The 57,671-nt window shown below is 69.9% G+C and carries 47 protein-coding genes and 1 tRNA gene (2 of these 48 only partly in view); 37 read left to right on the plus strand and 11 right to left on the minus strand.

Annotated features, from left to right (window positions below):
* Positions 1–199 carry the 3' portion of a hypothetical protein gene (locus ACIA5G_RS41080; RefSeq protein WP_395933467.1) on the plus strand. The gene continues 104 nt to the left of window position 1, outside the view, so only the last 199 of its 303 coding nucleotides appear in the window; the start codon falls outside the window, past its left edge; its stop codon occupies positions 197–199.
* Here ACIA5G_RS41080 and ACIA5G_RS41085 read toward each other — a convergent pair.
* Positions 177–1,670, minus strand: a complete 1,494-nt coding sequence (locus tag ACIA5G_RS41085; RefSeq protein ID WP_395933469.1) for a S10 family peptidase — start codon at positions 1,668–1,670, stop codon at positions 177–179. The genes ACIA5G_RS41080 and ACIA5G_RS41085 overlap by 23 nt on opposite strands.
* A 31-nt stretch (positions 1,671–1,701) precedes the next feature.
* Between ACIA5G_RS41085 and ACIA5G_RS41090 the strand changes: the two genes are divergently transcribed.
* From ACIA5G_RS41090 to ACIA5G_RS41145, 12 genes are all read left to right on the plus strand, one after another.
* Complete coding sequence (locus tag ACIA5G_RS41090) at positions 1,702–2,361, plus strand: endonuclease V (protein WP_395933471.1); 660 nt, start codon at positions 1,702–1,704, stop codon at positions 2,359–2,361.
* A complete protein-coding gene (locus tag ACIA5G_RS41095) occupies positions 2,358–3,041 on the plus strand; it encodes a uracil-DNA glycosylase (protein WP_395933473.1) in 684 nt (227 codons plus the stop codon). The genes ACIA5G_RS41090 and ACIA5G_RS41095 overlap by 4 nt, the downstream gene beginning before the upstream one ends.
* A gap of 84 nt (positions 3,042–3,125) precedes the next feature.
* Entirely contained in the window at positions 3,126–4,460 is a 1,335-nt protein-coding gene (locus tag ACIA5G_RS41100) for an NAD(P)/FAD-dependent oxidoreductase (RefSeq protein WP_395933475.1), read from the plus strand.
* Positions 4,461–4,662: 202 nt separating this feature from the next.
* Positions 4,663–6,003 carry a ricin-type beta-trefoil lectin domain protein gene (locus tag ACIA5G_RS41105; RefSeq protein ID WP_395933477.1) on the plus strand — a complete coding sequence of 447 codons (1,341 nt, stop codon included), beginning with the start codon at positions 4,663–4,665 and terminating at the stop codon, positions 6,001–6,003.
* A gap of 24 nt (positions 6,004–6,027) precedes the next feature.
* Positions 6,028–6,104 (plus strand) — tRNA-Leu (locus ACIA5G_RS41110).
* 812 nt (positions 6,105–6,916) lie between these two features.
* The gene (locus ACIA5G_RS41115) at positions 6,917–7,570 is read left to right on the plus strand and encodes a hypothetical protein (protein ID WP_395933479.1); all 654 of its coding nucleotides are present in this window, start codon (positions 6,917–6,919) and stop codon (positions 7,568–7,570) included.
* Positions 7,560–8,000 carry a hypothetical protein gene (locus tag ACIA5G_RS41120; RefSeq protein ID WP_395933481.1) on the plus strand — a complete coding sequence of 147 codons (441 nt, stop codon included), beginning with the start codon at positions 7,560–7,562 and terminating at the stop codon, positions 7,998–8,000. The genes ACIA5G_RS41115 and ACIA5G_RS41120 overlap by 11 nt, the downstream gene beginning before the upstream one ends.
* Positions 8,001–9,158: 1,158 nt before the next feature.
* Positions 9,159–9,488, plus strand: coding sequence for a PadR family transcriptional regulator (locus ACIA5G_RS41125; RefSeq protein ID WP_395933483.1), 330 nt, complete (start codon positions 9,159–9,161; stop codon positions 9,486–9,488).
* Positions 9,489–9,490: 2 nt separating this feature from the next.
* Positions 9,491–9,859 carry a DUF1048 domain-containing protein gene (locus ACIA5G_RS41130; RefSeq protein WP_395933485.1) on the plus strand — a complete coding sequence of 123 codons (369 nt, stop codon included), beginning with the start codon at positions 9,491–9,493 and terminating at the stop codon, positions 9,857–9,859.
* Positions 9,856–10,623 carry an ABC transporter ATP-binding protein gene (locus ACIA5G_RS41135; RefSeq protein WP_395933487.1) on the plus strand — a complete coding sequence of 256 codons (768 nt, stop codon included), beginning with the start codon at positions 9,856–9,858 and terminating at the stop codon, positions 10,621–10,623. Before ACIA5G_RS41130 ends, ACIA5G_RS41135 begins: the two co-directional genes overlap by 4 nt.
* Positions 10,623–11,384, plus strand: coding sequence for an ABC transporter permease (locus ACIA5G_RS41140; protein WP_395933489.1), 762 nt, complete (start codon positions 10,623–10,625; stop codon positions 11,382–11,384). The genes ACIA5G_RS41135 and ACIA5G_RS41140 overlap by 1 nt, the downstream gene beginning before the upstream one ends.
* A gap of 31 nt (positions 11,385–11,415) precedes the next feature.
* Complete coding sequence (locus ACIA5G_RS41145; RefSeq protein WP_395933491.1) at positions 11,416–12,603, plus strand: serine hydrolase domain-containing protein; 1,188 nt, start codon at positions 11,416–11,418, stop codon at positions 12,601–12,603.
* An 89-nt stretch (positions 12,604–12,692) separates the two neighbouring features.
* On the opposite strand, the gene ACIA5G_RS41150 is transcribed toward ACIA5G_RS41145, so the two are convergent.
* Genes ACIA5G_RS41150 through ACIA5G_RS41160 form a run of 3 tightly spaced genes read right to left on the minus strand, consistent with a single transcriptional unit; the run spans position 12,693 to position 13,700 of the window.
* Positions 12,693–13,019, minus strand: coding sequence for a DUF1048 domain-containing protein (locus ACIA5G_RS41150; protein ID WP_395933493.1), 327 nt, complete (start codon positions 13,017–13,019; stop codon positions 12,693–12,695).
* Between the two features lies 1 nt (position 13,020).
* Complete coding sequence (locus ACIA5G_RS41155) at positions 13,021–13,377, minus strand: DUF1048 domain-containing protein (RefSeq protein WP_395933495.1); 357 nt, start codon at positions 13,375–13,377, stop codon at positions 13,021–13,023.
* A complete protein-coding gene (locus tag ACIA5G_RS41160; RefSeq protein WP_395933811.1) occupies positions 13,374–13,700 on the minus strand; it encodes a PadR family transcriptional regulator in 327 nt (108 codons plus the stop codon). Before ACIA5G_RS41160 ends, ACIA5G_RS41155 begins: the two co-directional genes overlap by 4 nt.
* A gap of 135 nt (positions 13,701–13,835) precedes the next feature.
* Between ACIA5G_RS41160 and ACIA5G_RS41165 the strand changes: the two genes are divergently transcribed.
* Positions 13,836–15,389 (plus strand): Na+/H+ antiporter, encoded by a 1,554-nt coding sequence (locus ACIA5G_RS41165; protein WP_395933497.1) that lies wholly within the window; start codon positions 13,836–13,838, stop codon positions 15,387–15,389.
* A gap of 214 nt (positions 15,390–15,603) precedes the next feature.
* Here ACIA5G_RS41165 and ACIA5G_RS41170 read toward each other — a convergent pair whose 3' ends face one another.
* Positions 15,604–17,607, minus strand: a complete 2,004-nt coding sequence (locus ACIA5G_RS41170) for an APC family permease (protein WP_395933499.1) — start codon at positions 17,605–17,607, stop codon at positions 15,604–15,606.
* 180 nt (positions 17,608–17,787) lie between these two features.
* On the opposite strand from ACIA5G_RS41170, the gene ACIA5G_RS41175 reads away from it, so the two are divergent.
* Complete coding sequence (locus ACIA5G_RS41175; RefSeq protein WP_395933501.1) at positions 17,788–18,153, plus strand: winged helix-turn-helix transcriptional regulator; 366 nt, start codon at positions 17,788–17,790, stop codon at positions 18,151–18,153.
* Between the two features lie 12 nt (positions 18,154–18,165).
* On the opposite strand, the gene ACIA5G_RS41180 is transcribed toward ACIA5G_RS41175, so the two are convergent.
* The 4 genes from ACIA5G_RS41180 to ACIA5G_RS41195 all read right to left on the minus strand — a co-directional run bounded on the left by ACIA5G_RS41180 (position 18,166) and on the right by ACIA5G_RS41195 (position 21,223).
* On the minus strand, positions 18,166–18,813 hold the full coding sequence (locus ACIA5G_RS41180; protein ID WP_395933503.1) for a hypothetical protein: 648 nt from the start codon (positions 18,811–18,813) through the stop codon (positions 18,166–18,168).
* 145 nt (positions 18,814–18,958) lie between these two features.
* Positions 18,959–20,152 carry an MAB_1171c family putative transporter gene (locus ACIA5G_RS41185; protein WP_395933505.1) on the minus strand — a complete coding sequence of 398 codons (1,194 nt, stop codon included), beginning with the start codon at positions 20,150–20,152 and terminating at the stop codon, positions 18,959–18,961.
* Positions 20,153–20,232: 80 nt separating this feature from the next.
* A complete protein-coding gene (locus ACIA5G_RS41190; protein ID WP_395933507.1) occupies positions 20,233–20,718 on the minus strand; it encodes a hypothetical protein in 486 nt (161 codons plus the stop codon).
* Between the two features lie 100 nt (positions 20,719–20,818).
* Entirely contained in the window at positions 20,819–21,223 is a 405-nt protein-coding gene (locus ACIA5G_RS41195; RefSeq protein WP_125312461.1) for an XRE family transcriptional regulator, read from the minus strand.
* 376 nt (positions 21,224–21,599) lie between these two features.
* Here ACIA5G_RS41195 and ACIA5G_RS41200 point away from each other — a divergent pair, with 376 nt between their 5' ends.
* Complete coding sequence (locus ACIA5G_RS41200; protein ID WP_395933509.1) at positions 21,600–22,487, plus strand: ParB/RepB/Spo0J family partition protein; 888 nt, start codon at positions 21,600–21,602, stop codon at positions 22,485–22,487.
* 4 nt (positions 22,488–22,491) lie between these two features.
* On the opposite strand, the gene ACIA5G_RS41205 is transcribed toward ACIA5G_RS41200, so the two are convergent.
* The gene (locus ACIA5G_RS41205) at positions 22,492–23,187 is read right to left on the minus strand and encodes a TetR/AcrR family transcriptional regulator (RefSeq protein WP_395933511.1); all 696 of its coding nucleotides are present in this window, start codon (positions 23,185–23,187) and stop codon (positions 22,492–22,494) included.
* A gap of 90 nt (positions 23,188–23,277) precedes the next feature.
* On the opposite strand from ACIA5G_RS41205, the gene ACIA5G_RS41210 reads away from it, so the two are divergent.
* From ACIA5G_RS41210 to menC, 18 genes are all read left to right on the plus strand, one after another.
* Positions 23,278–25,536, plus strand: coding sequence for a DPP IV N-terminal domain-containing protein (locus tag ACIA5G_RS41210; protein WP_395933513.1), 2,259 nt, complete (start codon positions 23,278–23,280; stop codon positions 25,534–25,536).
* A 112-nt stretch (positions 25,537–25,648) separates the two neighbouring features.
* Entirely contained in the window at positions 25,649–32,011 is a 6,363-nt protein-coding gene (locus ACIA5G_RS41215; RefSeq protein ID WP_395933515.1) for an amino acid adenylation domain-containing protein, read from the plus strand.
* A gap of 63 nt (positions 32,012–32,074) precedes the next feature.
* A complete protein-coding gene (locus ACIA5G_RS41220) occupies positions 32,075–33,649 on the plus strand; it encodes an MFS transporter (RefSeq protein ID WP_395933517.1) in 1,575 nt (524 codons plus the stop codon).
* 104 nt (positions 33,650–33,753) lie between these two features.
* Positions 33,754–38,367: an amino acid adenylation domain-containing protein gene (locus ACIA5G_RS41225; RefSeq protein WP_395933519.1), complete on the plus strand. Its 4,614-nt coding sequence runs from the start codon at positions 33,754–33,756 to the stop codon at positions 38,365–38,367.
* Between the two features lie 37 nt (positions 38,368–38,404).
* Positions 38,405–39,640 carry an amidohydrolase family protein gene (locus tag ACIA5G_RS41230; protein WP_395933521.1) on the plus strand — a complete coding sequence of 412 codons (1,236 nt, stop codon included), beginning with the start codon at positions 38,405–38,407 and terminating at the stop codon, positions 39,638–39,640.
* 41 nt (positions 39,641–39,681) lie between these two features.
* Complete coding sequence (locus ACIA5G_RS41235) at positions 39,682–40,911, plus strand: MFS transporter (protein ID WP_395933523.1); 1,230 nt, start codon at positions 39,682–39,684, stop codon at positions 40,909–40,911.
* Between the two features lie 151 nt (positions 40,912–41,062).
* Entirely contained in the window at positions 41,063–41,284 is a 222-nt protein-coding gene (locus ACIA5G_RS41240; protein WP_395933525.1) for an MbtH family protein, read from the plus strand.
* A complete protein-coding gene (locus ACIA5G_RS41245; protein WP_395933527.1) occupies positions 41,284–42,351 on the plus strand; it encodes an LLM class flavin-dependent oxidoreductase in 1,068 nt (355 codons plus the stop codon). Before ACIA5G_RS41240 ends, ACIA5G_RS41245 begins: the two co-directional genes overlap by 1 nt.
* Before the next feature lie 17 nt (positions 42,352–42,368).
* Positions 42,369–42,881, plus strand: coding sequence for a flavin reductase family protein (locus ACIA5G_RS41250; RefSeq protein ID WP_395933529.1), 513 nt, complete (start codon positions 42,369–42,371; stop codon positions 42,879–42,881).
* 152 nt (positions 42,882–43,033) lie between these two features.
* Entirely contained in the window at positions 43,034–44,722 is a 1,689-nt protein-coding gene (locus ACIA5G_RS41255) for a (2,3-dihydroxybenzoyl)adenylate synthase (protein ID WP_395933531.1), read from the plus strand.
* Complete coding sequence (locus ACIA5G_RS41260) at positions 44,719–45,957, plus strand: DegT/DnrJ/EryC1/StrS family aminotransferase (protein ID WP_395933534.1); 1,239 nt, start codon at positions 44,719–44,721, stop codon at positions 45,955–45,957. Before ACIA5G_RS41255 ends, ACIA5G_RS41260 begins: the two co-directional genes overlap by 4 nt.
* Positions 45,958–45,987: 30 nt before the next feature.
* Positions 45,988–47,055: an LLM class flavin-dependent oxidoreductase gene (locus ACIA5G_RS41265; protein WP_395933536.1), complete on the plus strand. Its 1,068-nt coding sequence runs from the start codon at positions 45,988–45,990 to the stop codon at positions 47,053–47,055.
* Between the two features lie 17 nt (positions 47,056–47,072).
* Positions 47,073–47,258 (plus strand): 4-oxalocrotonate tautomerase family protein, encoded by a 186-nt coding sequence (locus ACIA5G_RS41270; protein WP_395933538.1) that lies wholly within the window; start codon positions 47,073–47,075, stop codon positions 47,256–47,258.
* The gene (gene solA / locus ACIA5G_RS41275) at positions 47,251–48,405 is read left to right on the plus strand and encodes an N-methyl-L-tryptophan oxidase (RefSeq protein ID WP_395933540.1); all 1,155 of its coding nucleotides are present in this window, start codon (positions 47,251–47,253) and stop codon (positions 48,403–48,405) included. Before ACIA5G_RS41270 ends, solA begins: the two co-directional genes overlap by 8 nt.
* Positions 48,406–48,421: 16 nt before the next feature.
* Positions 48,422–50,107: a condensation domain-containing protein gene (locus ACIA5G_RS41280; protein WP_395933542.1), complete on the plus strand. Its 1,686-nt coding sequence runs from the start codon at positions 48,422–48,424 to the stop codon at positions 50,105–50,107.
* Positions 50,108–50,112: 5 nt separating this feature from the next.
* The gene (locus tag ACIA5G_RS41285; RefSeq protein WP_395933544.1) at positions 50,113–51,588 is read left to right on the plus strand and encodes an amidohydrolase family protein; all 1,476 of its coding nucleotides are present in this window, start codon (positions 50,113–50,115) and stop codon (positions 51,586–51,588) included.
* Between the two features lie 19 nt (positions 51,589–51,607).
* The gene (locus ACIA5G_RS41290) at positions 51,608–52,453 is read left to right on the plus strand and encodes a GNAT family N-acetyltransferase (protein ID WP_395933546.1); all 846 of its coding nucleotides are present in this window, start codon (positions 51,608–51,610) and stop codon (positions 52,451–52,453) included.
* Positions 52,450–53,556, plus strand: coding sequence for an o-succinylbenzoate synthase (gene menC / locus ACIA5G_RS41295; RefSeq protein ID WP_395933548.1), 1,107 nt, complete (start codon positions 52,450–52,452; stop codon positions 53,554–53,556). The genes ACIA5G_RS41290 and menC overlap by 4 nt, the downstream gene beginning before the upstream one ends.
* On the opposite strand, the gene ACIA5G_RS41300 is transcribed toward menC, so the two are convergent.
* Positions 53,553–54,773, minus strand: coding sequence for a cytochrome P450 (locus ACIA5G_RS41300; RefSeq protein WP_395933550.1), 1,221 nt, complete (start codon positions 54,771–54,773; stop codon positions 53,553–53,555). The two genes, menC and ACIA5G_RS41300, sit on opposite strands and share 4 nt — an antisense overlap.
* A 62-nt stretch (positions 54,774–54,835) precedes the next feature.
* Here ACIA5G_RS41300 and ACIA5G_RS41305 point away from each other — a divergent pair, with 62 nt between their 5' ends.
* The 3 genes from ACIA5G_RS41305 to ACIA5G_RS41315 form a co-directional block, all read left to right on the plus strand.
* Positions 54,836–55,465 carry a TetR family transcriptional regulator gene (locus tag ACIA5G_RS41305; RefSeq protein ID WP_395933552.1) on the plus strand — a complete coding sequence of 210 codons (630 nt, stop codon included), beginning with the start codon at positions 54,836–54,838 and terminating at the stop codon, positions 55,463–55,465.
* 239 nt (positions 55,466–55,704) lie between these two features.
* Positions 55,705–56,853: a thioester domain-containing protein gene (locus tag ACIA5G_RS41310; protein WP_395933554.1), complete on the plus strand. Its 1,149-nt coding sequence runs from the start codon at positions 55,705–55,707 to the stop codon at positions 56,851–56,853.
* Between the two features lie 154 nt (positions 56,854–57,007).
* Positions 57,008–57,671, plus strand: partial view of an AraC family transcriptional regulator gene (locus tag ACIA5G_RS41315; protein ID WP_395933556.1) — the 5' portion only. It continues 224 nt past the right edge of the window; the window shows 664 of its 888 coding nt (coding positions 1–664); it begins with the start codon at positions 57,008–57,010; its stop codon lies beyond the right edge, outside the window.

The following is a 57,671-nucleotide window of genomic DNA, read 5'->3' on the forward strand; positions in this document are numbered from 1 at the left end:
CTTCTCGCAGGTCGACAGCGTCCGCGCCGTCCGCGCGCTGACCGGCGCACCGCTCGCCGAAGCCAAGGACCGGGTGCACGTCAGCCCGGCCTGGGCCGACGTGCGGGAGCGGACCGAGCAGTTCCACCAGGACCTGGCCGAGGCCGCCCGCGAAGACGACGGCCCCGGCCCGCCGGTCAGCGGTTCGACGCCTTCTTGACGAACTTCGCCAGGTCCTTCGCCTGCTGCACCCGCGTCGGCTCGTGGACGTACATCATGTGCCCGGCCGGGTAGTAGGCCGTGTCGATGTTGTCCCGCAGCTCCTCCGGGATCTGCAGGTGGGCCAGCACGTGCTCGGCCGCGAAGTACGCCGTGGCGCCGTCGTAGTGGCCGAACGCCACGTGGACGTGCAGGTGCGGGTTCGCGCGCATCGCCGCGCTCACCGAGTCGGCCACCGACACCGAACGGCCCTCGAAGTCCGAGTAGGACCACGCCTTGAACGTGTCTTCGTGGATTAGCTCGTACGGCAGGTCGTTCTTGTAGCCGAGCTCGGCCCGCACGTAGTGGTTGAACGACGCCGCGTACGCGCCGATGATGCGGGAGATCGACGGGTCGTCGCTCATGTGCTCGCGGCCGCCGTCCGGCTCCCACGTCGTGAACCGGCCGTCCATCCGGCCGACCGTCAGGCCGCGGTCGCGCAGCAGTTCGGTGAAGAACCGGACGTGCTCGATCCGCAGGTTCACCCGGTCCACATAGGACTCGGTGAGCCCGGTCAGCGACGCCAGCGTGGCCACCGCGTCGACCCGGTCCTGAGTGGACAGCCGGGCGCCGCGGGCCAGCGCCCACGGCAGGTCCTTCGCCGCGAAGTCCTCGGCGTCGGCGAGCACGTCGTCGAGCGGGCGCTCGCCGTGCAGGCCGTGGTAGTGCGCGATCGCCGCGTACGTCGGCACGTACAGCGAGTACGGCAGGTCGTTGCCCTCGGTGAACCGCAGCGTGCCGAGGTCGAGCACCGACGAGATGAGCAGCAGGCCGTTCAGGTACAGCCCGTGGCGGTCCTGCAGGTGCGCGGCCAGCCCGGCGGCGCGCAGCGTGCCGTACGACTCGCCGGCCAGGAACTTCGGCGACAGCCAGCGCTCGTGACGCGACACCCAGAGCCGGATGATCTCGCCGACCGACTCGATGTCGCCCTTGAACCCGTGGAAGTCCTTGGTCTCGCCGCCCTCGGACGCCCGCGAGTAGCCGGTCGACACCGGGTCGATGAACACCAGGTCGCTGTGCGCCAGCAGCGTCTCGGGGTTGTCGGCCAGCCCGTACGGCGGCGGCACGAGGTCGTCGACGTCACCCGACAGCACCCGGCGCGGGCCGAGCAGGCCCATGTGGAGCCAGATGCTCGACGAGCCGGGGCCACCGTTGAAGGCGAACGTCACGGGCCGGGAGCCCGGGTCGGCGTCGTCGAGGGTGTAGGAGGTGATGAACACCTCGGCCTTCGCCTTGAAGCCCTCGGACTTGCCGTCCTTGACAACCTCCTTGCGGAGGACGATCCGCCCCGCCTTCGCCGTGTACGAAAGCTTCTTCCGCTTCACGGTGATCGTGTGCTGCGTGGTGACGATGTCGTCGGTGGGCTCGGCCGGGATCTCCGTCGTTTCCGGAGCCTTCTTCTCGGGAGCCTCTTCGGGGGTCGTGTCCGCCATGGCCCCAACCTAGTTGTGGCAGGGTGACTTGGTGCACACCGGGGACTGGCCGTCGACGATCGAGGACGCGCTCGCCGTGCAGGAACGGCTGCGTGGCCGGGTCGACCTCACCGACGACTGCGCCGAGCTGCCGCCGACGGTCACCGGCCTCGACGTCGCCTACGGCACCAGTGACGAGATCGCCGCCGCGGTCGTCACCCTCGAGACGGCCGGGCTCACCGTCGTGGAGGAACGGACGCACCGCGCGAAGGCTGTCTTCCCGTACGAGCCGGGCCTGTTCGCCTTCCGCGAGCTGCCGCCGCTGCTGGCCGCGCTCGATCAGCTGGACCACCAACCCGACGTGCTGGTCTGCGACGGCCACGGCCTCGCGCACCCCCGGCGGTTCGGCCTCGCCTGCCACCTCGGCGTGCTGACCGGGCGGCCCGCGTTCGGCGTCGGCAAGACGCGGTTCGTCGGCACGCACGCTGCGCCGGAGGCGTCCCGCGGCTCGTCGGCGCCGCTGATCGACGCCGGGGAAGAGGTCGGCGCGGTGCTGCGGACCCAGGACGGCGTCAAGCCGGTGTACGTCTCGGCCGGGCACCGGATCGACCTGGCGCACGCCTGCCGGCTGACCCTGGCGCTGACGCCGCGCTACCGGCTGCCCGAGACCACGCGGCAGGCCGACCGGCTGTCCCGGGCGGCGCTGCGATGAGGACCCTTTCCGAGCTCGACGCGGCCGTCGCCGGGTGCCGCGCCTGCCCGCGGCTGGTGACCTGGCGCGAAGGCGTCGTCGGCGCCAAAGCGGCGTTCCGCGGTGAGAAGTACTGGGCGCGGCCGGTGCCGGGCTTCGGGCCGCCGGACGCGTCGCTCGCGGTGGTCGGGCTGGCGCCTTCGGCGCACGGCGCGAACCGCACCGGCCGCATGTTCACCGGCGACCCATCGGGTGATTTCCTCTTCCGGGTGCTGCACGAGGTCGGGCTCGCGTCGCAGCCGACGTCGGAACGGCTGGGCGACGGCCTCGAGCTGTACGGCACCCGGCTCGTCTCCCCGGTGCGCTGCGCGCCGCCGGACAACAAGCCGACGCCGGCCGAGCGCGACACGTGCCGGCCGTGGCTCGCGGAGGAGCTGACGCTGTTACGTCCGACACTGCGGGCGATCGTCGTGCTGGGCGCGTTCGGGTGGCAGGCGCTGCTGCCCGTGCTCGCCGACGCCGGCTGGCCGGTGCCGAAGCCGCGTCCCGCGTTCGGCCACGGCACCGTGCTGGAACTCGGCGACCTGCGGATTTTCGGCTGTTATCACGTCTCGCCGCGCAATGTCCAGACTCGGCTCGTGACCCACGCCATGGTGGCCGACGTGTTCCGCGCCGCGACCTCGGTGACGGCCTCGGACTGAATCGTTACGGAAGGTGCAGCGACGCTGGTCACAGCGAGATGGGGTCCCCTCGCAGGGTCCGTGTGAAGGTGCGACTATGAGGTCATGGCTGCTGCGAAGTCGAAGTCGGAACCGACTCGGATCCTCGTCCTCGGTGGTGGGTACGTCGGGCTCTACACGGCGTACGGCCTCCAGAAGATGCTCCGGGCCAACGAGGCCTCCGTGACCGTCGTTGACCCGCAGCCCCACATGACCTACGCGCCGTTCCTCCCGGAGGCCGCGGCCGGCGCGATCGAGCCCCGGCACGTCGTCGTGCCGCTGCGGCGGGTGCTGAAGCGCTGCCACGTGCTCACCGCGCGCGTCACCAAGATCGAGAACGACAAGAAGTCGGTCACGGTCGAGGCCGCCGACGGCCACATCGAGCAGCTCGGCTACGACGTCCTCGTGGTCGCGCTCGGCGCCGTCGCGCGCATCCTGCCGATCCCGGGCCTGGTCGAGCAGGGCATCGCCTTCAAGACCATCGGCGAGGCCATCTACCTCCGCAACCACATCATGACCAAGCTCGACGAGGCCGCCAGCACGCTCGACCCCGAGCTGCGCAAGCGCCTGCTGACGTTCACCGTCGTCGGCGGCGGGTTCGCCGGCATCGAGGCGCTGGCCGAGCTCGAGGACATGACCCGGTTCGCGGTGGAGAACTACTACCCGAACATCAAGCCGGCCGACGTCCGCTGGGTGCTCGTCGAGGCGGCCGGGCGCATCCTGCCCGAGGTCCGCGAGACGCTCGGGGTGTACACGGTCGAGCAGCTGGAGAAGCGCGGCATCGAGGTGTACCTCTCGACGGCGGCGAAGTCGTTCGAGAACGGCCACGTCGTGCTCTCGGACGGCACGGAGTTCGACACCGACACGCTGATCTGGACCGCGGGTGTGAAGGCCAACCCGGTGCTGGCCAACTCGGACCTGCCGCTCGACAAGCGCGGCCGCCTCGAGGCGACGGCGGCCATGCAGGTCGTCGGTCACCCGGACGTGTGGACCGCGGGCGACAACGCGGCGATCCCGGACCTCTCGCGCACCGAAGAGGACCCGACGGCGACGTGCCCGCCGAACGCCCAGCACGCGGTCCGCCAGGCGACGCTGCTGGCGAAGAACATCATCAAGGTGATCCGCGGCGGCAAGCCGAAGGACTACTTCCACAAGAACCTCGGCGCGGTCGCCAGCCTCGGCCTGCACAAGGGTGTCGCCGACGCGCTGAACCTGAAGATCAAGGGCTTCCCGGCCTGGCTCTTCCACCGCGCGTACCACCTCAAGGCGATGCCGACCTGGAACCGCAAGATCCGCATCCTGTTCGACTGGATCCTGGGTGGCTTGTTCCGGCGTGAGGTGATTTCGCTCGGGCAGATCAACAACCCGAAGGACGAGTTCGCTCGCGTTTCGAAGTCCTGACTTCCGCTTCCTCGAAGGCCTCCCGCACTCGTGCGGGAGGCCTTTTTGGTGTTTTTCGCCGTTTTGGCAGGGAAAATCCGGCTGTGTGCCGGTGAGTGACATGGTCTGGACAACTGGGTCGGTGAGCGGGTAAACCCTTTCTTCACAACGCGGAATAAGTCCGCTCCGGCTCCTCTCCCCACGGTCCCCCTTGGAGCTCTTCATGTCCTTTTCCCGGTTTTCCCGTACCAGGGCGGCACTCGTGGCGGCGTTGCCCGTCGTCGCCGCACTCGCTCTGACACCGTCCACCGCCGAGGCGGCGGGTGGTGCCTTCCCCGCCCACTACGCGGCGCCGTACCTCCAGATCAGCGACGGCGACGCCGGTCAGATGGCCGCCGACATGAACGCGACCGGCACAAAGTTCTTCACGCTGGCGTTCCTGACCCCGCAGTCCGGCTGCACGCCGGTGTGGGAGGCGAACGGCACCGGCGTCGGCTCGTTCAAGTCGCAGATCAGCGCCCTGCAGGCGGCGGGCGGCAACGTGATCCCGTCGTTCGGCGGCGCGGAAGGCGGCGAGCTCGCCCAGACCTGCACGAACACCGCGAGCCTGACGTCGGCGTACGCGAACGTCGTCAACACCTACGGCACCCCGCGCCTGGACTTCGACATCGAAGGCGGCGTCCTCAACGACACGGCGTCCAACCAGCGCCGCAACTCCGCGCTGGCCGCGCTGCAGCAGCAGAATTCCGCGGTCCAGGTCGACTACACGCTGGCCGTCGACCCGACGGGCATCCCCTCGAACGAGCTCGACCTGCTGCGCGACGCGAAGAACAAGGGCGTCAAGGTCAGCGTCGTCAACCTGATGGTGATGGACTTCTACGACGGCCAGCCGGTACTGGCCGACGCCCTGTCGGCCGCCCGCGCTTCGGCGTCCCAGCTGTCGAGCCTGTACGGAATCTCGACGTCGGCGGCCTACGCAATGATGGGCCTGACCCCGATAGCCGGCCGCAACGACGACGGCGCCCAGTTCAGCCAGTCCGACGCTCAGCAGTTGGAGACGTTCGCGGCCCAGAACGGAGTCGCGGAGCTGTCGTTCTGGGAGCTCCAGGACTACGACCGCGCAACGGGCTACGCGTACTCACGGATCTTCAACGCAATAACGGGCGGCACGACGAGTCCGCCGCCTTCTTCGGGCGGCACGATCACCGGCTACGGCGGCAAGTGCGTGGACGTGGCGGGTGCCGCGTCCGCCAACGGAACGGTCGTCGACCTGTACACGTGCAACGGGACGAATGCGCAGCAGTGGACTGCTGCTTCGGGAACTTTGCGAGCGCTCGGCAAGTGCCTGGACGTGAACGCTGCGGGCACGGCGAACGGTTCGAAGGTCCAGCTGTACGACTGCAACGGCACGGGGGCCCAGCAGTGGACGGCGTCCGGGAGCCAGCTGGTGAACCCGGCGTCGGGCAAGTGCCTGGACGCGACCGGGCCGAGCTCAGCGGACGGCACGCCGCTGCAGATCTGGACGTGCACCGGTGCGGCGAACCAGGCGTGGACGTTGCACTGAGGTCCATCACCTAGAGTGTGCGGTGCCCCCGTAGCCCAACTGGCAGAGGCAGTCGACTTAAAATCGACAAAGTGCGGGTTCGAACCCCGTCGGGGGCACCAATCGCGCTGGTCAGCGTCACTGCGTGGGGCGTAATGAAGATCAAGTGCCCCACTTTGCCGTGACGATCACAAGGGGTCTTCCATCGCGTCGGCGATCGTCGGTGCCACCGAGCCTCGTCCGACGTACCGGTCGAGGGTAACGATGGGCGAGCGTGCCCGAGGAAGTCGGCGATCTGGCGCGACGAGTAGCCCGCTTCGTCGAGGACCGTACTGGCCGTCTTCGGATAGACGTGCGACTTCACCCAAGAGAAGCCTTCCAAACCGTGGCACCCGCGCAACGACCGGCGGGTGTTCGAGGGATCTCGCAGGCCACCCAACGAGTCCGGGAAGAGGGGGCTTGCCACTCGTGTTCAGAGTTTTCTTACTTGTTCAAGGCGGCCCCTCCGGGGCCGCGCCGCTATCGGCCGGCACGCGCGGGCCCGCCTCCGGCACCCACGCGACCGGCCGGCGGCTGCACCGAGGGCCGCAGCAAGAAGAAGTGAATGTCCTCGCCGGACGGGCAGGTCTCCGAGATGGCCGAGTCGAGCGCAGCGGTTGCGTCCGTGTGCGGCCAAACGGCCTCTCGACGACCTCCCAGAGGGCTATCACGCTGCGTCAAGGGGGCAGCCGAGCACGCAAGCGGCAGTCGAGCGGGAAGCGCCCCCTTGACGCAGCGTGATCGGGCTGCGCCAGGTCGACGAGATGCCGAAAGGCCACTCACTTGCATGAGAGTGGGTCCAAGACACCGAGTCTGCAGACCCTCGGCCTCCGTAACATCGTGTACCCATCGAGCGACCCTATTTCGGTACGCGGCGTAATCGACAAGGGGCAACATGAGCGGTTGGCTCGGATGGGACTGGGGCAATGTCCCCGCTTGGACAGGATCGATCCTAACGAGTGGATCGCTAATTGTGGCTGCTAGCGCCTTCCGCCACAGCGTCCGTTCAAAGCAAGGAGAGCAAGCCGCGCAAGTATTTTGCACCGTCACCGACAATGGCGCCGAACCGGGGCAGGAGCGAGTAGTTGAGGCGGTAAACGACAGCAGTATTTCCATCTATGCAATTACCGTCGTAATTCCATTAGAGCGAGATGCATTCAATGCGCCAAAACAGGATCTCTATCAATTGAAGGAGCTTCAACCGAAATCTAAAGCTGAGATCGCAAGGGTTGCCCTTCCATCTGAATCGCCAACTCTAAAACTTCAGGTATCGGCCCCAGCGGGCCCAATAAAATCATATATAAACGTCGACCTGGCCGCTCGCGATCTTGTGCCAGAAATCAAGTTCCGCGACGCGGCGGGTGTTTGGTGGAGAAGAGATAGCCGGGGCCGTCTACGACGCTCAAGCGCAAGAGAAGTCGTGAGGTCGTCGATATCAATTCGAATCATTGGCGGCCTGACTCTCACGCTTCAATACGACCCCCGATATCGAAGCTGGAAGATCATCTCATCACAGAACCACGACCACGGGAACAATCGTGAGCGCTGACGACGAGCGGCAATCAGACGACACGCTCGCCGCTGAAGCAAGCGACATATTTGATCGATACTGGAGCCTCCGCAAAGAACTGACGACATGGTCAATCAAGATTGGCCCTATTAGAATCAGCAAGCCTGTAGACACTAACTCTCTAGCAATCGCCTTTATTATTTGGCATGCCGCAACTTTTACTACTGGCGTTCTTGTGACCATTTTTTGGGCCAACAACAAAGCGCTAGGCATCGCGTTGGTCGTAGGATCCTTATTTGGCTTTGGCAGCTTCCTCTCGCAGGTTTGGTCTCAAGGAATGGCCAAAGAGCGGGAGTTTCTTCATAAGATCGAGCACGAAGAATCAATTGCACGTTTCCGCATAGTAGCAAAGCAGGTTCGCGATGTTGAGAGAAGAATTGACGAAAGACTCAACGGGGAGACCTCGTAGGTGACCCAGCGGATCGCTCCCGACGAACCTTGTCCCCGTCCGCTTCCCACGCGGCCGGGATCGCTCGCCCTTTGTGCCCACTGCAGCAGCCCACATTCTGCCCACATGACACCAGCGAACGACGACGAGCAACCATGACTAAAGACCCGAACTACACCTGCGTACCAACGGATTTCCGACGTCCGCGCAGGCGATTACGCCAGCGAGTAAGCTCGAGGGGATCTTGGTTCAGGTCCTGCCAGACGCAAGATCAATTGCCCCACTTTCGCCCACTATTAACGCCCAAGGATGACCGATCTTCGCGGACGACGACCGTTCGTAAGCGCGAATCTTGCAGACAGTGACCCATGTTGATCAACAACGATCATTCGCGGCCGATCTGGCCTGCAAATCGACAAAGTGCAGGTTCGAACCTCGTCGGGGGTACCACGCAGACCATTATCACCTCAAAGTCCCCACCTGACCGGCACGCTGGTCATCGAGGGCACATTCGACCTCTCGTCGATGCGCGGGAGGCCGTGATGGGCACCTCGTCCAGTGCGACCAGGTTCGACTTCGGGAACGTCGTGGTCCTGCGGATCGGCGTCCCTGTGTACGTCGCACCGCTGGTGGCGCCGGCGGTTGACCTAACGGTCCTGGGTCTGCTCGTAGGAACGCGGCACCTGGCGGACTCCTGTCTTGGGGCAACAAACCTGCAGGGCGGCATGATCTCCTGGTGACCGCGCCCGCCGTCCCAATCGGTGGCCGGTCGCCCACCAAGAGCCCACGCCGGAAGGCGAATGCGCTCGGACGGTCCGGCCCACCTCGGCGACGCGAGGCAGTTCACCGCGCTCGCCTGGCGGCTGCGCCACCGACGCAGGCAGTGCTTGCCCGGCTCGACAACGCCTGAACGTCGTTGCAGGAGAGCATCGGGCAGGTCTAGGGCATGTTCGCGGAGCCCAGTCGCCGTGCATTCGTCTTGCTCGTCCTCGACGAGCTCATCCACCACGGCGCCTAGGCGGCTCTGCTGCGCGATCTCTGCGCGGCCACGCCTCTCGCTGTCGGCGACGCCGGAACAGTAGTGGTCAAACCCTGCGCACGCGAACCCTTGCGTTCTCACTATTCAGCGTTACTATCTACTGGTAGTCAGCGTAACTGAGTAGTGCGAAGGAGGTGTCCGTGGGCAAGCAGGCGACGGAGATGCTCAAGGGAACGCTGGAAGGCATCGTCCTCGCGATCCTGTCCGGCCGGTCCGCGTACGGCTACGAGATCACGGCGTGGTTGCGAGACCAGGGGTTCCTCGACATCGCCGAGGGCACGATCTACGCGCTGCTTCTCAGGGTCGAAAAAAGAGGCCTCGTCGACGTCGAGAAGATCCCGTCCGAGAAAGGCCCGCCGCGCAAGGTTTATTCGCTCAACGCTCAGGGGCGGGAGTATCTCGACGAGTTCTGGACGACGTGGAGCTTCCTCGCAGAACGGCTGGAACAGCTTCGCACGGGAGGAAAATGACCATGAAGATTGCGGATATCACCACGAAGGTGATCGGCGACAAACGCCGGTGGTGGGCCTACAAGGCGCGCACCAAAAAGCTTCCCGAGAACTACCGCACCGCCGTCGACGCGCTGGAGCGGTACTTGATGTTCTTCGGGGCGACGGACGGCGACGGCGCGGCTTCGATGTTCGAGGACCTGGCCGACCTGTTCGAACGGGCCGCGGCGGACCGGACGCCGATCCGCGAGATCGTCGGAGAAGACCCCGTGGACTTCGTCGATGCCTTTCTGCAGAACTACAACAAAGGCGGCTGGGTCACTCGCGAGCGGGAACGGCTGACCAGCGGCATCCAGCGCGCCGAGGCGATGGACGAAGGGGAGCAGTCGTGACGGGGCCGGCGATCGCCGTGCGGGGGCTGGAGAAGTCGTACAAGACGGTGCACGTACTGCGCGGGGTGGACTTCGAGGTGGCGCGGGGCAGCATCTTCGCCCTGCTCGGCTCGAACGGGGCGGGCAAGACGACGGTGGTGAAGATCCTGTCCACTTTGCTCAAGGCCGACGCGGGGTCGGCGGGTGTGCACGGCTTCGACGTCGCCACGCAGGCCGAGGATGTGCGGGGGGCCATCAGCCTCACCGGGCAGTTCGCGGCCGTCGACGAGATCCTCAGCGGGCGGGAGAACCTCGTGCTGGTCGCCCGGCTGCGGCATCTCAAGAACCCGGGCGTCATCGCGGACGACCTGCTGAGCCGGTTCTCGTTGACCGACGCAGGAGCGCGGAAGGTGGCCACGTATTCCGGTGGTATGCGCCGGCGGCTCGACATCGCGATGAGCCTCGTCGGGAACCCGCCGGTCATCTTCCTCGACGAGCCGACGACCGGGCTCGACCCCCAGGGGCGCCTCGAGGTGTGGCAGGCCGTCAAAGAGCTCGCCGGCCAGGGCACGACGGTGCTGCTCACGACACAGCACCTGGACGAAGCCGAGCAGCTCGCCGACCGGATCGCGATCCTCCACGAGGGCCGGATCCTCGTCAACGGCACCCTCACCGAGCTCAAGCAGCTACTGCCACCCGCCGAAGTCGAGTACGTCGAGAAACAGCCGACCCTCGAAGATGTCTTCTTCGCGCTGGTCGGTGCCGACGTCAGAAAGGATCAATGATGGCCAAGCACTTCTTCGGTGACACCGCAGTCCTGCTGGGACGGTCCCTGCGGCACATCACGCGCAGTCCGGACACCATCATCACGACCGCGATCATGCCGATCGCCATGATGCTGATGTTCGTCTACGTGTTCGGCGGCGCGATCAAGACCGGGTCGGATTCCTATGTGGACTACCTGCTGCCCGGCATCCTGCTCATCACGGTCGCCACGGGTATTTCCTACACCGCGTTCCGGCTGTTCCTGGACATGAAGGGCGGCATCTTCGAGCGGTTCCAGTCGATGCCGATCGCGCGGGCGGCCGTGCTGTGGGCGCACGTGCTGACCTCGCTGGTGGCCAACCTGATTTCGCTGGTGGTCGTCGTGGGTGTCGCTCTCCTCATGGGTTTCCGTTCGGGAGCGGGTGTACTGGCGTGGCTGGCGGTCGCCGGTGTCCTGATGCTGTTCACACTGGCGTTGACGTGGCTCGCCGTCATCCCTGGTCTCACCGCGAAGTCCGTGGACGGCGCGAGCGCGTTTTCCTATCCGCTCATCTTCCTGCCGTTCCTCAGCTCGGCGTTCGTGCCCACCGGCACCATGCCCGGCCCGGTGCGCGCCTTCGCCGAGCACCAGCCGGTGACGTCCATCGTCAACGCACTCCGGAGCCTGTTCACCGAGCAGCCGGTCGGCACCGACATCTGGATCGCCCTCGCGTGGTGCGCCGGGATCCTCGTCGTGACGTACTTCTTCGCCACGCTCACCTATCGCCGCAAGATCTCGTAACCGGAGGACCACGATGACTGGGGGAAGCAGGATGAGCAGGGGATCGGCACCGAAGGTTTTCCGGCGGGCGGGGGTGGCGGTGTCGGTGGTCGCCCTGCTGACCGGGATGACCGTGCCACCGGCCGCCGCGGGGCAGGAGCGCCCGGAGCTGCAGGAGACGATCCAGGCGATCGTCGACTCCGGGTTCGCCGGGGTGCAGCTGCGCGTGCACGACCGGCGAGGCGACTGGGCCGGCACCGCCGGCGTGCGCGAGCTCGGTGCGGCCGCCAAGCCGCCGAAGGACGGGCGGTTCCGGATCGGCAGCACCACCAAGCCCTTCACCGCGACAGTGGTGCTGCAGCTGGTGGCCGAGGGCAAGATCGGGCTGGACACCCCGGTGGGGAACTACCTGCCCGGATTCGGGTTCGACCGGCGGATCACGGTGCGGATGCTGCTGCAGCACACCAGCGGGCTGTTCAACTACACCGGCGAGTACTACCCGGACGGGACGGTCGTGCCGGGAATTCCGTGGTCGGGCAAGGAGTGGGTGGACAACCGGTTCCACACCTACCGGCCGGAGGAGCTGGTCCGGTTCGCGTTGGCCAAGCCGCCGCGGTTCGCGCCGGGCGCGGGCTGGAGTTATGCCAACACCAACTACGTGGTGGCCAGGCTGCTGATCGAGAAGGTCACCGGTCGGTCGTACGCCGGCGAGGTGCAACGGCGGATCCTGCGTCCGCTCGGGCTGCGGGACACCGTGGTCCCGGGCACGTCGCCGGAGATCGCCGGGCCGCACGCCCACAGCTACTACCGGTACCAGGACGCTGGGCAGTGGAAGACGGTCGACATCACCCAGCAGAACCCCTCCTGGATCTCCAGCGCCGGCGAGATGATCTCGACCACCGAGGACCTCGGCACGTTCATTTCCTCGCTGCTGGGCGGGAAGCTCCTCCCGGCGCCGCTGCTGGCCGAGATGCGCAAACCGCACCCGACTCCCGATCCGACGAGCGACTACGGCCTCGGATTGTTCGAGCTGCACGCGGACGCGAACTGCAGCGGCACCACGCTGATCAACCACAACGGCAGCGTCCAGGGCTACGGGACGCTGATGTACAGCACGTCCGACGGCAGCAGGACCCTGGAGGCTTCGATCAACTACGTGGACACGGGAGCCGCCCCCGCGGAGGCGTATCAGAAGGCGGTGCGGAGCCTCATCGAGAAGGTGTTCTGCAGCGGGGCCTAGCTCGGCGAACCGGCCCGGGTGTTACGGCTGGAGCAGCGGATTCGTGGAACGTCCGAGGTGGGTCCGTCGGACGTTCCACGAATGCCGTGTCACTTCTCGGCCGTGCCGGGTTTCTCGCTGAGGGATTCCTGGTAGACGTCCGCGTAGGTGGGTGAGTCCTTGATCAGGTCGTCGCAGAACGCCGCCACGTCGTCGCCGATGAGCTCCAGGACTCCCTTGCCGGCCGCGACGCCCTCCTCGAAGAAGTCGACGATCCCGTAGAGCAGGGATCCGTCGGCCAGGTCGACCGGTCCGACCTTGAAGAGGTACCGCTGAATCTCCTTGTAGACGATCTCGTAGTCCGGCGGGAGCGCCTTGACCCGCGCCATGTGTGCCCGCCACTGCTTCTTGCCCTCGATGATGTCTTGAATGCCCACGTCAGCCTCCCAGCCGGGCCAGTTTCCTCGCGACGTTCCTGTTCAGCTGCTCGCGCCACCGGTCGCGGTAGCTCCGGGCTCCTTCTCCGCCGGCCAGTGCCGCGCAGAAGCCCTTGACGTCGTCGCCCAGCACCTCATGAATGCGCTGTCCGTCGGACGCCGTCTCTTCGAGCAACCCGAGCGCACCGTCGAGAATCGGCATCAGGTTCCGGCCCGTGAAGTCCCCGTAGGGAAAAAGATGCGCCTTGATCTCTTCCCACGCCGCCCGGTAGTCGGCCGGCAATGCCTCGGCCCGGACTTCGAACGCCTTGTACTCCCTGGTGAGGTCGCTGCCGGTGATGGTCTCCCAGAAGTTCATCTCCCGCCCTCCTTGAGCTTGTCGATCCGTGCTGTGACGTACTCCCATTTCGCCCAGAACGTCGCGAGTTCTTCGCGGCCCTTGTTGTTGAGTGCGTAGAACTTGCGCGGCGGGCCCTGCCCGGACGGTCGTTTCGTCACCTGGACGAGTCCGTTCTTCTCCAGCCGCAGCAGGATGGTGTAGACCGTTCCCTCGACGACGTCGGCGAAGCCGAGTTCGTTCAGCCGGCGCGTGATGGCGTACCCGTAGGTCTCTTCGCCGGCGATGATTTCGAGCACGCAGCCCTCGAGCGTTCCCTTCAGCATCTCGGTCAGGTCGTCCACCGTGGGGTCCTCCGCGATCCGCCAGGTACCCAGTGACACTGAGTACTGCTACAAAGTACCACGAGGTAGTGAACGACGCCCGGTGCGCCGGGAAGTCTGGTCGGTATCCGGATTCGGGATGTGGAGGACCGGCTGATGCGCGGGGTCGAAACCGTACTGTTCCTGGTGGTCGTCGCGACCGTGGTCGCCACCTTCGCCAAACGCTTGCGCGTGCCCGCGCCGTCCCTGCTGGTCGTGGCCGGGGTCGCCGTCGGACTGCTGCCCGGCGTCGCGGCGGTGCAGGTGACGCCCGAAGTGATCAGCCTGGTCGTGCTGCCGCCGCTGTTGTTCGCCGCAGGGGAGGAGCTGCCCTGGCGGGACCTGCGCGCCGTCGGGCGGCCGGTCGCCGTGCTCTCCGTCGGGCTGGTGCTGCTCTCGGCCGCCGCGGTGATCGGGACAGCCGTCCTCGTGACGCCGCTGCCGGTCGGGATGGCCTTCGTGCTCGGCGCGATCCTGGCCAGCACGGACCCGGTCGCGGTGACGGCGCTGGCACGGAGGCTGGCGCTCCCACCGCGGGTACAAGCGCTGATCCAGGCGGAGAGCCTGTTCAACGACGCGACCAGCTTGCTGCTGTTCCGGGTGGCGTTGTTCCTGGCGGTGGCGGGCGGGGCCGCTTCGTGGGGCCGGACCTTGGGGGAGTTCGCGGTCCTGGCCGGCGGCGGTCTCGCGGTCGGCGTGCTGACGGCGCTCGGGGCGTTCCTGATCCGGCGCCGCACCGAAGACCCGGTGCTGGAGACGGTGATCTCGCTGGTCACCCCGTACGCCGGGTACGTCGTGGCCGAATCGGTCGGTGGGTCGGGCGTGACGGCCGTCGTCGTGGCGAGCGTGATTCTGGGGACCCAGGCCGAACGGCTGACAACCGCGCGGATCCGGTTGCAGGTCGGCGCGGTGTACCAGACCGTGGTGTTCCTGCTGGAAAGCGTCGTGTTCGGCCTGATCGGCCTGCAGCTGCCCGCCCTGGTGCGGCGTCTCGCCGGGAGCGGGGCGTGGTGGCTGCTGCAGGCGCTGGCCATCGCCGCGACGCTGGTCTTGGCCCGGCTGGTGCTCGTGTTCGTGCTTTCGGCGATCCGGCAGCGCCGCGGTGGTGAGCGGATCTCCTGGCAGGTGCCCGCGGTCGTCTCCTGGGCCGGTGCGCGCGGGGTGGTGCCGCTGGCCGCGGCGCTGTCCCTGCCGGTGCTCACCCTGGACGGCTCCGCGCTGCCGTCGCGCGATCTGGTGCTGCTGCTGACGACCGCGGTGATCGTGCTGACGCTGGTGGTGCAGGGGTTCACGCTCGCGCCGCTGGTGCGGCGCGCCGGGATCGCGCTGGACCCGGCCGACCTGCGCACCGAGTACAGCGCTGCCCGCCGGAAGCTCGCCGAGGCCGGGCTGAGCCACCTGCAGCACCTGTCCGAAACGGAGTCGGCGCCGGAGTTCGTCGTCGACCAGCTGCGGACGGGCTGGCAGGCCCGGCTCGAGCGCATCGAGGACGACGCCGCCGAAGCCACCACGGACCTCGAGAGAAGGATCGATCACCGGTCACTGCGGCGGGAGCTGATCGACGTCGAGGCCGCCGAGCTGACCCGGCTCTTCGAAGCCGGTGAGATCACCGACGGAACTCGCCGCCGCATCCAGCGCCTGCTGGACCTGGAGCACGCCGGCCTCGAGTGAGCGCGGTCAGCGGGGTGGCAGCCGCCGGACCCGGGCCGGCTCCCGCGTCTCGACCAGCCGCAGCAGCAGCGCCACCAGCACGAATCCGCCGATCAGGCTCAGTGCCCACATCAGATCGCCCATGGAGCCACCCTGCGACCCCCGCGGCCGGCACACAACGTCCGCAGGCGGAATCCGTACGTCGGCGGGGGCGTCGTTGACGGCCCGTTGACGCTCATGAGCGTCGTTGCGGCGTGATGCCGCGACGGGTGTCGCCCGGGAGCGGGCGGACGCGCTGGAGATCGCGGCGACTGGTCGAGTGCAGCTGCCAGGGCACGCTGGTGACCATCACGCCGGGTTCGAACAGCAGCCGGCCCTTCAGCCGCAGGGAGCTCTGGTTGTGCAGGATGTTCTCCCACCAGCGCCCGACGACGTATTCGGGGATGTAGACGCACACGACGTCGCGGGGGCTGGCGCGCCGCAGGTTCTTGACGTAGGCCACCACGGGCCGGGTGATCTCGCGGTACGGGGACTCGAGCACCTTGAGCGGGATCTTCATGTCCCGCTGCTCCCATTGCCGTTGCAGGGCGCGGGTGTCGGCGTCGTCGACGTTCACCGTGATCGCGGCCAGGGTGTCGGGCCGGGTGGCACGGGCGAACGCGATCGCCCGCTGGCTGGGCTTGTGCAAAGTGGACACCAGCACGACGGCGTGGACGCGGCTGGGCAGCAGCTCGCTCTCGTCGTCGGCCTGGAGCTCTTCGCGGACGTGGCTGTAGTGGCGGTGGATCGCGCGCATCATCACCCACAGCACCGGGATCGCGATGACGACCAGGTAGGCGCCGTGGGTGAACTTCGTGATCATGACGACGACCAGGACGATCGCGGTGAGCATCGCGCCGAGGGCGTTGATCAGCCGGGAGCGCTGGATCGACCGGCGCTGCCGGGCGTCGGTCGCGGTGGCCAGCTCGCGGTTCCAGTGCCGGACCATGCCCGCCTGGCAGAGCGTGAACGAGGTGAACACGCCCAGGATGTAGAGCTGGATCAGCCGGGTCGTCGAGCCGTCGAACGCGAAGATCAGGATCCCGGCGACCAGTGCGAGCGCGATGATGCCGTTGGAGAACGCGAGCCGGTCGCCGCGGGTGTGCAGCTGGCGGGGCAGGAAGCGGTCCTGGGCGAGGATCGAGGCCAGCAGCGGGAACCCGTTGAACGCGGTGTTGGCCGCCAGGATCAGGATCAGCGCGGTGGTGGCCTGCAGGAAGTAGAACAGGACCGCGTGATCGCCACCGAAGACGGCCGCGGCGATCTGGCTGATCACGGTCCGCTGCGGGTCGCTGTCGCAGTTGCCCGGGAAGCCGACGAGGTCGCAGGTGTTCTCGGCGATCTTGACGTGGGAAATCATCGCGAGCGCGGTGATGCCGCCGAACATGACGACGGCGATGGCGCCCATCGCGGTCATCGTGCGGGCGGCGTTGGCGCTCTTGGGTTTGCGGAAGGCGGGGACGCCGTTGGAGATGGCCTCGACACCGGTGAGGGCGGTGCAGCCGGAGGAGAAGGACCGCAACAGCAGGAAGACCAGCGCCAGTCCGGTCAGCCCGACCTGTTCGGGCCGGACGTCGTAGCCGGCGCTTTCGGCGACCGGGGCGTGCCCGGCTACCAGCTGCCCGAACCCGAGCACGATCATCAGCATGACGCCGCCGATGAACAGGTAGGTCGGGATCGCGAACGTGCGGCCGGACTCGCGGATGCCACGCAGGTTCATCGCCGTCAGCAGCACGATGAAGCCGATGTCGAGACCGATGCGGTAGTCGTTGAGCTGGGGGACGGCGGAGATGATGTTGTCGACGCCGGAGGCGACCGAGACCGCGACGGTCATGATGTAGTCGACCATCAGCGCCCCGGCCACGACGAGCCCGGCGGAGCTGCCCAGGTTCTTCGACGCCACCTCGTACGAGCCGCCGCCGCTGGGATAGGCCCGCACGACCTGCCGGTAGGACACGACCACGACGGTCAGCAGCACCGCGACGGCCAGGCCGATCCACGGCGCCAGCGTGAGGTAGGCCAGGCCGCCGATGCTGAGGATGAGCAGGATCTCCTGGGTCGCGTAGGCGACCGAGGACAGCGGGTCGCTGGCGAAGATCGGGAGCGCGAGCCACTTGGGCAGCAGGGTCTCGCCGAGGGTGTCGCTGCGGAACGGCCGGCCGAGTACCAGCCGTTTGAGCGATGAGGTGGGTGCCGGCACGTACGGAAGCGTCTCCCGGGCACACCCGGTGCGGCATATGGAAAACATCAAGATCCGGGGAGCGGCGTACGGATTTCGTCAAGGAATGCCGGGGCGTTCGTCAGGGTTGCGTCAACGCCGGTCGCGCGGGAGCCGAGGTTGTCTAGCCTCTGCCGCCAACCGATCTCCGCGGGAGCTGACATGGCCGACGACGTGGTGGCACGGTTGTCCGATGTGGCCGGTCGCCCCGGCGCCGTCGAGGTGATCGAGGCCCTCGCGGAGAGCGCGAGGTCGCGCACCGAGCTGTGCGCAGCCGTGCCCCTGCCGAAGCGGAAACTGGAACGCGTGCTGCGGACGCTGGCGGCCGAAGGGGTGCTCGTCCGGTGCGACGAGCCGGGGACCTGGGATCTGCGGCCGGAACGGACGGCGCGGTACGCGTTGACTGCGCTTGGTGAAGAGGTTGTCGCCGTTATGTCCGATTTGGACGTATGGGTCTCGATTTACGAGAGGTATCTCGACGACCGGTGCGCCGGCGGTCACCGGCGCATCAGGCGGACGTGGGGATAGCCCGGGGCCGCGTCAGCACCGCCCTTGAGGAAGCCGGAAGCCGCCGAAAAGGCCGACCGGCACCGGCTGTCCGTGGTGGGCGGCCTGGCGGCGCTGTCCCTGGACGCGATGGCGTCGGTGGCGTACGGCCCCGAAGCCATCGTCATCGTGCTGGCCGTGGCGGGCGGCGCCGGGCTCGGCTTCACCGTGCCGGTGACGCTGGGCATCGCGCTGCTGCTCGGCGTCCTGACGCTGTCCTACCGGCAGGTGATCGCCGCGTTCCCGGACGGCGGCGGCGCGTACGGCGTCAGCCGGACCTACCTCGGCCGCCGCGCGTCCCTGGTCGCGGGCGCGTCGCTGATCGTGGACTACGTGCTCAACGTCGCCGTCTCGGTGGCGGCCGGGGTGGCTGCGCTGACGTCGGCTCATCGTTTCCGACGGCGACATGAACACCCTGGTCCCGCTGTTCGCGATCGGCGTCTTCGTCGGCTTCACCCTCTCGCAGTTCGGCATGGTGCGGCACTGGCGGCGCGAGCGTCCCCGCGGCCGGCAGGGCAGGGCGGCGCTCAACGGCTTCGGCGCGCTGCTCACCGGGATCGCCGCGGTCGTGGTCACCGCCACGAAGTTCGGCGAGGGTGGCTGGCTGATCGTCGTCGCCCTGCCCGCGCTGGTCGCGGTCATGGAGTGGGTCCACCGCAGCTACCGCGCGATCGGGGAACGCCTCGAACTCGGCCGGACGCCGGCGCCGCCCCGGCCGAACCGGTCGCTGATGGTGGTCCCGGTGCACTCGGTCTTCCGGCTCAGCCCGTCCTCTTTGGACATGCCCTCAGTTGGTCGCCGGCAACAGGACTTTCCGATCCTCAGGCGGCTGAGTAGCCGTATAAGCGCGCCCCACCCGGACCAGCCACTCGATGTCGTCATCCAAGTCGGTCGCTTCCAGCCGTTCCAAGCGGCTTGCGCCCGACTCCTCGTTCGCCGCCCAGCCGGCCGACTTCGCCGCCAGCGCTGCCCGGAGGGACCAAGCTGCTTCCACCGCCAGGTGCGTCAGGTCAGTTTCGGCTCGAGCGTTGTTGTCAGGGACATACGGTCGCAACGCCCGCCATGAATCGCGGATTTCGATGACACGGCGGCCCAGGAGATAACGCATCTCCTCCACCCGGACATACGAACGGCGCGGGACCTTCCCGTTCAGGAGGCTTACCTCGGGAAACGCCCGGTTGAGGTCTCGCCAGAGGCTGCCCAGAGCCTGGTACGACCGGACGTCGCGCCACCAAGCCGTCACGTTCTTGCACTGCGCCGCGATCGACGGGATCAGGAGGCCCAGCACGATTCCGATGGTGCCGAGGCGGCTGACGATGCCCAGGGCCACCTCCCAGGCCATCGGGTCGTAGCCCAGCATCAACGCCGGGACCGAGATCAGGCGGCCCGCGATGACCAGGAGGTCGGCGCCCGCGCCGATCATCGTGATGAACAGGCCTCGGCGGAGCCAGGTGTCGCGGCTGAGGCGGGCGTAGGGCCAGCAGAGCCGGAGCAGGACCGTCAGGCCGTGGCCGAAGCCGAGTTCGAAGACGAGCAGGTACGCGATCACCATGGGGCGGTTTGCGTTCTGGACGAGGTACTCCGTGCCGTCCGGGGTTTTGACCGCTGCGGCTATCCAGAGGGTGATCATCACGGCGCCGATCGCGGAGCCGCGGGCGATCACGACCCTTCGCTTGCGTTTGGCCTCTGCCGGGGAGTTGGACCACGTGATCACCGCGACCAGCAGCGCCGGGCTCAGCACGACCGCCGCCAGCAACTCCATGATCAACGTCGACAGGTTCGGCAGGCCCGTCCGGCGTTCGAGGCCTTCGCTGATTCCCGGTGTCGTCACGGTCCAGGCGATCGCGCCCGAGGCGAAGACGGCGAGCAAGGCCATGGTCGCCGGGTCGCGGTGGGCCTTGGACGAGGTCAAGAGCTTGTAGACCAACGCGACCAAGCAGAACGCCGCCATCGCGGGTCTGGTGGCTTCCAGCAGATCCATCCTGAGCGTCCCTCAGCTGGTCGTCGAGTGCCGGTCCTTCAATCTACGGCGGGGCGCTCAGGTGCGGTACCCCGTCGCGGTCACGAGAGCGACCGCCGGATGCGGTCGAGGATCCCGTCCGCCGACGCCGGATCCGTGGCCTCGGGCGCCTCCCGCAGGCGATCCTGGATGATCGTGGCCATCATCTCCGCCTCCTGCTCCTGGCGTTCGGTGTACCCGGACCGGCCGAGCAGGTCCTGGACCAGGCTCGGGTCCAGGTCGGGGAACAGCAGCTGCGTCGTGACGCTGCTGGCCGCGGAAACCCCGCGGTGGCCGTAGATCATGTGGCCGAGCTCGTGCGCGATGATGTGGTGCTGGTGCGGCCGGCTCGCCACCGCTTCGTAGGTGATGAAGTCGGCCTCCGGCGTGGACAGCCACAACCCGCACGGGTCGGACGGCCGGATCGTCACCGGCAGGACGTGCAGCGGGATCCCCCGTTTGGCGCTCAGCGCTTCCGCGAACTCGACGACGTCGCGGCACGGTGGCATGTGCAGGGACTCGAGCTTGCGCTTGGCGGCCCGTCGCATCGCTGACAGCGACAGGGCGTCGAACGGTTGCTGGCGACTTCGGCGATCCACATCTGCCCTCATGTCGGGTCCTGTGTTCGATGCGCGCGGGGCAGCACCCTCAGCGTCGCGTCTGCATTCGACCGATCTCTTCGATCATACGCGACATGAACTCCCGGCCGGAGCTGTCGAGTTCGAGCGCGCGCAGCGTGATGTTCCGGATGTCGGCGTTGCGCAGGGCGGCGATCAGCGCCAGCTGCGAGTCGACCCGTTCGGACGTCTCGTCGTCGAAGAAGTACGCGGGTGGAACGCGGAAGAACGACGCCAGCGCCTCGAGGTGGCGCTTGGTCGGGTTGTCCCGCTGACCCGTCCGCAGCTGCCAGACGTAGGTCTTGGAGAACGTGCCGCCGACCATCTCCGCGCAGCCCTTGGCCACCTCGTCGTTGCTGTACTCGCGGCCGAGCGGCTGGACCGTCTCGAACAGCTTCTCGATCTTGGCTGCCAGTGAAGGAGCTGGGGTGGTCACGGCACTAACGCTCCTCTGCGGTCGCTGTTATGGACAGAGCATAGCCTGCTGGTCACGATAGTTGACGCGGATCGGAGCCCGTCGTAGGCTTCAAGTGTTCGCTGACGTGACCGGTTGAGCCGTGTCGGTCATCTGAGTTTACCCCAGCCATCGCCCAGGGAGGGATGCGTCCTGGCGGAACACCGATTTTCCACACGATAAGGTTCGTTCGGTCACCGTGACAACGGAGTCGAGCAGAATCGGCACGTGTCACGGTTGTCATCGGGCGGCGCCGGCGCTTTTGATCCGGGGGGATCCAATGACCGTCACTGCAGTTTCGGCGGAGAAGAACTTCGCCGACCCGTTGAGCCGTGAATCTCCGTTCTATTCGAATGTCGTGAACGTTCCGATCCGGGACCTGCTGCCGTTCGAAGCGGCGCCGCGGACGGTGGAGGACGCCGAGCACGTCCGCGCACTCGCCGAGTCGGTGATCGCGCCGCCGCCGATCGTCGTCCACCGGCCCACGACGCAGGTCATCGACGGGCTGCACCGGCTCCGGGCGGCGCAGCTGCGCGGCGAGACGACCATCGCCGCGGTGTTCTTCGACGGCGACGTCAAAGAGGCGTTCGTGCTGGCCGTGAAGCTGAACGCGATGCACGGCCTGCCGTTGACGCTGGCCGACCGGAAGGGCGCGGCGCGCGAAATCCTCTCGCTGTACCCGCAGTGGTCCGACCGGCGGATCGCCGGTGTCGCCGGGCTTTCACCCAAGACGGTGGCCGCGATCCGCAAGCGGTCGACCGCGGAATTTCCCCATCCGACCGGCCGGATCGCGAGCAACGGCGTGCTGTACCGGTCGAACGAGCAGGCGCGCCGCCGCGCCGCCGAACTGTTCGAAGCCGACCCGGACGCGTCGGCGCGCGAAGTGGCCCTGGCGGCCGGGGTGTCGGTCACGACGGCCAAGGACGTGCGCAAACGGTTGCGCAGCGGGGAAGAACCCGCGTCCCGCAAGGGGAGCAAGCCGGCCCGCAGCGCCTCGATCGCGACCGCCGGGCCGCAGGCGGACCCCGCCTACGTGCTGGACCGCATGCGCCGCGACCCCGCGTTGCGCTTCACCGAGTCCGGCCGCGCGGTGCTGCGCTGGCTGGAGGTCCCGTTCGGCGGCGCCGACCTGAAGACCGTCGTGGACAAGATCCCGAGCCACTGCGCCCCCGGCCTCGCCGAGGTCGCCCGGCAACGGTCCCGCGACTGGGACCAGCTGGCCGAGCTGCTCGACCACTGCACGTGACGCGTCAGGCGCCGGAACCGCGGGAGCCGGCCGGCGCGCCCGGCGGGTCGAAGATCCAGTCGAGCCAGCGGCCGAAGACCTCTTCCTGGTTCATCCTGGGGACCTGCTCGTTGACCCGGCGCAACGTGGGGAAGCGCTCGGGATCCAGCTCCCGGAAGAGGCCGCGGACGCGGTTCCAGCCGGGGAGGTCGTCGGGATCCGTGCGGCGCGGGTACATCAACGCGCTGCCGAGCACGAACCGCTGCAGTCCGCTGAACACCATGACGGCCGTCTCGATGTCGTAGCCGGCGTCGAGCATGCCCCGGTAGATCCGTTCGCCCATCAGGAGCTGGTGGGGGCTGTCGAGGGCGTGCTCGAGGGTGATGGTCACCAGCCCGGGGTGCGCGACCAGGGCGCGGAAGTACTGCCGGGCGAGTTCCTTCGCCCCTTCGACGCCGGATTCTTCGGGTGGCCCGATGTCCGCGAAGACGTCGTCGACGAACGCCGCCAGCAACGAGTCCTTGTCCCGGAAGTGCCGGTAGAGCGCCATCGGGTCGACCTTGAGCTCGGTGGCGATGGCGCGCATCGTGACGGCGTCGACACCCTTGTCCGCGACCGTCGCCGCCACCGCGTCGAGGATCCGGCGACGGTTGAGGGTGCCGCGCGGCGTCACGGCCCGGCCCCGGGCCCGGCCGGTGTTCTTCGCGGGTTTTTCGGTCACGTGACCAGCCTAATCGACCTTCGAGCGGCCCTCGGTGGACGGGCCCGGGGTGGTTGTCTACTGCGTAGACTATGGCGTATCGTCGCCGGCATGGAGCAAACCTGTGCCGCCGAGGACTACCGGCGGGCGGAGCAGATGCTGAGGCCGCGCCGGGCCACGCTGATCACCGGTGTGGTGGGGCCGCTGACCTGGTCGGCCGGGTCGGATTCGTTCTGGTACGCGACTTCGGGCGCGGGCGGTGCGGAACATGTCCTGGTCGATCCGGCCGCGGGCACCCGGCGGCCCGCCTTCGACCGCGCCAGGCTGGCGGCCGCGACCGGTGCACCGGCCGAGCTGTCGGTGGTCGACGTCGGGAGCGACGCCGTGGTCGTCGAATCCGGTGGGCGCCGGTGGCGGTGTTCGCTCGAGGACTACACGTGCGCTCCCGCCGAAGAACCGGCTTCCGCCGCCCTCGGCGAATCCCGGTCGCCGGACGGGCGGTGGACGGTCTTCGTCCGCGACCACAACCTGTGGGTACGCGACGAAACGGGTGTCGAGTCACCACTCACCCGGGACGGCTCGGCCGACAACGCCTACGCGACCGAAACGACGTTCTGGCAGCACCGTTCGATCATGCGGAAGGCCGGCGCGGTCGCGCCCCCGGTCGTCCTGTGGAGTCCCGACGGGACGAAGCTGGTGACACACCGGATCGACGAACGCGAGGTCGAGCCGCTGCACCTGGTCGAGTCGGCGCCGGCGGGCGGTGGCCGGCCGGTGACGCACACCTACCGGTACGCCATGGCCGGCGAGGAAAACCAGCCGATGCTGCACCTGGTCGTCGTCGACCTGGAGCGCCGGACGGTGACGTCTTCGGACGCCGAGCCCTTCTACGCGTCGTTCCGCTCGCCGCTGGCGTGGGACCGGGCGTGGCTGTCGGCCGACGGCGGGACGCTCTACTACCTCGATCCCGGGCGGTTCTACCTGCGCCTGCGGCTGATCGCGGTGGACCTGTCGACGGGCCGGTCGCGGGTGGCCGTCGAGGAAACCGGCCGGACCCGGGTCGAGCCCAACCAGATGATCTTCCAGCCGCCGCTCGTGCGCACCCTGGCGAACGGGGACGTGCTCTGGTACTCCCAGCGCGACGGCTGGGGGCACCTCTACCGGTATTCCGCTTCGGGTGTGCTGGTCAACCAGGTGACGAAGGGCGCGTGGGCCGTCCGGGAGATCCTCCACGTCGACGAGGACGCCGGTGTCGTCTTCTTCACGGCGTCCGGCCTGGTCGACGCGGACCCGTACGTCCGGCAGCTGTGCCGCGCCGAACTCGACGGCAGCGGGTTCACCCGGCTGACCGAAGACCTCGACGACCACGTCGTGCAGGCCGCGCCGTCGGGCCGGTACCTGGTCGACGTCGCGTCCCGGTGGGACCGGCCGCCGGTCGCGGTGGTGCGCGACCGGTCCGGCCGGGTGGTGGTGGAACTGGAGCGGGCCGACGTCTCCGCGCTCGAACGCGCGGGCTGGACACCGCCCGAGCGGTTCACGGTCAAGGCGGCCGACGGCACCACCGACATCTACGGCCTCCTGTGGCGCCCGCACGGGTTCGACCCGGACCGGCGTTACCCGGTCATCGACCGCATCTACCCCGGTCCCCATTCGCAGCACGCGCCACCCGGTTTCGACAACACCGGAACCGGCGATTTCGAGGCGTACGCGGCCTTGGGATTCGCCGTGGTCTCGGTGGACGGCCGGGGCACACCGGGCCGGGACAAGGAATTCCACGACCTTTCCTACGGGCACATCGACGACTTCGGGAGTCTCGACGACCACGTGGCCGCCATCACCGAGCTCGGCCGGCGCCATCCGTGGCTGGACACCGGCCGGGTCGGGATCACCGGCAATTCCGCCGGCGGCTCCGCCTCCGTGCGCGCCGTGCTCGCCCACCCGGACTTCTACCGGGTCGCGGTCGGGGTGTCCGGCTGCCACGACCCGCGGCTGCAGCTGCCGTGGTGGGGCGAGGTCTACCAGGGACCGTACGAACCCGAGCTCTACCGCCGGTGCGTCAACGCCGAACTCGCCGGGAACCTGCGGGGAAAACTGCTGCTGATCCACGGTGAGCTCGACGACAACGCGCTGCCGTACCAAACCCTGGGGCTGGTCGACGCGCTGATCGAAGCGGACAAGGATTTCGAGCTGCTGATCGTGCCCGGCGCCGGGCACACCATGTTCCACCGCGAGGCTTATGTCACGCGGCGAAAATGGGATTTCTTCGTCCGGAACCTCATGAACACGTCACCGCCCGCCGGGTACCGGCTGGGCGAAATCCCGTCGGCTTCCTTGGCGTGGGCCCGTTCGCTGAGCCCGAACCGCGGCTGAAGGCGCGACGTTTGACGCTCCGAAGCGGGGCGTGCCAAGATGATTCCACTCGGAAAGTGCTCGATAAAGCCGCCGACTTTCTCATTCAAACAATTCCGTATCTGGGGGAGCTGTGCCCGCGAATGAAGCGCTCCGATTGTCTTCGGCCCAGCAGTCGATCTGGTTCGCGCAGAAACTGCGGCCGGAGATCCCCAACCTGACCGCGGTCTACTGGGACGTCGACGGCGAGCTGGACCTGCCGGTGCTGCGCGCGTCACTCGGCGACGTGCTGGCCGAGGCGCGGCCGTTCCTGACGAACTTCGACGAAGACGAGCAGGGGCCGTACCAGTTCGTCCGTGACGACGTGACCGGCGACGTCTCCATCACCGACGTCAGCGCGGAACCGGACCCCGTTGCGGCGGCGCTCTCGGCCATCGCCTGGAACCGGCAGGTGCCGCTCGACCTCGCGAAGGACACCCTGTTCCGGGTGGGCGCGGTCAAGGTCGCGCCGGCCCGGTTCTTCGTGTTCGTCGCCATGCACCACCTGCTGAACGACGTGTTCGGCTACACCGTCTTCATGCGCCGGGTCGCGGCGGTCTATTCGGCGAAGCTGGCCGGGGTCCCGGCCGGGCCGACCGAGTTCGCCGGCCCCGAAGCGCTCGACGAGGCCGACCGCAGCTACCGGGACTCGGCGGACGCGGACGCCGACCGGGCCTTCTGGCAGGAGCGCCTGGCCGCCGTCGCCGCACCGGTCTCGCTGACCGGGCAGCGCACGCCCGGGCGTGTCGGCCTCGAGCACCACACGCTCCACGTCGAGGCCGCCGAGCTCGACCGCTGGCGCGCCGACGCCGACAACCTCGGGCTCCGGTTCTCCAGCTACTTCATCGCGGCCCTTTCGGTGCTCGTCCAGCGGCTCTCCGGCGCCGACGACTTCGCCGTCCGGTTGACGATGGCCAACCGCACCGGATCGACGAAGACGCAGCCCGGGCTGCGCGCGGGTTTTGTCCCCCTCCGGGTGTCGAATCCGCCGGCCGCCCCGTTCGCCGAGGTCGCCGAGCGGATCGCCCGCGAGGTGCGTGAGTCGGTGCGCCACTCCCGGTGTTCGACGTCGGACCTGATCTCGGCCGCGGGCTGGTCGGTGAGCGAGCACCTCGGGCCCGTCCTGGGAATCCTGCCGTTCTCCGAGGCGCTGGACTTCGGCGGTGCGCCGGGCGCGTTCGCCATCGAGTCGGCCGGCGCGGTCGACGACCTGGCGGTCACCGCGTACGAGGACAAGCGGACCGGCGGGCTCGTCGTGCGGTTCGACGCGAACGCCGCCCGGTACCGCGCCGCCGACCTGGCGGCACTCGCCGGGCGCTTCCGCGCGGTGATGACGCAGATCGTCGCCGGCCCGCGGACCGCCGTGGGCCGGCTGAGCGCGCTGCTGCCGGGCGAGTGGGACCAGCTCGCCGCGTGGGGCCGAGCGACCGCGCCGCAAGCGAGTCCGGCGGCGGCCGTGCGGTTGTTCGCCGAGCGGGCGAAGTCGTGCCCGGACGCGCCGGCGGTGGTGCTCGGAGACGAGGCGCTGTCGTACGCGGAGCTGGACGAGCGGTCGAACCGGTGGGCGCGGTTCCTGGCCGGGCGCGGGGCCGGGCCGGAGTCGATCGTGGCGGTGGTGCTGCCGCGGTCGCTCGAACTGGTCGCGGTGCTACTGGGGGTGTGGAAGGCCGGCGCCGCCTACCTGCCGATCGACGCGGGCTACCCGGCCGAGCGGATCGGGTTCGTGCTCGGCGACGCGGGCGCGCGGCTGGTGGTGACCACCGAAGAGCTCAGCAGTGCGACCGAGGGCTTCGACGTGCCCCTGGTCCCGATCGACGACGAGGCCGTCCGCGCCGAGGTGGCGGCGTGTCCGGGTGATGCGGTCACCGACCGGCTGGAGCCGCTGAACGCGGCGTACGTGATCTACACGTCCGGGTCGACGGGGACACCCAAGGGCGTCACGGTTTCCCAGGCGGCGGTGGCCGACCTGGCGCTCGATCCCCGGTACGCCAACGGCCGGCACCACCGGGTGCTGGTGCATTCGCCGCTGGTGTTCGACGCGTCGACGTATGAACTGTGGGTGCCACTGTTGGGCGGCGGGACCGCGGTGCTGGCTCCGCCGGGACGGCTGGACCCGGCGACCATCGGGGAAGTCCTGGTGTCGCAGCGGGTTTCGGCGTTGTTCATGACGACTCGGCTGTTCGAGCTGCTCGTCCGTGAGCGCCCCGGTGTCTTCGACGGCGTCGACGAGGTCTGGGTCGGCGGCGAGGAGATCCCTGCCGAGACGCTTTCCCGGGCCCTGGAAACCGTCGCGGCGACGATCACCAACGGTTACGGCCCGACGGAGGCGACAACTTTCGCCGTGACGCGCTCGTTCGAAGGCCGGGCGGACGTGCCGGACGGCCCGGTGCCGATCGGCGCGCCGCTGGCCGGGATGTCCGCGGTGGTGCTGGACCCGGGGCTGAGCCCGGTGCCGCAAGGGGTGACCGGCGAGCTGTACGTCTCGGGCGCGGGGGTGGCGCGCGGTTACCTGCGCCGCCCGGGCTTGACGGCGGCGCGGTTCGTGGCGAACCCGTTCGACCCCACCGGTTCCCGCCTGTACCGGACCGGGGACCTGGTGCGGTGGAACGCTTCCGGCGAGCTGGTGTACCTCGGCCGGGTGGACGACCAGGTGAAGATCCGGGGGTTCCGGATCGAGCCGGGGGAAATCGAGGCGGTGCTGGCCTCGCACCCGTCGGTCGCGCAGGTGGCGGTCGTGGTGCACGGCCGCGCGGGCGAGCAGGACCGGGCGGACCGGCAGCTCGTGGCCTACGTGGTGGGCGAAGCCGATCCGGCGGAGCTGCGCCGGTTCGCGGGTGACCGGCTGCCGGAGTACATGGTTCCCGCCGCCGTGGTCGTGCTGGACGGCTTCCCGTTGACCGCCAACGGAAAGCTCGATCGCCGGGCGCTGCCGGAGCCGGAGTTCGCCCAGGGGCGCTACCGCGCGCCGCGGACCGAGCGGGAGAAGCTGCTCGCGGACGTGTTCGCCGAGGTGCTGGGGCTCGACCGGGTCGGGATCGACGACAACTTCTTCGAGCTGGGCGGGCAGTCGCTGCTCGCGGTCAAGCTGATCACCCGGATCCGGGCGCTGCTGGGTGCCGAGGTGCCGATCCAGGTGGTGTTCGAAACCCCGACCGTGGCCGGCATCTTCGCGAGCCTCGACCACCGGACCGAGGTCCGGCCCGCGCTGCTCGCCCGGCGCCGCCCGGACGTGCTGCCGCTGTCGTTCGCCCAGCGCCGTCTCTGGTTCCTGGCCCGCTTCCAGGGGCCCTCGTCGACCTACAACGCGCCGTTGCTCGTGCGGCTCTCGGGCCAGCCGGACGTGGCGGCGCTGCGAGCCGCGTGGTCGGACGTCGTCGCGCGGCACGAGAGCCTGCGCACGCTGATCGCGGAGGACGACCAGGGCGATGCGTTCCAGCGCATCGTCCCGGCGACGGAGGCCGAGGTGCCGTTCACCGAGCTGGCCGTCCCGGACGGTGAGCTCGACGCGGCGATCGACGCGCAGGTGCGGCACGCGTTCGACCTGACGGCGGAGATCCCGCTGCGGGTGGCGCTGATCCGGCACGCCGACGACGAGTACGTGCTCCTCGCCCTGCTGCACCACGTCGCCGCCGACGGCTGGTCGACGGCCCCGCTGGTGCGGGACCTGTCCGAGGCGTACACGGCCCGGCTGGCCGGCCACGCGCCGGAGTGGACGTCGTTGCCGGTGCAGTACGCCGACTACGCGCTGTGGCAGCGGGAACTGCTGGGCTCGGCCGAGGACCCGAAGAGCGTCCTGGCGAGGCAGTTCGAGTACTGGCGCACCGAGCTGGCCGGGGTGCCGCAGCCGCTGCAGCTGCCGCTCGACCGCCCGCGCCCGCAGAACATCTCCTACGACGGCGACTTCGTGCGCTTCGTGGTCGACACCACCGAGTTCCGGCTGATCGAGGAGCTGGCGCGCCGGCACGACGCGACGGTGGCGATGGTGTGGCAGGCGGTGCTGGCCGTGGTGCTGCACCAGCTCGGCGCCGGTGACGACATCACCATCGGCTCGCCCATCGCCGGCCGCACCGACGACGCGCTCGACGACCTCGTCGGCATGTTCATCAACAACGTGGTGCTGCGCGCGGACCTGTCCGCCCACCCGACCTTCGCCGACGTGCTGGACCAGGTGCGGGAAAAGGCGCTGGCGGCGTACGAGCACCAGGACACCCCGTTCGAGCTCCTGGTGGAGCTGCTCAACCCGGAGCGGTCGACCGCGTACGCGCCGCTGTTCCAGGTGATGCTTTCGTGGCACAACACCGCGGCGGCGGAGCTCGACCTGCCCGGCCTGAAGGGCACGGTCCGGTGGATCGGGAACGGGTCGTCGAAGTTCGACCTGACCATCGACCTCATCGAGGCGCTCGGCCCGGCCGGCGATCGTGTGGTCGAAGGCCGCATCGAGTTCGCCACCGCCTTGTTCGACCGCGGGACCGTCGAACGGCTGGCCGAGCGCTTCCGCGCGGTCGTGCGCCAGGTGACCGCCGACCCGGCGGTCGTGGTGAGCCAGGTCGACGTCCTGGTGCCCGAGGAACGCGCGCTGACGCGGGACCGGGCCGGCGCGCCGGTCGAGTCGCCGGACGCCACGTTGCCGGACCTGTTCGCCGCGCAGGTGAGCCGGACACCGGACGCCTTGGCGGTGGTCTGCGACGGGGTCGAGCTGACGTACCGGGAGCTGGCCGGCCGGGTCGACGGGCTGGCGCGGGTGCTGCGCGGCCGGGGTGTCGGCGCGGAGTCGGTGGTCGCGGTTTCGCTGCCACGGACGGCGGACCTGGTGGTGGCGCTGCTGGCCGTCCTGCGGGCAGGCGGTGCGTACCTGCCGCTGGACCCGGGTTATCCGGGGCAGCGGCTGGAGTTCGTGCTCGACGACGCCCGGCCGGTCCTGCTGATCACCGACACCGCGACCCGGGAAGAGCTGCCGCGGACCCTGCCGCCCACCCTCCTCATGGACGAGGCCGGTGCGCACGAGGCCGGGCCCGGCACGATCGACGGCGGCCCCGGGCCGCAGAACCTCGCCTACGTCATCTACACGTCCGGGTCGACCGGCCGGCCCAAGGGGGTCGCCCTCGCGCACGCCAACGTCGTCGCCTTCGTCGCCCAGGTGTCCGAGCGGATGGGGGTGGCGCCCGGCACGCGGATGCTGACGAGCACGTCGGTGAGCTTCGATGTCTCGGTCCTGGAGCTCTTCGGTGCGCTGAGCACCGGCGGCACCCTCGAGATCGTCCGGGACGCGCTGGTCCTCGCCGAGCGCGGCCACTGGTCGGGCGGGGTGATCAGCACGGTGCCGTCGGTCTTCGCCGAGATGGTGGACAGCCTCGAAGGCTCGGTCACCGCCGACACGATCGTCTTCATCGGCGAGGCACTCCCGACGTCACTGGTGAAGCGCGTCCAGAAGGCGTTGCCGGGCACCACGATCATCAACGGTTACGGCCCGACCGAAACCGCGGTCGCCTCGACCGAGCACACCCTCACCGAGCCGTGGGAATCCCGGCCGTGGGCCGCGTCCGACGCGTCGATGCCCATCGGCACCGCGCTGGAGAACGAGCGGGTCCACGTGCTGGGGCCCGGTCTGCTGCCGGTGCCGGTGGGGGTCGTCGGCGAGCTGTACATCGCCGGCGCCGGGGTCGCCCGCGGATACCGCGGGCGGGCCGGGTTGACGGCGTCCCGGTTCGTGGCGGACCCGCTCGATCCGGCGGGCGGCCGGATGTACCGGACGGGCGACCTCGTGAAGTGGGGTGACGACGGGCTGCTGCGGTACCTCGGGCGGGTCGACCACCAGGTGAAGGTCCGGGGCTTCCGGATCGAGCCGGGAGAGATCGAAGCGGTCCTCCAGTCCCACCCCGCGGTCGCGCAAGCGGTCGTCGTGGCGCGTGGCGCCGGTGAGGGCGCCGGCCTGCTGGTGGCCTACGTCGTCGCGGTCGAAGGCGCGTCGATCGGCGAGGTGGCGGAGCTGCGCCGGGTGGTCGGCGCCGAGGGCGAGTCCGTGCACGACGTCGCCGAGTTGCGCAGCTACGTCGGCGCCCGGTTGCCGGAGTACATGGTGCCGGCGGCCGTGGTGGTGCTGGCGCAGCTGCCGCTGACCGCGAACGGGAAGCTGGACCGGCGGGCGCTGCCCGAACCCGAGTTCAGCCAGGCGCGGTACCGCGCGGCCCGCACCCCCGAGGAACAGGCGCTGGCCGGGGTGTTCGCCGAAGTGCTGGGGCTCGACCAGGTCGGGATCGACGACAACTTCTTCGAGCGCGGCGGCCAGTCGCTGCTGGCGGCGCGGTTGATCGCCCGGATCCGCTCGATGATGGGGGTCGAGGTGCCGATCCAGCTGATCTTCGAAGCACCCACCGTCGCCCGGTTGGCCCAGCGCTGGAACGACCTGCGGGCGTCCAACCGGCCTCAGCTCCGCCGCAGGAGCCAAGAAGCGGGCTGAGAACCGCGGCAACGCCGTATCACTCTCGGTCCGACGACCCGGAAATCGAAGAAGAAAGATGGCATGAGTACAGCAACGAAGTCCGTTCGATCACCGGCGATGATCCTCGCCGTGCTGTGTGTCTGCGTGGTCGTGATCAACATGGACACGATGATCGTCACCGTGGCGCTGCCCGAGCTGGTGGACCAGCTGCACGCCAGCACCGTTGACCTGCAATGGGTTTCCGACGCCTTCAACCTGGTCTTCGCGGCCCTGGTGATCGCCGCCGGCAGCCTCAGTGACCGGTTCGGCCGACGCGGCGCGCTGATCTTCGGCCTGGCCGTGTTCACCGTGGCCTCCGGGCTGGGCGCCTACGCGAGCACAGCGGGCGAGCTGATCGCGGCGCGCGCCGTGATGGGCCTCGGCGCGGCGTTCATCTACCCGACCACCCTGTCGATCCTGACGACGGTCTTCGTCGAGCGGAAGGCGCGGGCGGCCGCGATCGGGATCTGGGGCGCCTGCTCGGGGATCGGCATGGTCCTCGGCCCGCTCGCCGGCGGCGCCCTGCTGCAGTCGTTCTGGTGGGGCAGCATCTTCCTCGTGATGGCGCCGATCGGCCTGGTCGCGCTCGCGCTCACCGCGGCGTTCGTGCCGACCTCGCGCGATCCGGAAACCCCCGCGCTCGACAAGAGCGGCCTCATCCTGTCCTGCCTGGCGTTCGGCATCCTCGTCTACACCATCATCGAGGCGCCCGCGTCGGGCTGGGACAGCGCGCGTGTCATCGCCGGCTTCGTCGTCGCCGTGGTGCTCTTCGCTTCGCTGTACGTGCGTGAGATCAAGGCGCGCAGCCCGATGCTCGACGTCCGGCTGTTCCGGGACGCGCGATTCTCGGCGGCCTGCGGGGCGATGACGATCGCGACGTTCACGTTGATGGGCCTGACCTTCCTCCTCACGCTGTACCTGCAGTTCCTGAAGCTCTACTCGCCGCTGGAGACCGGGCTGCGGTTCATCCCGGTCGCGGTCGGGATGGTGATCGGGTCGATCCTCGGCGGGAAGCTCGCGGTCCAGTGGGGTTCCCGGATCGTGATCACCGCCGGGCTCGGGGTGCTGACCGTCCTCTTCGTGTGGTTCACCGGCGAGTCCAACGACACGGGTTCCGCGGTCCTCGCCCTCCAGATGACGCTGATCGGGGTGGGCCTCGGCACGGTGGGCGTGCCGGCGACCGACGCGATCATGCGGGTCGTCCCGGCGGCGAAGGCGAGTGTCGGCTCGGCGATGAACGACGCCACCCGCCTGCTCGGCGGCACGCTCGGCATCGCGATCGTCGGCAGCCTCTTCCAGTCGCTGTACACCCACCACCTGATCGGCTCCGCGGTGCCGGGGCTGCCGCCGGAGTCGCTCACCCAGGCCCAGGACTCGATCGGCAACGCGATCACCCAGGCCGCGCAGTACACCGCCGAGGGGCAGCCGGCGCTGGCGGAACGGCTGATCGGCGCCGCGCAGTCGAGCTTCTACGACGGCTTCCACACCGCGTGCTGGACACTCGCCGGCTTGGCCGCGGTGATGGTCGTCGTCGCGTGGTTCTGGCTCCCGGCCGAGAAGCCCGAGCAGGTGACGGCCGCGGCCCCGGAGTCGGAGCCGTCGGACGCCGAGGCCTGACCTGGTCGATCCGTTCCCGGGCACGGTTGTAGCCCGTGCCCGGGAGCGGATGCCCGAAGTTCTCCGTCGTCATGGTGAAATCCGATGTTCCTGGGGGAAGTCCGATGATCCCGTTGTCGTACGCGCAGCGCAGGCTGTGGTTCCTGCACCAGTTCGAAGGCGCTTCGGCGGCTTACAACATCCCGTTGGTCATCCGGCTGTCGGGCGCGCTGGACGTGCCGGCGCTGCGGAGCGCCGTGCGGGACGTCCTCGAGCGGCACGAGAGCCTGCGGACCGTCGTCGTCGTGGACGAGCGCGGGGAATCCTTCCAGGTGGTGCGACCGCTTTCCGAGCTGTCGCCGGATCTCCCGGTGGCCGACGTGGCGCCGGACCGGGTGGACGCCGTGGTGGCGGACCTGGCCCGGCATGAGTTCGACCTGAGCGCGGAGACGCCGCTGCGGGTGTCGCTGCTGCGGTCGTCGGCGACCGAGCACGTGCTCACCCTGGTGCTGCACCACATCGCGGGTGACGGGTGGTCAACACGGCCGCTGATCCGCGACCTCTCCGAGGCGTACGCCGCGAGGTGCACCGGGCAGCCGCCGCAGTGGGAACCGCTGCCGGTGCAGTACGCGGACTACACGCTGTGGCAACGGGAACTGCTGGGTGACGAGAACGACCCGGAGAGCGTGACGGCCAAGCAGCTCGAGCGCTGGCGGGCCGAGCTGGCGGGCCTGCCGCAACCGATCACACTGCCGACGGACCGGCCGCGCCCGGCGTCGGCGGGCAACCTCGGCGACGCGGTGTGGTTCTCGATCGACGGGGACCTGCTGGACGCCGTCGAGGAGCTGGCGCGCAAGCACGGCGTGACCCGGTCGATGGTGATGCAGACGGCGCTGGTGGTGCTGCTGCACCGGCTCGGCGCCGGCGACGACATCGCCATCGGCTCGCCGACCGCGGGGCGGACGGACGAGGCGCTTTCGGAGCTGGTCGGGTTCTTCGTCAACAGCTGGGTGCTGCGGGTGCGGGTGGCCGGGCAGGACACCTTCGCCGACCTGCTCGAGCAGGTCCGCCGCCGGGCGCTGGCCGCGTACGCCGACCAGGACGCCCCCTTCGAACTGCTGGTGGAGCTGCTCAACCCGGAGCGGTCGGCCGCTTACCACCCCCTGTTCCAGGTGATGTTCGCCTGGCACGACATCGAGCTGCCGGTGCTGGACTTCCCCGGTGTGCGGGGCAGCATCGAGATGGCCCAGACCGGCACCGCGAAGTTCGACCTCGACTTCAGCCTGACCGAAGTCGCGCAGCTGCCGGGAACGGCGCAGCGGGGCGTGCAGGGCAAGATCGAATATGCGACCGAGCTCTTCGACCGGAGCACGGTCGAGGCGATCGGCGCCCGGTTCACCGGGGTGCTGCGGGCGATCGTCGCCGACCCGGCGGGCGCGGTGAGCCGGGTGAGCGTGCTCCTGCCGGGTGAGCAGGACCGGCTGGCCGAGTGGGGGCGGGTGACCGCTTCGCCGACCGGCGAGCCGGCGACGGTGGACCGGTTGTTCGCCGAGCGGGTGAAGGCGGCGCCGGACGCGGTCGCGGTGGTGTCCGGCGGGACGAACGTGGTGTACGCCGAGCTGGACGCGGCGTCGAACCGGTGGGCGCGGTTCCTGATCGGGCGTGGCGTCGGGCCGGAGTCGATCGTGGCCGTGGCGGTGCCGCGCTCGCCCGAGCTGGTCGCGCTGCTGCTGGGCGTGGTGAAGGCCGGCGGAGCCTACCTGCCGATCGACGCGGAGTACCCGGCCGAGCGGATCGAGTTCATGCTCCGGGACACCGGGGCGCGGCTGGTGGTGACCACCGCCGGGTCCGCCACCGCGCTCGAGGGCTTCGACGTGCCGGTGGTGTCGCTCGACGACCCGGTCACCGGCGCTGAGCTGGCGGCGTGTGCGGACGACGAGGTGACCGACGCCGACCGGCTGGGCTCGCCGGATCCGGCGAACGTGGCGTACGTGATCTACACGTCCGGGTCGACGGGGACGCCGAAGGGTGTCGCGGTGTCGCAGGCGGCGGTCGCCGACCTGGCGGCCGAGCCGGTGTACGCGTCCGGCCGGCATCGCCGGGTGCTGGTGCATTCGCCGTTGGTGTTCGACGCGTCGACGTACGAGCTGTGGGTGCCGCTGCTGGGCGGTGGGACTGCGGTGCTGGCCCCGCCGGGACGGCTGGACCCGGCGACCATCGGGGAAGTCCTGGTGGCGCAGCGGGTTTCGGCGTTGTTCATGACGACTCGCTTGTTCGAGCTGCTCGTCCGCGAGAACCCCGGCGTCTTCGACGGCGTCGACGAGGTTTGGGCCGGTGGTGAGGAGATCCCCGCCGAGACGCTTTCCCGGGCGTTGAACACGGTCGCGGCCACGGTGACCAATGGCTACGGCCCGACGGAGACGACGACATTCGCGGTGACACGGCCGTTTGCGCCCGGTTCGGCGGTGGCGGCCGGTCCGGTGCCCATCGGCGTTCCGCTGGCCGGGGTGTCGGCGGTGGTGCTCGACGAGGGGCTGCGGCCGGTGCCGCAGGGGGTCACCGGTGAGCTGTACCTGGCGGGCGCCGGTGTTGCGCGGGGGTACCTGCGGCGCCCGGCGCTGACGGCGGCGCGGTTCGTGGCGAACCCGTTCGGCGCCGCCGGATCACGGCTGTACCGGACCGGGGACCTGGTGCGGTGGAACGCTTCCGGTGAACTGGTGTACCTGGGCCGGGCGGACAACCAGGTGAAGCTCCGGGGCTTCCGGATCGAGCTCGGGGAGATCGAAGCGGTGCTGGCGGCCCATCCTTCGGTCGCCCAGGTGGCGGTCGTGGTGCGAGGCCGGTCCGGCGAGCAGGACGGGCCCGATCGCCAGCTGGTGGCGTACGTGGTTCCCGGCGAAGGCGATTCGACGGCCGGTCCGGAAGAGCTGCGCCGGTTCGTGGGCGGACGGCTGCCGGAGTACATGGTGCCGGCGGCCGTGGTCGAGCTGGACCGGTTGCCGCTGACGGTGAACGGGAAGCTCGACCGGCGGGCGCTGCCGGAGCCGGACTTCGCCCAGGAGCGCTACCGCGCGCCGCGGACCGAGCAGGAGGAGCTGCTGGCCGGCGTGTTCGCCGAGGTGCTGGGGCTCGACCGGGTGGGGATCGACGACAACTTCTTCGAGCTCGGCGGCGACAGCATCGCGTCCATGCAGGTGGTCTCGCGGGTGAAGGCGCTCGGCGTCGCGGTCACCCCGCGCCAGCTGTTCGAGCACCGCAGCATCGCGAGCCTGTTCGAGGCGCTGCCCGCGAACGCCGGTCCGGGCCGCGGGACGCCGTCGGACGAGCCGGAAGCCCGCCGGCGGGAGCCGATCCCGCTGCTCCCCGCGGCCCGCTCGCTGCTGGAGTCCGGGCCGCACCCGCGGTTCGCGCAGTGGATGACGTTCGAACTGCCGGCCGGGACCGACGAAGAAGTGTTCCAGGCCACCGTTTCCGCGCTGGTCGACCGGCACGAGCTACTCCGCTCCCGGCTGGTGGTGAAGGGCAGCCAGGAAAAGTGGGGGCTGCTGCCGGTCGGCGCGGACGACCTGCCGCTGGACCGGCTGGTCCACCGCGTGGCCGGCTCCCCGGCCGAGCGGTGGGACGCCGAGCTCGCGGCCGCGCTCGGGCGCCTCGACCCGGCGAACGGCGTCATGGTCCAGTTCGTGTGGTTCACCTCGGCGGACGGCGAGCCGGACCGGCTCCTGGTCATCGCCCACCACCTGCTGATCGACGGCGCCTCCTGGCAGATCCTCGCGGAGGACCTCGGAACCGTGTCGGCGCAGGTGGCGCGCGGAGTGCTGCCCGGTACCACTCCCGCGGGCACCTCGATGCGCCGGTGGGCGTCGGCGCTGGAGGCCGAAGCGCACAGCGCCGCGCGGACCGGCGAGCTGCCGGACTGGGTCGACATCCTGAGCGGCCCGGACCCGCTGTTCGGCGCGCACCGACCCGATCCGGAAACGGACCTCTGCGGCGACGAGTCCATGCTGACGGTCGAGGTCCCGGTGGCGGTGACCAAGGCGGTCTCGAAGACCCTGCCGAAAGCCCTGGGCGGCGGGCTCACCGACGGCTTGCTGGCGGCACTGGTGCTGACGGTGGCGCGGTTCCGCCGTGCGCGCGGTGACTGCCACGAGTCGCTCCTGGTCCAGCTCACCGGGCACGGCCGCGAGGAAGAACTGGTGGCCGGGGCCGACCTTTCGCAGACGGTCGGCTGGTTCGCCAAGGCCTATCCGGCGCGGGTGGACATCGCGGGCCTCGACCTCGACCAGGCTCTGGCCGGTGGTCCGGCGGCGGGCGAGGTGGTCCGCGCGGTCGGGCGTCAGCTGCGTGCCGTTCCCGGCGGCGGGATCGGCTACGGCCTGTTGCGGTACTTCAACGAAGACACGGCGGCGGAGCTGAAGAAGTACGACGGCCCGCAGTTCGGGTTCAACTACATGGGCCGGTTCTCGGCCGGCGGACCGTCCGAACAGGACAGTGGGGGTTCGTGGCGGGCCGTGCCGGGGAGCCTGGGCGCGCAACGGGACCCGGACATGCCGGTGCCGCTCGCGGTCGACGTCAACGCGCTGATCGTGCAGTCGGGTGCCGGACCGATGCTGAAGGGCCTGTTCACGTTCCACGAAAACATTGTCGAACGATCCGTCGTCGAAGAACTGATGCGGATGTGGGTCGAAGAACTGACGATGCTCGCGCACTACGCGGCAAAAGTCCCCGCCGTTTCCTGAACCGGCGGCCGGCCCGCGGAAAACCTGGGGGAAAACGATGTCGGTGACAACCCTGTTCCGCAACGCGGCGGTGCTGGACGCCGAACGCGGTGAACTGGACGTCGACCGGGCCGTGCTCGTGGTCGGCGACCGGATCGCCGAGGTCGGCGCCGTGAGCGAGGTGCGGCCGGCGAGCCTCGACCGGGTCATCGACCTGCGCGGCCGCACGCTGATGCCGGGCCTGATCGACTCGCACGTGCACGTCTACGTGCAGAGCCTGGATCTGTCCCAAGTGGAGTCGTGGCTGCCGTCGTACCTCGTGCCGAAGGCGGCCAAGGCGCTGGGCGAGATGCTGCGGCGCGGGTTCACCACCGTGCGCGACGTCGGTGGCGCGGACTTCGCGCTGGCCCAGTCGATCGAGGAAGGGCTGGTCGCGGGGCCGCGGCTGATCCACGGCGGGCCGGCCCTGTCGCAGACGGGCGGGCACGGCGACTTCCGGTCGCGGGGCGACTTCGGCACCCACGGGTGCCTGCGGTGCCCGATCATCTTCCGGCTCGCCGACGGCCCGGACGAGGTGCGCCGGGTCGTCCGCGACGTGCTGCGCGGCGGGGCGCACCACATCAAGCTCATGCTGTCCGGCGGTGTGCTCTCGCCGACCGACAGCATCTCCTCGGTGCAGTACACCGGCGAGGAGATCGCCGTGGCGGTGCGCGAGGCGAGTGCGGCCGGGAAGTACGTCACCGGCCACACCTTCCTGGCCGACGCCATCAATTCCGCGCTGCGCCAGGGCGTCCGGTGCATCGAGCACGGCAACTTCATCAACGACGCCTCGGTGGACCTGTTCACCGAGCGCGACGCCTTCCTGGTGCCGACCCTGGCCATCGTGCGGGCCATCAACGACCTCGGGCCGGCCATGGGCCTCACCGCGGACGTCCTCGCCAAGAGCGCCGAGGTCTTCGACGCCGGGATGACGGCGCTGGAGCGCGCGCACCGCGGCGGCGTGAACATCGTCTACGGCACCGATCTCCTGGGTGAGCTCCAGACCCGCCAGCTCGAGGAGCTGACCCTCCGCGCGGAGGTCCAGCCGCCGGCCGACCTCATCCGCTCGGCGACCACCACACCCGCCCGCCTGCTCGGCATGGCCGGCGAAATCGGCGTCGTCGCACCGGGGGCGTACGCGGATCTCCTCGTTGTCGACGGTGATCCGCTGGCCGGCATCTCCGTGCTCACCGCACCCGAACGGCATCTGAACCTCGTCATGAAGGCCGGAACCGTCTACTACGACACCATGTGAAGGCGCAGCGGCGCCGGGTCGGTGTCTCGAAGGATGCAACGATGCCACCAACTGTCCGGAAGACCGTCTTCTTGTTGTTCGCCGCTTACGCCGTCGACCTGATCGACCGGCTCGCGATCGGCAACGCCCTGCCGCAGATCGGCAGCGACCTCCACCTCGACCACGCGCAGCGCGGGCTGGCGGTGTCGGTGTTCTTCGTGGCCTACGCACTGGTTCAGATCCCCGGCGGGCTGCTCGCGGACCGGTTCGGGGCGGTCCGGATGTGCGTCTTCGCGATGCTCGCGTGGTCGGTGTGCACCGGGTTGACCGCGCTAGCCTGGTCCTTCGCCGCGCTGCTCGCGACCCGGGCGGCGTTCGGCGTCATGCAGGGCATGTTCCCGGCCGCGTCGGTCAAGGCGCTGTCCGAGCGCAGCCTGCCGGAGCAGCGGAACACCGCCAACGGCTGGGTCAACGCGTCGAGCTCGTTCGCCATCCTCGGGGCCGGACTGCTCGCGGCGGCGATGCTGCCCGTCATCGGGTGGCGCGGGATGTTCCTGGCGATCTCCGGCCTCGGCGTCCTGGTGGCCCTCGCCTGGAAGTGGTGGCTGCCGCCCGCGCTGCCGGAACCGGCGGAGGCGGAGTTCGGCCCGATGCCGTCGAGGTGGGCGATCGTCCGGTCGCCCGCGATCATCGGCTGCGCCACGCTTTCGTTCGGGTTCAACCTGCTGGCCTGGGGGGTCACCACATGGGTGCCGAGCTACCTGACCGAGGAACGCGGGGTGCCGGTCGGGACCGCGGCCCTGCTGATGACCGTGCCGATGGTGCTGGGCGCGGGCACCATCATCCTGGGTGGCCGGCTGGCCGACCGCCTCGGCGGGCGGCCGCGGGTGATCGTGGTGCCCGCCATGGTCGTCGTCGGCGGGCTCGAGCTCCTGCTGCCGACGGCCGGGACGGTCACCTCGTTCATGGTCGTGCTGACGTTGCTGTACACGACGCTCGGGCTGTGCCTCACGTCCTCGTTCTCGGTTCCGTTGCGCGCCTTGCCCACCCGGTGGCTCGGGCTCGTGGCGGGCCTGGTGATGTCGGGGAGCCAGCTGGCGGGCATGGTCGCGCCGTACGCGTTCGGCTTCGTCGTCGACCACGTTTCCTACGGCGCCGGGTTCGCCATGCTGGCGGCCGGCCCGGTGATCGCCATTGTCGCCTCGATTCTGGTGCCGCAGAACGCCGAAGCATTCCGGTCGGCGATGCGGCGCCGAATTGCGGGAACCTTGACTGCCCACAGCGGGGCGTGACAGGATCAGTGATATCGAAGTAGCACAGTTCATTGAATATCATTCACTGTGCGACTGGGGTGGCGAACCGCGACAGTTCGCGAAGTTCGCAGAATCTTCTCGATCAGCGCATGGGGTGCGCAGCGATTTCTATTGCGGGAGTTGCATAGTCATGAGTGGCAATCCGTTCGACGACGAGAACGGCCGGTTCTTCGTCCTGACCAACAACGAGGGGCAGCACTCGTTGTGGCCCGTGTTCGTCCCGGTGCCGAGCGGCTGGCAGGTCGCGTTCGGCGAGCACGGCCACGCGGAGTGCGTGGCGTACGTGGAAGAGAACTGGACGGACATGCGGCCCGAGAGCCTGCGGCTGGCGATGGAGGGCGGTCCGCGCTGATGGAATTCGGACTGTTCTACTTCGCCAACGCGGAGGAGCACCAGCAGGGGTACGAACTCCTGGTGGCGGGAGCCCGGTTCGCCGACCGGAACGGGTTTTCGGCGGTGTGGACACCCGAGCGGCACTTCCACGAGTTCGGGGGCATCTACCCGAACCCGGCGGTGACCGGCGCGGCGATCGCCGCGGTGACCGAACACGTCGCGATCCGGGCCGGCAGTGTGGTCGCGCCGCTGCACAACCCGATCCGGATCGCCGAAGAGTGGTCGGTGGTCGACAACCTTTCCGGTGGGCGCGCGGGAATCGCGTTCGCTTCCGGCTGGCACGCGGGGGACTTCGTCTTCAGCCCCGGTCGGTACCACGACCGCCGCGCCGACAACGTCGCCGCCCTGGAGCAGGTACGCCGGCTGTGGCGCGGCGAGTCCGTGACGGTGCCCGACGGCGTCGGCAACCCGGTCGAGATCCGGACATTGCCGCGGCCGGTGCAGGCCGAACTGCCGGTGTGGCTGACCACGAGCGGCAGCATCGAGTCGTTCGAATCCGCCGGCCGGCTCGGGGTCAACGTCCTGACGCACCTGCTGGGCCAGGAGCTCGCGGACATCGAGCAGAAGGTCAAGGCGTACCACGCCGCCTGGCACGAGGCCGGGCACACCGGGCGCGGGCACGTCAGCCTGATGATCCACACCTACCTCGGCACCGACCGGGCCGCGGTGAAGGAAGTCGTGCGCGAGCCGTTCAGCCAGTACCTGCTGAGCTCGTTCGACCTGATCGCGCGCGCGGTCGGGCGCACCGGCTCGACGGAGACGGCCGGCGACATCGCCGCGCTGACCGACGCGGACCGCAGGTTCCTCATCGACGCCGCGTTCGACCGGTACTTCCGCACCAACGGCCTGTTCGGCAGTGTCGAAGACGGGGTGGAGATCTGCGGCGGCCTGCAGGACGCGGGTGTCGACGAGCTCGCGTGCCTCATCGACTTCGGCGTCGACAGCAAGCTGGTCCTCGACGGACTCGACCGGCTCGGCGAACTCCGCCAGGCGTGGACGCAGAAGGTACCCGCAGCGGCGAACTGAACTGCGTTGGGGGAAACGTGAAGTCAGAACTGGGGGCGGTCGGCGAAGTGTCAGCAGCCGAGGATTTCCGCCTGGCCATGCGGTTCCACGCGGCCGGCGTCGCGATCGTCACGGTGACTTCCGACCGGGGGACCGCGGGTTTCACGGTCAGCTCGCTGGCGTCGCTGTCCCTGCGGCCACCGGCCGTTTCGTTCAACATCGCGCATCGCTCCTCGAGCATGCCGGTGCTGCAGGCGTCGGACACCGCGGTGATCCACCTGCTGTCGGCCGGGCAGGAGGAGCTGGCGCGCCGCTTCTCCGGGCCGGCGGACGAGCGCTTCGCCGACCGGTCGCTCTGGCGCCGGTCGGCCGGCAGCGTGCCGGTGCTGCACGACGTCCCGGTCCGCTTCCACGTCCGGCTGGTGGACCGGATCCCGATCGGTGACCACAGCGTCGTGGTCTGCGCCGTCGAGCAGGTTTTTGCGGCCCACGCGGACCTGCCGGCGTCCCGCCCGCTCGTGTACCGCGACGGGTGTTACCAATCCGGCTAGAAGCAGGCCGGCCCCCGAGCGGCACGTAACCGTTGCTACGGGCCGATTCGGCCGTGACTGAGGTCGGATTGGTAACGGACGGCACAGTATCAGGAGGTCTCGCCGCTGGTGCGGCAGAACCCCGGCTCGAACCGAACTTTGTGAGGAAGTGCATGGACAGCAAGGAGAACCGGGCGACCGCTGGTACGCCCGCCTGGCCGGACCGGCTCGCGGCGGAGTACACCGCCGCCGGGCACTGGCGAGGGAAGACGTGGGGAACGTTGCTGTGGGAGTGGGCCGACGACCGCGGTGACGACACCGCAGTGGTCGACGGCGCGGTCAGCTTGACCTACCTCGAGCTGGCCGTGCAAGCCGACGCCCTCGCCGAGAAGCTGCTCGGGACCGGGCTGGCGGCCGGTGACCGGATCGTCGTGCAGCTGCCGAACTGCTGGCAGTTCGTGGTCCTGTTCTTCGCCTGTGCGCGGGCCGGTGTGGTGCCGATCATGACGCTGATGCCGCACCGGGACCACGAGCTGGTGCACATCGCGCGCCACGGCGGCGCGACGGCGCTGGCCACACCGTCGACCTGGCGCGGGTACGAGCACGAGCAGCTGGCGCACCGGGTCAGCGAAGCCGTGCCCGCGGTGCGCACGCTCCTCGTCGTCCAGGAGGACGGCTCGGCGGGGAGCCCCTCGGACGGCTGCCTCGACCTGACGGCGATGTGCACTCCGGAAGGGGACGCCGACGAGCGCCGGAAGCGGCTGGACGAAAGCACGGTCGGCAGCCGCGACGTCGTCACCTTCCTGCTTTCCGGTGGCACCACGGGTTTGCCGAAGCTCATCGGGCGCACCCACGACGACTACGAGTACAACGCCCGGCGCAGCGCGGAAGTGTGCGGGTTCACCGCCAAGACCGTTTACCTCGCCACGATGTCGGCGTCGCACAACTTCTCGCTCGCCTGTCCCGGGCTGCTCGGGACCTTCGTCGTGGGCGGGACCGCGGTCCTGGTGCCCACTCCGAGCCCGCGCAACGCTTTTGCCGCGATCGAGCGGGAACGTGTCACCGTGACGGCGCTGGCGCCGTCGGTGGCGAAGCACTGGATGGACACGCTCGCCGCCGATCCCGGCCGGTTCGACCTGAGCAGCCTGGAAACGCTGCAGATCGGTTCGGCGCGCCTGGCGACGGAGCTGGCCAAGCGGGTGCAGCCGATCTTCGGCTGCCGGCTGCAGCAGGTGTACGGGATGGCCGAGGGCCTGCTCTGCTACACCCGGCTCGACGATCCCGACGAGGTGGTGGACGCCACCCAGGGCCGCCCGATGAGCCCGGCCGACGAGATCCGGGTCGTCGACACGAACGGGAACCCCGTGCCGCCGGGCGAAATGGGACTGCTGGAGACCCGGGGCCCCTACACGATCCGGGGGTATTACAACGCCCGCGAGGTGAACGCGCAGTCGTTCACCCCGGACGGCTGGTTCCGCACCGGCGACATCGTGCGGGTGCACGAGTCGGGGAACCTGATGGTCGAAGGCCGGTCGCGGGACATCATCAACCGGGCGGGCGAGAAGATCTCGGCGGAAGAGGTGGAGAACCACCTGTACCTGCTGGCCGCGGTGCAGCACGCGGCGGTGATCGCCGTCCCGGACGAGCGGACCGGCGAACGGATCTGCGCCTGCGTCGTCCTGCACCCCGGGACCGAGCTGGACCTGTCCGACGTCCGCGCGATCTTCGCCGAAATCGGTGTTGCGGAGTACAAGATCCCCGCGCAGCTGGAGATCATGGACGCACTGCCGCTGACACCGGCCCGGAAGATCGACAAGAAGACCTTGCGCGAGCGGTTCTCCGAACAGGTGAAGGCGGGATGACGATGCCGGGATACGTCGTGCCCGCGGCACGCAGAGGAAGCATTCTCGGCGGCGAGGAGCTGGCCGCGCTCGCCGAGCTGATCGACTCGGGCGAGATCCTTTCGCAGGGGCGTCACCGGCAGCTGTTCGAGCAGCGGTTCCGCGACCGGATCGGCTCCCGGTACGCCTTCTCGGTGACCAGCGGGACGGTCGCGCTCGAACTGGCGACCCACCTGCTCGGCCTGAGCCGGGGTGACGAGGTCATCGTCACCCCGCAGACCTACCGCGCGATGGCCCAGCCGCTGCTCGACCTCGACGTGAACGTCCGGTTCTGCGACGTCGACCCGGACACGCTGAACATGGACCCCGAAGCGCTGCGGTCGATGATCAGCGAACGGACGCGCGCGGTGATCGTGGTGCACTACGGCGGGGCGCCGGCCGACATGCGGGAGATCGTCCGGATCGCGCACGACCACGGCAGCCTGGTGCTCGAGGACTGCGCGCACGCGCTGGGTGCGAGCTACCACGGCGAGCACCCCGGCGCGCTGGCCGACATCGGCTGCTTCAGCTTCCACTCGCTCAAGAACATCACGACGCTCGGCGAAGGCGGCATGATCACCTTCGCGCGGGACGACTGGGCCGAGCGGCTGAACCAGATCCGGTCCAACCGGGTCGACGGCTCGGTCCGGCCGAGCTGGGAGTACAGCCTGCCCGGCGGTTCGCTGCTGCCGTGGATGCGGGACGCCGACGACGTCTACACCTCGGACTACCTCCGCATCCTCCGGGCCGGCACGAACGCGACCCTGTCGGAGCCCGCGGCGGTGGTCGGCAGTGTCCAGCTGGACCGGCTCGACGACCTGGTGAAGCGGCGCCGGATGATCGCGGCGAGCCTGGACGAAGTGATCGGCATGAGCTCGGCGGCCCGGCCGCAAAGCCTTTCGGTGGACACCGAACACGCCTACCACCTGTACACGTTCCTGGTGGCCGACGGCGCGGAGGCCCGGGAACGCCTGGTCCGCTCGCTCGACCGCCAGGGGGTGCAGATCGAGCTCCGCTACTTCCCGCTGCACCTGCTGCCCGAGTGGCGGTGGCGCGGGCACGGGCCGGGCGAGTGCCCGGTCGCCGAGCGCTCCTGGTTCGGCGCCCAGGTCAACCTGCCCTGTTATCCCGCGCTGAGCGACGGGCAGGTCGAGCACATGACGCAGGCGCTCGCCACCGCCTTCGCCGAGACCGCCGGCGCCCTGACGTCCCGCTGAGCCGGCTCCGACCATTTTCGAGAGGTTGTCGTGGAATTCGGAATCAACTTCTTCCCCGTCGTCGACCCGGCGAGCAAAGGGCCGGCCCAGTACTACGAAGAAAGCCTCCGCCTCGTCGAAGCCGCCGAGGCCAACGGGTTCGCCCACGTCCAGACGGTCGAGCACTATTGCTCGCCCTACGGCGGCTACAGCCCGGACCCGGTGCTCTTCCTGACCGCCGCGGCCATGCGGACCACCAGGATCCGCCTGATCACCGGGGCGGTGATCGCGGCCTTCGAGCACCCGGTGAAGATCGCGTCCCGGCTCGCCGTGCTGGACAACCTGTCCCACGGGCGCCTGGACGTCGGGTTCGGCCGGGGGTTCCTGCCGCGTGAGTTCGAGATGTTCGGGTTCTCCATGGACGAAAGCCGGGCGCGGTTCCAGGAAAGCGTCGAGGCGTGCCGGCGGTTGTGGAGCGAGACCGACGTGGTCTGGGACGGCAAGTTCCACAGCTTCGGCCCGGTCACCCTGCAGCCACGCCCGTACACGACACCGCACCCGCGCATCTACGTAGCGTCGGCGTCCACACCGGACTCGTGCGCCGCGGCGGGCCGTGATGGTTACGGCGTGCAGGTCGTCCCGTCGGTCGTGTCGCGGGAACGGCTGCAGGAGATGGTGCGGCGCTACCGCGACGCGTGGGCCGAGGCCGGGCACGCCGAGCCGGCGCCCCGGGTGCAGATCAAGTACACCTGCTACGTCGCGGACGACCGCGAAACGGCGATGACCGTGGCGGACACCTGGGAGCGCAACTACATCACGATGATGGCGCGGGAGGTCGCCGCGCTGGCGGAGGTCAGGAGCGCCGACTACCCGGGGTACGAGACCTTCGCCGACAAGGTGAAGAAGTACAGCCTGGGCAAGGCCCTCGCGGACAACAAGGTGCTCGTCGGGACCCCCGCCGAAGTGGCGGCTCAGCTGACGGCCATCGAGCGGTGGTTCGGCCCGGACCTCTGCGTCAGCCTGCAGTTCAACCCCGGTGCGATGCCGGAGGCGCAGTCCCGGCGGTCGTTCGACCTGTTCGTGCGGGACGTCATGCCGAAGTTCGCCGAGACCGCCTGAGCCGCACGGGAGCGACGATGCCCTACATCACCGTCAAGATCTACGAGCACCGGCTCGACGCGGACACTGAGCCGGCCCTGATCGAGCGCCTCACCGACGCCGTGGTCGCGGTCTACGGGGAGGAGATCCGGCCGTCGACCTGGATCACGCTCGAGCCGGTTCCGCCGCACCGCTGGGGAATCGGCGGTCGTCAGGGTGGCTGACGACATCAGGGACGCCGAGGTTGTCGTCGTCGGGCTGGGGGTGGTCGGCGCCGCCACGCTGTGGCGGCTGGCCGCCCGCGGTGCCGACGTGGTCGGCGTGGAGCAGTTCTCGATCGGTCACCCGTGGGGGTCCTCGCACGGCTCGACCCGGATGTTCCGGACGACCTGCCTCGAGCACCCGGGTCTCGTCCCGCTGGCGCGGCTGTCCCGCCGGTTGTGGCGGGAGCTCGAGGAAGGCGCGGGGCGGCCGCTGCTGGCCGAGACGGGCGGGCTGCTGATCGGGCCGCCCGGCTGCCACCTGGTCGCCGGCACGCTGGAGGCGGCGCGGGTGCACGACGTGGCGGTCGAAGTGCTGGACGCGCCGGCCATCGCCGACCGCTTCCCGGAGCACCACGGTGTGCCGGACGATCACATCGCCGTCCTCGATCCCACCGCCGGCATGCTCCGCGCGGAGGACGCCGTCCGTGCCGCCGCCGGCGCGGCCGAGCGAGCCGGCGCCGAAGTGCGGACCGGCGCCCCGGTCACCGGGATCGAGCTGGTCGACGGGGGTGTGGTCGTCACGACGGGCGCCGGGACGATCCGCGCCCGGCAGGTCGTCGTGACGGCCGGCCCGTGGTTGCCGCAGCTCGTTCCGGACCTGCCGCTGACCGTGGTGCGGACGCCGATGACGTGGTTCCGGCCCGCGGCCGGGTCCGGCCGGTTCGGCGTCACGGAGTTCCCGATCTTCCTCCGCGACCTGGGCGGTGCGGGCATCGTGTACGGCCACGGCGCGGTGGCCGGCGGCCTGGTCAAGTTCGCCCTCGAGTACGACGACGACGCCGCGGTGTTCCGGGAAACGTCGGCCGGTGACTGCGACCGGAGGATCGCGGAGCAGGACTGGAAGCGGATCGAAGCGATCGCGCGCTGGGCGGCGCCGGGACTGGCGATCGAGCCCGCCGAGACGACCGTGTGCATGTACACGCTGACCCCCGATCGCCAGTTCCTCGTCGGCCGGCCGCACGGGGATCCGCGGCTGGTCGTCGGCGGCGGGGACAGCGGGCACGCGTTCAAGCACGCACCCGGGCTGGGCGAGGTGCTCGCGGACACCGTCCTCGGCCGGCCACCGGCGGTCGCCCTGGACTTCGCCGATCCCGATCGATTCGACTGAGTGCGCTGAGGCTGGCATGACCGACAAAAACCATTGGCACATCGAGGAAATCCTGCCGGTGACCCCGCAGGCCCTCGCGGAGCTGTACGGCCAGGTCCTCGGGCTCGACGACGTCGGGACCGACGACAGCTTCTACGACCTGGGCGGAGACGACGGATCGACGATCCGGCTGGTCCGGCGGGCCCGGGCGGTGGGTGTGCTGCTCAAGCCGAAGGACGTCTTCGAGCACGAGACCCCGGCCGCGCTGGCGCCGGTCGCCCGGCAGGGCGGGGCCTCGCCGGACCCGCTCGACGACGTCGGCGTGGGGGCGGTCGCCGTCACCCCGATCATCGAGGCGTTCCGCGCCCACGGCGGGCTGGTCGACCGGTTCTTCCAGGCCATGCTGATCGCCACCCCGGCCGGCCTGGACACCGGCGGGGTGACCCGGCTGCTGCAGGCGGTGGTCGACCACCACGACGTGCTCCGCCTGCGGGTGGCCACCGGCGAGGACGGGTTGTCGCTGACCGTGCGGCCGGCCGGATCCGTTCCCGTGCAACGGTTCCTGAAGCGCGTCGACTGCCGCGAGCTGTCCGCCGAACGGCTCCGGACCACCGTCGTGACCGAGTACGAAGCGGCCGGTGACCGGCTCGGGTTCGTGGCGGACTCGCTGCTGCAACCGGTCTGGTTCGACCACGGGCCGGACCGGGCCGGGACGCTGCTGGTGGTGATCCACCACGTGGCGGTCGACGGGGTGTCGTGGCGGATCCTGCTGCAGGACCTGGCCGCGGGCTGGGCCGCGATCAGCGCCGGGAAGCCGATCGGGCTGGCGGCCACCGGGACCTCGTTCCGGCGCTGGTCGATGCTGCTGGCCGCGGCGGCCCACGCCCCGGCGCGGACGGCGGAACTGCCGGTGTGGCAAAGGATCCTGGCCCCGGCCGAACCGCTGGTGAGCGCCGGCCTCGACCCGAAGAAGGACGTCTACGCCACCGCCGTCAAGGTGTCGCGGCGGCTGCCGGTGGACAAGACGGTCCCGCTGCTGGGGACGGTGCCGTCGGCGTTCGGCGCCGGGATCCAGGACATCCTGCTGGCCGCGTTCGGCTTCGCGGCGGCGCGGTGGGCACACCTGCGCGGCCGGCCGGACGGCCCGGTGGTGATCGACGTCGAAGGGCACGGGCGCGACGAGTCCGTCGCCCCAGGAGTCGACCTGTCCCGCACGCTGGGCTGGTTCACCAGCATGTACCCGGTCCGCCTCGACCCCGGGGTGGTGGCCTGGGACGACCTGCTCGACGGCGGAGCCGAGACCCGCCACGGCGTCGAGCGGATCAAGGAGCAGGTGCGCGCGGTCCCCGACGGCCTCGGGTTCGGGCTGCTGCGCCACCTCAACGCACGGACGCGCGCGCAGCTGGAAACCGCGGTCCGGCCGGACATCGGGTTCAATTACCTGGGCCGGGTGTCCTCCACCACCGGCCACAGCCCGTGGACGCCGCGGCCGGGGCCCGGCGAAGGTGGTGGTTTCCTCGGCGGTGGCCAGGCCGACATGCCGCTGTTCCACGTGCTCGACCTGAACGCGATCACCTACGACACGGCCGACGGCCCGCAGCTGGTGGCGAACTGGACGTTCGCCGGCGGGCACCTGACCGAGGCCGAGGTCGGCGAGCTGGCGGACCTGTGGTTCGCCGCGCTGCGGGCGATCACGGCCGGCGCCGGGCACGGCCGCGGGTGAGCGGCGTGCGGACACTCCTGCGTGGCGGCCGGGTGATCGACCCGGCCGGCGGTTCTGACGGTGTGGCCGACGTCCTGATGACCGGCGACCAGGTCAGCGCGGTCGGCCCGGGGCTGACGGCGGAGCCGGGGGCCACGGTTGTCGACGTCACCGGCCTGGTCGTCGGGCCGGGGTTCGTGGACCTGCACAGCCACGCGCAGTCGATCGCCGGGCTGCGGCTGCAGGCGATGGACGGAGTCACCACGGCCCTCGAACTGGAAGCCGGGCTGATGCCGTTGGCGCGGGCGTACGCCGAAGCGGCCGCGGCCGGGCGGCCGGTGAACTACGGCTTTTCCGCTTCCTGGGGTGCGGCCCGGGCCCGGGTGCTCACCGGGACCGAGCCGGACGCGCAGGTCCGGACCACCATGGCGGTGCTGGGCGACCCGAGGTGGCAGCGGTCCTCGTCAGCACCGGAGCTCGCCGCCTGGCTGTCCCTTTTGGACGGTGAGCTGGCCGACGGGGCGTTGGGCATCGGTGTGCTGATGGGGTACGCGCCGTACTCGGCGCCGGCGGAGTTCCTCGCCGTCGCCCGGCTCGCCGCGCACGCCGGCGTGCCGGTGTACACGCACGTGCGCGAGCTGGCGGAGGTCGATCCGGCCACCCCGGTCGACGGGCCGGCGGAGATCACGCTGGCCGCGGCCGAAACGGGCGCGGCCCTGCACCACTGCCACGTCAACAGCACGTCCGGGCGCCACCTCGAGCGGGTGCTGGGCACGCTGGACCGGTCGCGGCGGGAAGGTTCGCGGGTGACCGTGGAGGCGTACCCGTACGGCGCGGGCAGCACGGCCGTCGGAGCCGCGTTCATCAACCCGGAACGGTTGCGGTTGAAGGGACTCGGCCCGAGCAGCGTCGTGATGCTCGAATCCGGTGAACGTGTCGCCGACGAGGCCCGCCTGCGCGAACTGCGGCGCGCCGACCCGGGCGCGGCGTGCGTGCTGGAGTTCCTGGACGAGCGGGTCGCCGCGGACCGGGCGCTGCTGCACGCGTCGCTGGCCTTCCCGGACGCCGTCGTGGCCAGTGACGCCATGCCGGTGACCTGGTCAGACGGCACACGCGAGAGCACGGAATGGCCGCTGCCGCCCGGCGGGTCGACCCACCCCCGCACCGCGGGCACGTTCGCCCGCGCGCTGCGGCTGATGGTGCGCGAGACCGGCGCCTGGACGTGGCTGGAGGCGTTCCGCCGCTGTTCCCACCTGCCCGCGCGGGTGCTCGACGACGTCGCTCCGGCGGCGCGGCGCAAAGGGCGGCTCGACGCCGGTGCGGACGCCGACCTGGTGGTGCTCGACCCGGCCACGATCACCGACTCGGCCACCTACCCCGATCCCACCCGGCCGTCGGCCGGGGTCCGGCACCTGTTCGTCGCCGGGGTCCCGGTGGTCGCGGACGGCGAACTGCGCCCGGACGCGCTGCCCGGGCGGGCACTGCGCGGTGAACCGCGATGACGGCGGAGAGGAAGGTCCGATGACCGGAACCACGACGAACACGCCGGACCTGGTGGCCGGCGAGGCCGCCGCCAAGGCCGGGGTGGTGGTCCGCGAGCTGGCCGCCGTGGCCGACCTGGCCGCCGTGTGCAAGCTCTTCCAGGCGATCTGGCGGACCGCGCCCGGGAGCCCGCTGGTGACCGTCGAGCTGCTGAAGGCCATGGTCACCGCCGGGAACCACGTGGCCGGGGCGTTCGACGGCGACCGGCTGCTCGGCGGCTCCCTCGCGTTCTTCGGCAACCCGGCCGAGGGCGGCCTGCACAGCCACATCGCCGGGGTCGCCCGCGCCGGGCACGGCCGGGGCGTCGGGTTCGCGCTCAAGCTGCACCAGCGCGCGTGGGCGTTGCGCCACGGCGTCACCCGCGTCTCCTGGACATTCGACCCGTTGGTGCGCCGCAACGCCCACTTCAACCTGACCAAGCTCGCCGCCCGCCCCGCGTGTTACCTGACCAACTTCTACGGCCCGATGGGCGACGCCATCAACGGCTCCGGTGACACGGACCGGCTGATGGTCGGCTGGGACCTCGCCGGCCCGCCGGTCGACGCGGCGGTGCGCGGGTTTCCGCCGCGGGTGGACGGCACGGCCGGCGCACGCGCCTTGTCCGTCGGCGCGGACGGCGGTCCGGTGCCCGGCCCGGCCGACGCGCCGGTCGTGCTGGTCGCGGTGCCGGCGGACATCGAGGCGGTGCGGGCGAGCGACCCCGGGCTGGGCCGGGCCTGGCGGATCGCGCTGCGGGAGGTGCTGCACGGCCTGATGGCGGACGGCGCCCGGGTTGCCGGGTTCGACCGCGCCGGCCACTACGTGGTTTCGAGGGAGCGGCCGTGAAACTCACCGGAGTTGAGCTGTTACGCGTGCGGATGCCTTTGGTGGCGCCGTTCCGGACGTCGTTCGGCTCGCAGGACGTGCGGGACCTGGTGCTGGTGCGGGTGGTGACGCCGGCCGCCGAGGGCTGGGGCGAGTGCGGCGCGATGGCCGCGCCGGTGTACTCCCCGGAGTACGTCGACGGTGTTGATCACGTGCTGCGGACGTACCTGGTCCCGCTGCTGCTGGCGGCGGGCGAGCTCACCGCGAACAAGGTCGGGCCGCTGCTGGCGGGGGTCAAGGGGCACCGGATGGCCAAGAGCGCGCTGGAGATGGCCGTCCTGGACGCCGAGCTGCGGGCGCACGGGACGTCGTTCGCCACCGCCTTGGGCTCGACGAAGGACGTCGTGCCGTGCGGGGTTTCCGTCGGGATCGCGGACTCCGTCCCGCGGCTGCTCGACGAGGTCGGCGGCTACCTCGCGGCCGGGTACCGGCGGATCAAGCTGAAGATCGAGCCCGGCTGGGACGTCGAGCCGGTGCGCGCGGTCCGCGAGCGCTTCGGGGACATCCTGCTCCAGGTCGACGCGAACACCGCGTACACGCTCTCGGACGTGCCGCAGCTGCAACGGCTCGATCCCTTCGAGCTGCTGCTGATCGAACAGCCCCTGGACGAGGAGGACGTACTCGGCCACGCCGAGCTGGCCCGGCACCTGCGCACCCCGATCTGCCTGGACGAGTCGGTGGTGTCGGCGCGTTCGGCGGCCGACGCGATCCGGCTGGGCGCGTGCCGGATCGTGAACATCAAGCCGAGCCGCGTCGGCGGTTACCTGGAAGCGCGGCGGGTGCACGACGTGTGCGTGGCCCACGGGATCCCGGTGTGGTGCGGTGGAATGCTCGAATCCGGCCTCGGCCGCGCCGCGAACGTCGCACTCGCGTCCCTGCCCGGCTTCACCCTGCCCGGCGACACGTCCGCGTCCGGCCGGTTCTACCGGACCGACATCACCGATCCGTTCGTGCTCGACGACGGGTGCCTGCCGGTGCCGTCCGGACCGGGCCTCGGGGTCGCGCCGATCCCCGAGCTGCTGGCCGAGGTCACCGGCGACCGGACGTGGCTGGCCGCTCCCTAGCCGTGCACCGTCACCGGGAACTTCGCCGGGCCGCGCAGGTTGATCCGGCCGTTCCAGGTCAGTTCCCCGGCGAAATCCAGCTCCGGGAACCGTTGCACCAGCCGGTTGATCGCCACTTGACCCTCCAATCGGGCCAACGCGGCTCCGAGACAGTGGTGCGGGCCCGCGCCGAACGACACCTGGTGACGCGCCTCCGGACGGTCCAGCCGCAGCTGGTCCGCGTCCGGGCCGAAGTACCTTTCGTCGCGGTTCGCCGAGCCCAGGCAGGCCAGGACGAACGTGCCCGCCGGGATTTCCTTGCCCGCCACCACGTGCGGTGCCGTCGTGATGCGGCGGGTCTGCTGCACCGGGGAGTCGTAACGCAGGAACTCCTCCACCGCGTTCGCCGCGAGGTCCGGCCGGGCGCGCAGCAGGGCCAGCTGGTCCGGGTGGCGTAGCAAGGCGTTCACCCCGTTGGCGATCAGGTTGACCGTCGTCTCGTGGCCGGCCACATACAGCAGCACGACCTGCGCCACGAGCTCGTCACCGTCGAGGACCTGGCCGTCGTGCTCCGCCGCGATCAACGCCGTGAGCAGGTCGTCCGCCGGGTTGTCGCGCTTCCAGGCGATGACCTCACGCGTGATCGCGGTCAGCTCGGCGTCCGCCGCCACGATCGCGCGTGCCGACTCCTCGTCGGCGACGATCTCCAGCGAGCGCACCAGGGTTCCGCTCAGCTCGCGGATCCGCGCGTGGTCCGTCGGCGGCATGCCGAGCATCGCCGAGATCACCGCGAACGGCAGCGGGAACGCCAGTTCCTCGACCAGGTCCGAGCTGCCCAGCTCGGCCATCCGGTCCAGCGCGTCGTCCACGAGCTGCACGATCTGCGGTTCGAGCGCGGCGATCGCGCGGCGGGTGAAGACCTTGGTCACCAGCGAGCGCAGCCGGGTGTGGTCGGGCGGGTCGCGGTCGAGCATCGAGCGGTTGAGCGCACCGGCATTGTCCTCCGACGCGAAGTACTCGATCTGCTCGTTGAAGGCGGCCGGCGCCAGGTTCGCGACTTCGACCGACAGCCCCGCCTTCAGCAATGCGGAGACGTCTTCGTAGCGCGAGACGAACCAGAACCCCAGCGGGTGGTTCTGCACCGGGTCTTCGTCGCGCAGCAGTTTGTACTGCGCGTACGGATCTTCGAAGAAGCCGGGCGCAAACGGGTTGAACAGCACTTCGTCGGGCTCGGTCATCACAACCCCCAGGACATACGCTGTGTTGGTGACATACGCAGTGTATGTCCTATGCTTTGCGCATGTCGACTGTCAAGAGCCGGCGGGAGCAGTACTCCGAGGCGACCCGGGCCGCCCTGCTGGCGGCAGCCACACGCCGGTTCGCCGAGCGCGGCTTCGCCGGCACGACACTGGAAGACGTCGCCACCGACATCCAGGCCACGCGGGGCGCGATCTACCACCACTTCGCGAACAAGACGGCGTTGTTCGAGGCGGTGTTCGAGCAGCTCGAAACCGACGCGATGGGGCTGTCCGCGGCCGCGGCCGCGCGGTTCCCCGACCCCTGGCCGGCGGCACTGGCCGCCCTCGACGTCTTCCTCGACCACTGCTGCGACCCGGTGTACGGCCGGGTCGTCTGGCAGGAGGCCCCGATCGCCCTCGGCTGGCGCCGCTGGCAGGCGGCCGAGGAGCAGTACGCGTACGGCCTCATCGAGCAGCTGCTCAAGGCATTGATGGACGGCGGCGACATCGAAGACCAGCCGCTCGAGACGACCACCCGGCTCGTGTTCGGCATGCTGGGCACGGCGGGGCTGGCGCTGGCCGAAGCGTCCGATGTGGACAAAGCCCGGCTGAAGGCGGAGTATGCGTCGATCATCGGCCGGATGGCATCGGGGCTGCGACCTGCGGCGAACGAAGCATTCAGGGGCGCTTGACCGGCGCTGCCGCGGAGGCCGAAGAAACGTCACCTGCGCAATTCTTGAAGACCGTTTTGTGCACTTCCCGGAACCCATTCGTGTCAACAGGGACACCGTGCGTAAGCCTTGTGGGGTCCGTGTAAGCTCCGGTCTCGCTTGACCGGGTGATCACTCACCCGAATCAGTGGCCGTCGTGATCGGGGATTTGTGGTCTCACGCGGCCCTGCCGTCGCGGTTCGGGCTCGGATAGGAGATTTATGCAGGTCAGGTCAGCTTTCGTGCGGGGCGGGATCGCAGTGCTCGCCGCGGCCGCCGCGGTTGTGGTCGGTGCCCCCTCGGCCCTTGCGGACGACGGCGCGGCGCGCGGCCGGGTCAGCGACCAGGGCGCCTACGGCTACCGGGTCAACCTCGAGGGTGGCGGCGGCGCGAGCACCGAGCTGTTCGGGTTCAAGCTGTCCGACGGCAGCGCCCTCAAGCTCTACTGCGTGCAGATCACCGTCCGCATGCGCAACGACGTCGACATGGTCGAGCGGCCGTGGAACAAGTACCCCGACACGAAGTCGCCGTTCACCGGGAACAGCGACAAGATCAACTGGGTGCTGCACCACGGTTACCCGGGGGTCGGCCTGGACACGCTGGGCACCACCGTCACCAAGGCGGGCGCCAAGCTGCACGGCGGCCTGAGCGACCGCGAGGCCATCACCGCGACGCAGGCGGCCGTGTGGCACTTCAGCGACGGCAAGAACCTCGACCACGGCAACCCGCTCGGTGACGGGGACGCCTCGGCGGCCGCCGACGTCGTCGCGCTGTACGACTACCTCACCGGCAGTGGCAACACCGGGATCGGCCAGCAGCCGAAGCCGACGCTGAACATCGCCGCGGAGAAGACCGAAGGCGCCGCGGGCACCAGGATCGGCCCGTTCGACGTCGCGACCACCGGTGACATCACCTCGCTCACCAGCGAGCTGCCCGAGGGTGTCAAGCTCACCGACGCCGACGGCAAGGAGCTGAAGGCCGCGGACGTCAAGGACGGCAGCAAGCTGTTCATCGACGTCCCGAAGGACGCCAAGCCGGGCAACGGCTCGTTCGCGCTGAAGGTCAGCGGGCACCTGGACACCGGGCGCCTGTTCGTCGCCGAGAACTACGCGAAGCAGCCGGCGCAGTCGCTGATCGTCGCCGACTCGGAGAAGACCGCCGTGACCGCGAAGGCGGCCGCGAAGTGGACCGAGGCCGGCGCGGTGCCGAGCACCACGCCCGCCCCGACCACCCCGGCCGGTTCGACCGGCGGTGGCGGCGACCTGGCCAACACCGGTGTCGATGCCGCGGTTCCGTTCGCCGTCGGCGGCCTGCTGCTCGGTGGCGGCGCGCTGATGCTGCTGGTGAACCGTCGCCGCAGCCGCGCGTAGTACCACTCCGAAGGCGGGGCCGGTCCACTGTGGACCGGCCCCGCTTTTTTGTGTCCGGATACCGACGATCGTCGTGCGATCAATGGGGGCAAATCCGGCGAATCGTGCACGGATTGGTCTAGACTTTTCTGCCGACCGGCGAAGGGACCAGACCATGCGTGGCACCACCGTTCCGCCCGGGACACCCTGCTCACGGCCGCGGGCGGGGGAGCTGCCGATGCACCGGCTGGAGGTGCCGGCGCCGCACGCGCCGCCGTTCGCCGTCGGGACGTTCGACACCATCGGGCCGCTGTCGCGTGCGGAGTTCCCGCACCGGCACACCTTCCACGAGCTCGTCCACGTCACCGGCGGCACCGGGACCCACGTCGTCGACCTGGCGCGCTGGCCGCTGCGGCCGCCGCACTTCGGCGTCATCACGCCGGGCCAGGTCCACCAGTGGGCCGGGGTGCGGGGCCTGACCGGGCACGTCGTGGTGTTCACCGACGACTTCCTCCTCGACCACCCGGCCGACCGCGAGCGGCTGCGACGGCTGAGCGAACGGCCGTGGCTGGAGCTCGACGAACGCGCCGACGCCGCCGTCTCGCGGCTGATCGCCGACCTCGAAGAAGAGCACCGGCACGGCGAAGAGTCCGTGCTACGAGCCCTGCTGCACGTCCTGGTCGTGCGGGTGGGACGGCTGCCGGGGACGCCGGAAGCACCGCCGGTGCCCGCCGGGGCGGTGGCGGCGGAGTTCACGCGGCTCGCGGGCAATCCCGACCTCGGGCTGTGGTCGGTGAGCGCGCACGCCGACCGGATCGGCGTCACCCCCGGTCACCTCA

This window comes from Amycolatopsis sp. NPDC051758 (assembly GCF_044453095.1).
In the GTDB taxonomy this organism is placed as follows: domain Bacteria; phylum Actinomycetota; class Actinomycetes; order Mycobacteriales; family Pseudonocardiaceae; genus Amycolatopsis.

Excerpts from the sequence above, each read along its gene's own strand:
- ACIA5G_RS41260 (WP_395933534.1), top strand. The coding sequence starts at position 44,719 with ATGACGATGCCGGGATACGTCGTGCCCGCGGCACGCAGAGGAAGCATT.
- ACIA5G_RS41180 (WP_395933503.1), bottom strand. The coding sequence starts at position 18,813 with ATGACCGCGACCAGCGCGGGCAGGGCGACGACGATCAGCCAGCCACCC.
- ACIA5G_RS41100 (WP_395933475.1), top strand. The coding sequence starts at position 3,126 with ATGGCTGCTGCGAAGTCGAAGTCGGAACCGACTCGGATCCTCGTCCTC.
- ACIA5G_RS41185 (WP_395933505.1), bottom strand. The coding sequence starts at position 20,152 with ATGGATCTGCTGGAAGCCACCAGACCCGCGATGGCGGCGTTCTGCTTG.
- ACIA5G_RS41145 (WP_395933491.1), top strand. The coding sequence starts at position 11,416 with ATGAGCAGGGGATCGGCACCGAAGGTTTTCCGGCGGGCGGGGGTGGCG.
- ACIA5G_RS41225 (WP_395933519.1), top strand. The coding sequence starts at position 33,754 with ATGATCCCGTTGTCGTACGCGCAGCGCAGGCTGTGGTTCCTGCACCAG.
- ACIA5G_RS41305 (WP_395933552.1), top strand. The coding sequence starts at position 54,836 with ATGTCGACTGTCAAGAGCCGGCGGGAGCAGTACTCCGAGGCGACCCGG.
- ACIA5G_RS41155 (WP_395933495.1), bottom strand. The coding sequence starts at position 13,377 with ATGAACTTCTGGGAGACCATCACCGGCAGCGACCTCACCAGGGAGTAC.
- ACIA5G_RS41220 (WP_395933517.1), top strand. The coding sequence starts at position 32,075 with ATGAGTACAGCAACGAAGTCCGTTCGATCACCGGCGATGATCCTCGCC.
- ACIA5G_RS41280 (WP_395933542.1), top strand. The coding sequence starts at position 48,422 with ATGACCGACAAAAACCATTGGCACATCGAGGAAATCCTGCCGGTGACC.
- ACIA5G_RS41105 (WP_395933477.1), top strand. The coding sequence starts at position 4,663 with ATGTCCTTTTCCCGGTTTTCCCGTACCAGGGCGGCACTCGTGGCGGCG.
- ACIA5G_RS41210 (WP_395933513.1), top strand. The coding sequence starts at position 23,278 with ATGGAGCAAACCTGTGCCGCCGAGGACTACCGGCGGGCGGAGCAGATG.
- ACIA5G_RS41230 (WP_395933521.1), top strand. The coding sequence starts at position 38,405 with ATGTCGGTGACAACCCTGTTCCGCAACGCGGCGGTGCTGGACGCCGAA.
- ACIA5G_RS41300 (WP_395933550.1), bottom strand. The coding sequence starts at position 54,773 with ATGACCGAGCCCGACGAAGTGCTGTTCAACCCGTTTGCGCCCGGCTTC.
- ACIA5G_RS41255 (WP_395933531.1), top strand. The coding sequence starts at position 43,034 with ATGGACAGCAAGGAGAACCGGGCGACCGCTGGTACGCCCGCCTGGCCG.
- ACIA5G_RS41290 (WP_395933546.1), top strand. The coding sequence starts at position 51,608 with ATGACCGGAACCACGACGAACACGCCGGACCTGGTGGCCGGCGAGGCC.
- ACIA5G_RS41310 (WP_395933554.1), top strand. The coding sequence starts at position 55,705 with ATGCAGGTCAGGTCAGCTTTCGTGCGGGGCGGGATCGCAGTGCTCGCC.
- ACIA5G_RS41240 (WP_395933525.1), top strand. The coding sequence starts at position 41,063 with ATGAGTGGCAATCCGTTCGACGACGAGAACGGCCGGTTCTTCGTCCTG.
- ACIA5G_RS41175 (WP_395933501.1), top strand. The coding sequence starts at position 17,788 with ATGGCCGACGACGTGGTGGCACGGTTGTCCGATGTGGCCGGTCGCCCC.
- ACIA5G_RS41165 (WP_395933497.1), top strand. The coding sequence starts at position 13,836 with ATGCGCGGGGTCGAAACCGTACTGTTCCTGGTGGTCGTCGCGACCGTG.
- ACIA5G_RS41190 (WP_395933507.1), bottom strand. The coding sequence starts at position 20,718 with ATGCGACGGGCCGCCAAGCGCAAGCTCGAGTCCCTGCACATGCCACCG.
- ACIA5G_RS41085 (WP_395933469.1), bottom strand. The coding sequence starts at position 1,670 with ATGGCGGACACGACCCCCGAAGAGGCTCCCGAGAAGAAGGCTCCGGAA.
- ACIA5G_RS41235 (WP_395933523.1), top strand. The coding sequence starts at position 39,682 with ATGCCACCAACTGTCCGGAAGACCGTCTTCTTGTTGTTCGCCGCTTAC.
- ACIA5G_RS41245 (WP_395933527.1), top strand. The coding sequence starts at position 41,284 with ATGGAATTCGGACTGTTCTACTTCGCCAACGCGGAGGAGCACCAGCAG.
- ACIA5G_RS41130 (WP_395933485.1), top strand. The coding sequence starts at position 9,491 with ATGAAGATTGCGGATATCACCACGAAGGTGATCGGCGACAAACGCCGG.
- ACIA5G_RS41140 (WP_395933489.1), top strand. The coding sequence starts at position 10,623 with ATGGCCAAGCACTTCTTCGGTGACACCGCAGTCCTGCTGGGACGGTCC.
- ACIA5G_RS41115 (WP_395933479.1), top strand. The coding sequence starts at position 6,917 with ATGAGCGGTTGGCTCGGATGGGACTGGGGCAATGTCCCCGCTTGGACA.
- ACIA5G_RS41270 (WP_395933538.1), top strand. The coding sequence starts at position 47,073 with ATGCCCTACATCACCGTCAAGATCTACGAGCACCGGCTCGACGCGGAC.
- ACIA5G_RS41095 (WP_395933473.1), top strand. The coding sequence starts at position 2,358 with ATGAGGACCCTTTCCGAGCTCGACGCGGCCGTCGCCGGGTGCCGCGCC.